Source organism: Nonomuraea sp. NPDC001699 (assembly GCF_053596455.1).
The window spans coordinates 168,094-225,764 of sequence record NZ_JBSFGF010000005.1; the positions used below are offsets into that span (position 1 = coordinate 168,094).

Annotated in this window: 47 protein-coding genes and 1 riboswitch (2 of these 48 only partly in view); of the genes, 13 read left to right on the forward strand and 34 right to left on the reverse strand. The window is 71.0% G+C overall.

The features are described 5' to 3' along the window. Positions 1-798, forward strand: the 3' portion of a protein-coding gene (locus tag ACWCSU_RS17400) for a cytochrome P450 (protein WP_449935991.1). The gene continues 306 nt to the left of window position 1, outside the view; 798 of the gene's 1,104 nt are visible here — the last part of the coding sequence; its start codon lies beyond the left edge, outside the window; its stop codon occupies positions 796-798. Here the strand turns inward: ACWCSU_RS17400 and ACWCSU_RS17405 are convergent. Then, positions 788-1,186: a winged helix-turn-helix transcriptional regulator gene (locus ACWCSU_RS17405; RefSeq protein WP_357702253.1), complete on the reverse strand. Its 399-nt coding sequence runs from the start codon at positions 1,184-1,186 to the stop codon at positions 788-790. The two genes, ACWCSU_RS17400 and ACWCSU_RS17405, sit on opposite strands and share 11 nt — an antisense overlap. Positions 1,187-1,266: 80 nt before the next feature. On the opposite strand from ACWCSU_RS17405, the gene ACWCSU_RS17410 reads away from it, so the two are divergent. Beyond that, positions 1,267-2,196 (forward strand): NADP-dependent oxidoreductase, encoded by a 930-nt coding sequence (locus ACWCSU_RS17410; RefSeq protein WP_449935994.1) that lies wholly within the window; start codon positions 1,267-1,269, stop codon positions 2,194-2,196. A gap of 56 nt (positions 2,197-2,252) precedes the next feature. Here the strand turns inward: ACWCSU_RS17410 and lysX are convergent, their stop codons facing one another. After that, a complete protein-coding gene (gene lysX, locus ACWCSU_RS17415; RefSeq protein WP_357702249.1) occupies positions 2,253-3,734 on the reverse strand; it encodes a bifunctional lysylphosphatidylglycerol synthetase/lysine--tRNA ligase LysX in 1,482 nt (493 codons plus the stop codon). Positions 3,735-3,882: 148 nt separating this feature from the next. On the opposite strand from lysX, the gene ACWCSU_RS17420 reads away from it, so the two are divergent. Further along, positions 3,883-4,368 (forward strand): hypothetical protein, encoded by a 486-nt coding sequence (locus ACWCSU_RS17420; RefSeq protein WP_449935997.1) that lies wholly within the window; start codon positions 3,883-3,885, stop codon positions 4,366-4,368. A 67-nt stretch (positions 4,369-4,435) separates the two neighbouring features. Here the strand turns inward: ACWCSU_RS17420 and ACWCSU_RS17425 are convergent, their stop codons facing one another. From ACWCSU_RS17425 to ACWCSU_RS17445, 5 genes are all read right to left on the reverse strand, one after another. Continuing rightward, positions 4,436-5,218: a type III pantothenate kinase gene (locus ACWCSU_RS17425; RefSeq protein WP_352318636.1), complete on the reverse strand. Its 783-nt coding sequence runs from the start codon at positions 5,216-5,218 to the stop codon at positions 4,436-4,438. Between the two features lie 3 nt (positions 5,219-5,221). After that, positions 5,222-7,747 (reverse strand): L-aspartate oxidase, encoded by a 2,526-nt coding sequence (locus ACWCSU_RS17430; RefSeq protein WP_449935998.1) that lies wholly within the window; start codon positions 7,745-7,747, stop codon positions 5,222-5,224. Between the two features lie 82 nt (positions 7,748-7,829). Continuing rightward, positions 7,830-8,663: a pantoate--beta-alanine ligase gene (gene panC, locus ACWCSU_RS17435; RefSeq protein ID WP_449936001.1), complete on the reverse strand. Its 834-nt coding sequence runs from the start codon at positions 8,661-8,663 to the stop codon at positions 7,830-7,832. Between the two features lie 22 nt (positions 8,664-8,685). Then, the gene (locus ACWCSU_RS17440) at positions 8,686-9,576 is read right to left on the reverse strand and encodes a Rossmann-like and DUF2520 domain-containing protein (RefSeq protein WP_357702241.1); all 891 of its coding nucleotides are present in this window, start codon (positions 9,574-9,576) and stop codon (positions 8,686-8,688) included. 356 nt (positions 9,577-9,932) lie between these two features. Beyond that, positions 9,933-10,157, reverse strand: coding sequence for a chaplin family protein (locus ACWCSU_RS17445; RefSeq protein WP_352358570.1), 225 nt, complete (start codon positions 10,155-10,157; stop codon positions 9,933-9,935). Between the two features lie 194 nt (positions 10,158-10,351). Here ACWCSU_RS17445 and ACWCSU_RS17450 point away from each other — a divergent pair, with 194 nt between their 5' ends. Then, complete coding sequence (locus ACWCSU_RS17450; RefSeq protein ID WP_449936004.1) at positions 10,352-11,314, forward strand: SAM-dependent methyltransferase; 963 nt, start codon at positions 10,352-10,354, stop codon at positions 11,312-11,314. Here ACWCSU_RS17450 and ACWCSU_RS17455 read toward each other — a convergent pair. Then, positions 11,298-12,497: a cytochrome P450 gene (locus ACWCSU_RS17455; RefSeq protein WP_364084075.1), complete on the reverse strand. Its 1,200-nt coding sequence runs from the start codon at positions 12,495-12,497 to the stop codon at positions 11,298-11,300. The genes ACWCSU_RS17450 and ACWCSU_RS17455 overlap by 17 nt on opposite strands. A gap of 75 nt (positions 12,498-12,572) precedes the next feature. Further along, positions 12,573-12,688: riboswitch (SAM riboswitch) on the forward strand. 47 nt (positions 12,689-12,735) lie between these two features. Between ACWCSU_RS17455 and ACWCSU_RS17460 the strand changes: the two genes are divergently transcribed. Beyond that, positions 12,736-14,031, forward strand: a complete 1,296-nt coding sequence (locus ACWCSU_RS17460; RefSeq protein WP_449936006.1) for an aminotransferase class V-fold PLP-dependent enzyme — start codon at positions 12,736-12,738, stop codon at positions 14,029-14,031. 2 nt (positions 14,032-14,033) lie between these two features. On the opposite strand, the gene ACWCSU_RS17465 is transcribed toward ACWCSU_RS17460, so the two are convergent. Further along, on the reverse strand, positions 14,034-14,738 hold the full coding sequence (locus tag ACWCSU_RS17465) for a DoxX family protein (protein ID WP_357702233.1): 705 nt from the start codon (positions 14,736-14,738) through the stop codon (positions 14,034-14,036). A gap of 123 nt (positions 14,739-14,861) precedes the next feature. Between ACWCSU_RS17465 and ACWCSU_RS17470 the strand changes: the two genes are divergently transcribed. Continuing rightward, entirely contained in the window at positions 14,862-16,007 is a 1,146-nt protein-coding gene (locus ACWCSU_RS17470) for an NADH-quinone oxidoreductase subunit D (RefSeq protein ID WP_357702231.1), read from the forward strand. Next, positions 16,004-17,089 carry an acyltransferase family protein gene (locus tag ACWCSU_RS17475; protein ID WP_357702229.1) on the forward strand — a complete coding sequence of 362 codons (1,086 nt, stop codon included), beginning with the start codon at positions 16,004-16,006 and terminating at the stop codon, positions 17,087-17,089. Before ACWCSU_RS17470 ends, ACWCSU_RS17475 begins: the two co-directional genes overlap by 4 nt. Here the strand turns inward: ACWCSU_RS17475 and ACWCSU_RS17480 are convergent. The 11 genes from ACWCSU_RS17480 to dacB form a co-directional block, all read right to left on the reverse strand. Then, on the reverse strand, positions 17,086-17,541 hold the full coding sequence (locus ACWCSU_RS17480; RefSeq protein ID WP_357702227.1) for a DUF3180 domain-containing protein: 456 nt from the start codon (positions 17,539-17,541) through the stop codon (positions 17,086-17,088). The genes ACWCSU_RS17475 and ACWCSU_RS17480 overlap by 4 nt on opposite strands. Further along, the gene (gene folK, locus ACWCSU_RS17485) at positions 17,538-18,041 is read right to left on the reverse strand and encodes a 2-amino-4-hydroxy-6-hydroxymethyldihydropteridine diphosphokinase (RefSeq protein WP_357702225.1); all 504 of its coding nucleotides are present in this window, start codon (positions 18,039-18,041) and stop codon (positions 17,538-17,540) included. Before folK ends, ACWCSU_RS17480 begins: the two co-directional genes overlap by 4 nt. After that, complete coding sequence (gene folB / locus ACWCSU_RS17490; RefSeq protein WP_357702223.1) at positions 18,038-18,403, reverse strand: dihydroneopterin aldolase; 366 nt, start codon at positions 18,401-18,403, stop codon at positions 18,038-18,040. The genes folK and folB overlap by 4 nt, the downstream gene beginning before the upstream one ends. Next, a complete protein-coding gene (locus tag ACWCSU_RS17495) occupies positions 18,393-18,839 on the reverse strand; it encodes a nuclear transport factor 2 family protein (RefSeq protein WP_352318611.1) in 447 nt (148 codons plus the stop codon). Before ACWCSU_RS17495 ends, folB begins: the two co-directional genes overlap by 11 nt. Further along, positions 18,836-19,693 carry a dihydropteroate synthase gene (gene folP, locus ACWCSU_RS17500; protein ID WP_449936010.1) on the reverse strand — a complete coding sequence of 286 codons (858 nt, stop codon included), beginning with the start codon at positions 19,691-19,693 and terminating at the stop codon, positions 18,836-18,838. The genes ACWCSU_RS17495 and folP overlap by 4 nt, the downstream gene beginning before the upstream one ends. Positions 19,694-19,759: 66 nt before the next feature. After that, on the reverse strand, positions 19,760-20,338 hold the full coding sequence (folE, locus tag ACWCSU_RS17505; RefSeq protein ID WP_357702221.1) for a GTP cyclohydrolase I FolE: 579 nt from the start codon (positions 20,336-20,338) through the stop codon (positions 19,760-19,762). After that, entirely contained in the window at positions 20,335-22,329 is a 1,995-nt protein-coding gene (gene ftsH, locus ACWCSU_RS17510; protein WP_357702219.1) for an ATP-dependent zinc metalloprotease FtsH, read from the reverse strand. Before ftsH ends, folE begins: the two co-directional genes overlap by 4 nt. A gap of 238 nt (positions 22,330-22,567) precedes the next feature. Continuing rightward, positions 22,568-23,119 carry a hypoxanthine phosphoribosyltransferase gene (gene hpt, locus ACWCSU_RS17515; RefSeq protein WP_357702217.1) on the reverse strand — a complete coding sequence of 184 codons (552 nt, stop codon included), beginning with the start codon at positions 23,117-23,119 and terminating at the stop codon, positions 22,568-22,570. A gap of 10 nt (positions 23,120-23,129) precedes the next feature. After that, positions 23,130-24,134 carry a tRNA lysidine(34) synthetase TilS gene (tilS, locus tag ACWCSU_RS17520; protein ID WP_449936015.1) on the reverse strand — a complete coding sequence of 335 codons (1,005 nt, stop codon included), beginning with the start codon at positions 24,132-24,134 and terminating at the stop codon, positions 23,130-23,132. A 66-nt stretch (positions 24,135-24,200) separates the two neighbouring features. Continuing rightward, entirely contained in the window at positions 24,201-25,277 is a 1,077-nt protein-coding gene (locus tag ACWCSU_RS17525; RefSeq protein WP_357702213.1) for a zinc-dependent metalloprotease, read from the reverse strand. 47 nt (positions 25,278-25,324) lie between these two features. After that, positions 25,325-26,740 carry a D-alanyl-D-alanine carboxypeptidase/D-alanyl-D-alanine endopeptidase gene (dacB, locus tag ACWCSU_RS17530; protein WP_357702211.1) on the reverse strand — a complete coding sequence of 472 codons (1,416 nt, stop codon included), beginning with the start codon at positions 26,738-26,740 and terminating at the stop codon, positions 25,325-25,327. 86 nt (positions 26,741-26,826) lie between these two features. Here dacB and ACWCSU_RS17535 point away from each other — a divergent pair, with 86 nt between their 5' ends. Beyond that, positions 26,827-27,321 carry an inorganic diphosphatase gene (locus ACWCSU_RS17535; protein ID WP_357702209.1) on the forward strand — a complete coding sequence of 165 codons (495 nt, stop codon included), beginning with the start codon at positions 26,827-26,829 and terminating at the stop codon, positions 27,319-27,321. Between the two features lie 3 nt (positions 27,322-27,324). Here the strand turns inward: ACWCSU_RS17535 and ACWCSU_RS17540 are convergent, their stop codons facing one another. From ACWCSU_RS17540 to ACWCSU_RS17560, 5 genes are all read right to left on the reverse strand, one after another. Beyond that, a complete protein-coding gene (locus ACWCSU_RS17540; protein ID WP_449936019.1) occupies positions 27,325-28,335 on the reverse strand; it encodes an NlpC/P60 family protein in 1,011 nt (336 codons plus the stop codon). 176 nt (positions 28,336-28,511) lie between these two features. After that, on the reverse strand, positions 28,512-29,168 hold the full coding sequence (locus ACWCSU_RS17545; RefSeq protein ID WP_357702205.1) for a hypothetical protein: 657 nt from the start codon (positions 29,166-29,168) through the stop codon (positions 28,512-28,514). A 7-nt stretch (positions 29,169-29,175) separates the two neighbouring features. Next, entirely contained in the window at positions 29,176-30,645 is a 1,470-nt protein-coding gene (locus ACWCSU_RS17550; protein ID WP_449936021.1) for an RNA polymerase sigma factor, read from the reverse strand. Between the two features lie 103 nt (positions 30,646-30,748). Then, positions 30,749-31,549, reverse strand: a complete 801-nt coding sequence (locus ACWCSU_RS17555) for a hypothetical protein (protein WP_449936024.1) — start codon at positions 31,547-31,549, stop codon at positions 30,749-30,751. A 64-nt stretch (positions 31,550-31,613) separates the two neighbouring features. Then, the gene (locus ACWCSU_RS17560) at positions 31,614-33,224 is read right to left on the reverse strand and encodes an ABC-F family ATP-binding cassette domain-containing protein (protein ID WP_357702199.1); all 1,611 of its coding nucleotides are present in this window, start codon (positions 33,222-33,224) and stop codon (positions 31,614-31,616) included. Between the two features lie 127 nt (positions 33,225-33,351). On the opposite strand from ACWCSU_RS17560, the gene ACWCSU_RS17565 reads away from it, so the two are divergent. The 5 genes from ACWCSU_RS17565 (at position 33,352) to ACWCSU_RS17585 (ending at position 37,802) form a co-directional block, all read left to right on the forward strand. Continuing rightward, a complete protein-coding gene (locus tag ACWCSU_RS17565) occupies positions 33,352-34,524 on the forward strand; it encodes a DUF4185 domain-containing protein (protein WP_449936026.1) in 1,173 nt (390 codons plus the stop codon). Then, positions 34,521-35,531 (forward strand): DUF4432 family protein, encoded by a 1,011-nt coding sequence (locus ACWCSU_RS17570; RefSeq protein WP_449936028.1) that lies wholly within the window; start codon positions 34,521-34,523, stop codon positions 35,529-35,531. Before ACWCSU_RS17565 ends, ACWCSU_RS17570 begins: the two co-directional genes overlap by 4 nt. Beyond that, positions 35,528-36,298 (forward strand): SDR family NAD(P)-dependent oxidoreductase, encoded by a 771-nt coding sequence (locus ACWCSU_RS17575; RefSeq protein WP_357702193.1) that lies wholly within the window; start codon positions 35,528-35,530, stop codon positions 36,296-36,298. The genes ACWCSU_RS17570 and ACWCSU_RS17575 overlap by 4 nt, the downstream gene beginning before the upstream one ends. A 176-nt stretch (positions 36,299-36,474) precedes the next feature. Continuing rightward, positions 36,475-36,897: a peptidase inhibitor family I36 protein gene (locus ACWCSU_RS17580; RefSeq protein ID WP_357702191.1), complete on the forward strand. Its 423-nt coding sequence runs from the start codon at positions 36,475-36,477 to the stop codon at positions 36,895-36,897. Further along, complete coding sequence (locus ACWCSU_RS17585; RefSeq protein ID WP_357702189.1) at positions 36,888-37,802, forward strand: hypothetical protein; 915 nt, start codon at positions 36,888-36,890, stop codon at positions 37,800-37,802. Before ACWCSU_RS17580 ends, ACWCSU_RS17585 begins: the two co-directional genes overlap by 10 nt. Here the strand turns inward: ACWCSU_RS17585 and ACWCSU_RS17590 are convergent. From ACWCSU_RS17590 to ACWCSU_RS17630, 9 genes are all read right to left on the reverse strand, one after another. After that, positions 37,761-39,197, reverse strand: coding sequence for a S10 family peptidase (locus tag ACWCSU_RS17590; RefSeq protein ID WP_357702187.1), 1,437 nt, complete (start codon positions 39,195-39,197; stop codon positions 37,761-37,763). The two genes, ACWCSU_RS17585 and ACWCSU_RS17590, sit on opposite strands and share 42 nt — an antisense overlap. Before the next feature lie 9 nt (positions 39,198-39,206). Next, positions 39,207-40,439 (reverse strand): enolase C-terminal domain-like protein, encoded by a 1,233-nt coding sequence (locus ACWCSU_RS17595; RefSeq protein ID WP_449936031.1) that lies wholly within the window; start codon positions 40,437-40,439, stop codon positions 39,207-39,209. Beyond that, positions 40,436-43,411: a glycoside hydrolase family 38 N-terminal domain-containing protein gene (locus tag ACWCSU_RS17600; protein ID WP_449936032.1), complete on the reverse strand. Its 2,976-nt coding sequence runs from the start codon at positions 43,409-43,411 to the stop codon at positions 40,436-40,438. Before ACWCSU_RS17600 ends, ACWCSU_RS17595 begins: the two co-directional genes overlap by 4 nt. Continuing rightward, entirely contained in the window at positions 43,412-44,221 is an 810-nt protein-coding gene (locus ACWCSU_RS17605) for a carbohydrate ABC transporter permease (protein WP_364084029.1), read from the reverse strand. It lies immediately after the preceding gene. Then, the gene (locus tag ACWCSU_RS17610) at positions 44,218-45,063 is read right to left on the reverse strand and encodes a carbohydrate ABC transporter permease (protein ID WP_449936033.1); all 846 of its coding nucleotides are present in this window, start codon (positions 45,061-45,063) and stop codon (positions 44,218-44,220) included. Before ACWCSU_RS17610 ends, ACWCSU_RS17605 begins: the two co-directional genes overlap by 4 nt. Positions 45,064-45,094: 31 nt before the next feature. Continuing rightward, positions 45,095-46,345: an ABC transporter substrate-binding protein gene (locus ACWCSU_RS17615; RefSeq protein ID WP_449936035.1), complete on the reverse strand. Its 1,251-nt coding sequence runs from the start codon at positions 46,343-46,345 to the stop codon at positions 45,095-45,097. A 34-nt stretch (positions 46,346-46,379) separates the two neighbouring features. Then, positions 46,380-47,075 (reverse strand): FadR/GntR family transcriptional regulator, encoded by a 696-nt coding sequence (locus ACWCSU_RS17620; protein WP_357702175.1) that lies wholly within the window; start codon positions 47,073-47,075, stop codon positions 46,380-46,382. Positions 47,076-47,135: 60 nt separating this feature from the next. Next, a complete protein-coding gene (locus ACWCSU_RS17625) occupies positions 47,136-47,687 on the reverse strand; it encodes a DUF305 domain-containing protein (RefSeq protein ID WP_364084018.1) in 552 nt (183 codons plus the stop codon). 138 nt (positions 47,688-47,825) lie between these two features. Next, on the reverse strand, positions 47,826-57,671 hold the 3' portion of the coding sequence (locus ACWCSU_RS17630) for a hemopexin repeat-containing protein (RefSeq protein ID WP_449936037.1). 3,294 nt of this gene lie beyond the right edge of the window; 9,846 of the gene's 13,140 nt are visible here — the last part of the coding sequence; the start codon falls outside the window, past its right edge; its stop codon occupies positions 47,826-47,828.

Consider the following 57,671-nt stretch of genomic DNA (forward strand, 5'->3'; position numbering starts at 1 on the left):
CTGCCGGAGGAGGCGGAGCTGATTTCCGGCTTCGCCCACCCGCTGCCGGTGATGGTGATCAGCGAGATGCTCGGGGTGCCGCCGGAGGACCACGAGCGCTTCCGCGGATGGAGCGAGGCTCTTGCCCGCGGACTTGACCCGATGCTGACAGACGCTCTCATGTCGGAAACGGAGCGTTCCAGGAACGAGTTCCGCGACTACTTCCGCCGCCTGATCGCCCTGCGCCGCGAGCGTCCCGGCGAGGACCTCCTGAGCGCCCTCGCGCACGTCGAGGAGTTGACCGAGGCCGAGTTGCTGTCGACCTGCGTGCTGCTGCTCGTGGCCGGTCACGAGACCACCGTCAACCTCATCGCGAACGGCGTGCTGAACCTGCTGCGGCACGGCCTGCTGCACCGCGCCGCCGAGCGGCCGAGGGAGGTGGTCGAGGAGGTGCTGCGCTTCGATCCGCCGGTCCAGCTCACCTCCAGGATCGCGCTGGAGGACAGGGAACTGGGCGGCACGCCGGTGCCCGCCGGCTCGGCCGTCCTCGTGCCGATCGGCGCGGCCAATCGCGATCCGGCCGCGTTCGCCGATCCCGACCGGTTCGACCCGGGCCGCGAGCCCGGCCGGCATCTCGCCTTCGGGCTCGGCCTGCACTTCTGCCTGGGGGCGACGCTGGCCAGGATGGAGGGCGAGATCGCGCTGTCCGCGCTGGCCGTGGCCGCGCCGAAGATGGAGGCCGCCGATCCGGAGCCGCCGTACAAGGAGAACGTGGTGCTGCGCGGGCTGGCCCGGCTGCCGGTGCGGCTCAGGCGGTAGCGTCGTAGCGTTCCCTGGCGGCCTCGACGTCCTCGATGTGCTCCTCGGCCCAGGTCTTGATGGCGATCACCAGCGGCATCAGGCTCTCGCCGAGCGGGGTGAGCGCGTAGTCGACCCGTACCGGCACCTGCGGCGTCACCCGGCGCGCCACCAGGCCGTCGCGCTCCAGGCCGCGCAGGGTCTGGGTGAGCATCTTCTGGCTGACCCCCGCGATGTGCCGGGACAGGTCGCTGTAGCGGCGCTCACCGCGGGCCAGCGCGCTGAGCACCAGCGTGACCCATTTGTCGCTGAGCCGGTCGAGCAGCTTGCGGGAAGGGCATTCGGCGAAGTAGGCGTCGAAGGCCAGCCTGGCCTGGTCACGCCGCTGCGCCGCCGTCGTGGTCGCCACCGTCTCACTCCTTGCCGTATGTTACGCACTTCCAGGTGCCTACTTACCGAAAGAGAGTAGCTCTTCTTAGGGTCGTGGGCATGACGAACATGCGTGCACTCATCGGCGGCTCCGGCGTTCCCCTGCTGGTGTCCGCACCGTTGCCGGAGGCGGGGCCCGGCCAGGTACGGGTCAAGGTGGCGGCGGCCGGGGTCAACCCCTTCGACCTGGCCGTGGCGGCCGGGGCGCTGGCCTCGTACGGGCTGGCCAGGAAGCTGGACTCGTACGGGATCGGCTTCGACGCGGCGGGGACCGTGGACCAGGTGGGCCCGGGCACCTCGTTCACCGTGGGCGAGGACGTCGTGGGGCTCTCCGCGCGGCTGGAGCTGCCGCACAAGGCGCAGGCCGAGTACGTCGTGCTGGACGCCTCGGCCGTGGCCCGCGCCCCGCGGAACGTGAGCCCTGCACACGCCTCCACGCTGCCGCTCAACGGCCTCACCGCCTGGCAGGCGCTCGACCGGACCGGCGTCGGCCCAGGGGGCACCCTGCTGGTCACGGGGGCGGCGGGGGCCGTCGGCGGCTACCTGGTCGAGCTGGCCGCCGTCCGCGGCGTCAGGGTGGTGGCCGCCGCCGGCGCCGCGGACGAGGAACTGGTACGCGGCTTCGGGGCGGAATGGTTCGTCCCCCGTGAGGAGGACCTGGCCGAGGGCGTACGGGCGCGGGTCCCCGGCGGGGTGGACGCCGTCGTGGACGCCGCCGTGCTGGGCCTGCCCGCGCTCGACGCCGTACGGGACGGCGGGACCTTCGTGGGGCTCACGTCGGGGGCCGCGCCGGTGCCGCTGCGCGGGACGGACGTGGCCACCGTGCTCTTCCGCTCGGACGCCGGGCAGCTCGCGGAGCTGGTGCGCCTGGTCGAGGCCGGACGGCTGACGTTGCGGGTGGCCGACACGTACCCGCTGGAGAAGGCCGCCGACGCCCACGCCCGCCTGGCCGAGGGCGGGCTGCGCGGACGCCTCGTGCTGGTGCCCTGACCGCCCTGACCGCCCGTTCCGGCGCCCCGCGCATCGGCGGGGCGCCGGACGACGGCTCAGTGAGTGGGCTTGACCAGCGGGAACAGAATGGTCTCGCGGATGTTCTTGCCGGTGAAGGCCATGATCATCCGGTCGATGCCGGCGCCCATGCCACCCGTGGGCGGCATCGCGTACTCAAGGGCCTGGAGGAAGTCCTCGTCGAGCTGCATGGCCTCCAGGTCGCCGCCCGCGGCCAGCAGCGACTGCTCCACCAGGCGGTGGCGCTGGTCGATCGGGTCGTTGAGCTCGGAGTAGCCGGTGCCGAGCTCGGTGCCGAACCCGATCAGGTCCCACTTCTCGGTCAGCAGCGGGTTGTCGCGGTGGAGGCGGGCCAGCGGCGAGGTCTCCAGCGGATAGTCCATGACGAACGTCGGCTGCACGAGCGTGTGCTCGACCAGCGCCTCGAAGAGCTCCTGGACGAGCTTGCCCGAGCCCCACTTCGCGTCCCAGTGGACCTCGCGGCGGTCGGCGATCTTCCGCAGCTCGTCGAGGGTGGTCTCGGTGGTGATCTCCTCGCCGACCGCGTCGGACACCAGGTCGTAGAGCCTGACCCGGGGCCACTTCTCCGCGCCGAGGTCGATCTCGACGCCGTCGTGCACGACCACAGTGGTGTCCAGGGCGGCCACGACGGCCTTCTGGTACATGCGCTGCGTCAGGTCGGCGATGTCGTTGTAGTCGAGGTAGGTGCCGTAGGCCTCGAGCATGGTGAACTCGGGGTTGTGCGTGGAGTCGGCGCCCTCGTTGCGGAAGTTGCGGTTGATCTCGAAGACCTTCTCGACGCCGCCGACCACCAGCCGCTTGAGGTAGAGCTCGATCGCGATGCGAAGGTAGAGCTCCATGTCGTAGGCGTTGATGTGGGTCTTGAACGGCCGGGCCGTCGCGCCGCCGTGGATGGGCTGCAACATCGGGGTCTCGACCTCGAGGTAGCCCTCCTCGTGCCAGAAGTCGCGCACCGCGCGCACGGTCGCGCTGCGCACCCGGGCCATCTTCCTGGCCTCGTCGTTGACGATGAGGTCGACGTAGCGCTGGCGCACCCGCGCCTCGGGGTCGGTGAGGCCGACGTGCTTCTCCGGCAGCGGGCGCAGGCACTTGGCGGTGATCTGCCAGCTGTCGGCGAGGATCGACAGCTCGCCGCGGCGCGAGGTGATGACCTCGCCGATCACGCCGACGTGGTCGCCCAGGTCGACGTCGCGCTTCCAGGCCGCCAGGGACTCCTCGCCCACCTTGTCGAGCGAGATCATGACCTGTAGGTCGTCGCCGCCGTCGCGGAGCGTGGCGAAGCAGAGCTTGCCGCCCACGCGGTTGAGCATGACGCGGCCCGCGACCGCGACCGTCTCGCCGGTGGCGGTGTCGGGCTCCAGGCCCTGGTGTTTCTCCCTGACCTCGGCGTTGGTCGCCGTGCGTGGGAAGTTCACCGGGTAAGGGTCGACGCCCTCGCTGCGGAGGCGGTCGAGCTTTTCCCTCCGGATGCGCATCTGCTCTGGAAGTTCCTCGCTCACAACAACAAAGCGTAGGGGATACGGCGAACTGCAAGCGCTCGTGACGGTTCTCTGCAGGGGCCCTGCAAGGCCCCTTTTGTACCAATGAGTCACGAGCTCCGGGGGGAGCCGGCAAGGAGCCGGCCCGAGAGGAGCTCCGGGAGAGATCATGATGAAGAAGATCGCGACGGGCATCCTCGCCATCGCCGCCACCAGCGCCGTGGCCCTGTCGCTTCCTTCGGCCGCCAGCGCCACCACCGCCACCGCCGCCGACTTCGACGACTACTCCGACTACTGGGGCCCGGTGTACGCCAAGCAGCACCTGGCCAAGGCCCAGGGTCACGTCGACGTCGCGTGGGACGAGGAGGACTCCAACGAGGTCCAGGTCACCGGCCGGCTCTACGACCTGGACGACCGCGACTACGACGAGGGCGGCAAGTGCGCGTACGTGAAGTTCCAGGCCGAGGACTCCGACGGCGACTGGTCCACGGTCTACACCAGGAAGTACTGCGGCTCCCCGGGCTACAAGAAGTTCCACTTCGAGGAGAACGACGTCTTCACCCTGCGGGTCAAGGTCTGCCAGGTTCCCGAGCAGGGCACCTTCGCCACCAAGTGCGGCTCCTGGCGCGAGCTCTACAGCGCCGAGGACGCGTGACGCTCATAGGTGACACCACGACCGACAGGCGGCCCCCCCTTCCCAAGCGGGGGCCGCTTGTCACGTTCTAAGCGGTGTTCCGGTGATAAATCAGGCGCAGGCCGATGAGGGTCAGCCAGGGCTCGTGCACGTCGATCGAGCGCGACTCGCCGACCACCAGCGCCGCATGGCCGCCGGTCGCCACGACGGTCACCTCGTCGGGGTCGTCGGCCAGCTCGGCGGCCATCCGCTCGACGATGCCGTCGACCTGGCCGGCGAAGCCGTAGATGATGCCCGCCTGCAACGCCTCGACCGTGTTCTTGGCGATCACCGAACGCGGCCTGACCAGCTCGACCTTGTGCAACTGGGCGCCGGCGGCGGCCAGGGCGTCGACCGAGATCTCGATGCCGGGGGCGGTGACCGCCCCGACGTACTCGCCCTTGGCCGACACCGCGTCGAAGGAGGTGGCGGTGCCGAAGTCGACGATGATGCACGGGCCGCCGTACTGGTCGATGGCGGCCAGGGCGTTCACGATGCGGTCGCTGCCGACCTCTTTGGGGTTGTCCATGCGGACCGGCACGCCCGTGCGCACACCGGGCTCCACGATCACGGCGGTGACGTCGCCGTAGTAGCGGCGGCACATCTCCCGCATCTCGTTGAGCACGCTCGGCACGGTCGAGCAAATGGCGATGCCGCTGATGTCGGCGCCCTTGAGCAGTGGTGACTGGGCCAGCAGCCCCTGGAGCACGACGGCGATCTCGTCGGCGGTGCGGCGGGCGTCGGTGGCCAGCCTCCAGTGCTCGATGACGTCCTCGCCCTCGAACAGCCCCAGCACCGTGTGCGTGTTGCCGACGTCGATCGTGAGCAGCATCAATTACCCCCGCAAATCCAGTGCGATGTCCAGGGCCGGCGCCGAGTGGGTGAGCGCTCCCACCGCAAGGTAGTCAACGCCAGTTTCAGCCACATCACGAGCCGATTCCAAGGTCAATCCCCCACTCGCTTCAAGCGCAACCCTGTTTTTCGCCCGACCTTTCACGATTTGTACGGCATGTACGGTGTCCTCGACCGTGAAGTTGTCCAGCAGGATCTCCTCGGCGCCCTCGTCCAGCAGGGGCTCCAGCTGGTCGAGCCGGTCGATCTCGACCTCGATCGGCAGCTCGGGATAGCGCTCCCGCACCGCCCGGTACGCCTCGGCCACGCCGCCGGCCGCCACGACGTGGTTGTCCTTGATCAGGGCCGCGTCTGACAGCGACCTGCGGTGGTTGACGCCGCCGCCGCAGCGCACGGCGTACTTCTCCAGGGACCGCAGACCCGGCAGGGTCTTGCGGCTGTCGCGCACCCGCGCCCGCGTGCCCTCGATCGCGGCGACCCACCGGGCGGTCATCGTGGCCACCCCGGACAGGTGTGTGAGCAGGTTGAGCGCGGTGCGCTCGGCGGTCAGCACCGCCCGCGTCGGGCCCTCGACCGTCATCAGCACGTCGCCGGCCGCGACCCGCTCGCCGTCCTTGGCCCGCCGCTCGACCCGGCCGGCGCCCAGCCGGAGGAACACCGCCTCGGCCACGCCCAGCCCGGCCACCACGCCGTCCTTGCGGGCCACCACGTCGCCGGTCGAACGCTGCCCGGCCGGGATCGTGGCCAGGCTGGTCACGTCGCCGGCCTCCTGCAGGTCCTCTTCGAGCGCGCGGTCGATCAGCGCGTCGACCTCGGCCGGGTCGAGCCCGGCGGCGGTCAGCTCCTGTGCCAGGCGCGGCGGCATCGTCTCACCGTGCGGGGTGTACGTCATGCGAAGGCCCTCCTCGGTCAGGGTCACGTCCAGGTGGCCCAGCCACTCATTGTCGTCCCGGCTCTCGTGGTCCTCGCGCCAGTGGGAGCCGCGCGTCTCCAGCCGCGCCGCCGCCACGCCGGTCAGGACGGCGGCGACGGTGAGCAGGTTGGTCGCCTCCCACGACTCGGTGCAGGCGGGCACCTCGACGGGCGTCCAGAGCGCGTCGCGCAGCGCCTTCGACGTGGCCTGCAGCGACGCGCGGCTGCGCAGCACCCCGGCGCCGGCGCTCATGTGCGCCTGGAGCCTGGTCCTGACCCTGGGGTCCACCAGGCCCGTCGCGGCCCGTGCCGGAACCGGCTCGCCCGGCTGCGGACGCCTCCGGTGGATGTCCTCGGCGATGCGCTCGGCGAAGACCAGCCCCTCAAGGAGCGAGTTCGAGGCCAGCCGGTTGGCCCCGTGGACGCCGGTGCAGGCGACCTCGCCACAGGCGTACAGGCCCTCGATAGAGGTACGGCCGGACAGGTCGGTGTGGACGCCGCCGCTCGCGTAGTGGGCGGCCGGCGAGACGGGGATCGGTTCGGTGACCGGGTCGATGCCGTGCTCGCGGCAGACGGCGTAGATGGTGGGGAAGCGGCTCTCCCACTTCACCCTGCCGAAGTGGCGGCCGTCGAGGAAGACGTGGTCGCGGCCGGTCTCGCTCATGGTCGTGGTGATCGCCTTGGCCACGACGTCGCGCGGCGCCAGGTCGGCCAGCTCGTGCACGCCCTGCATGAATCTGTTGTTCTCGTGGTCGACGAGGAAGGCGCCCTCGCCCCTGACCGCCTCGGAGATCAGCGGCTGCTGGCCGGTCGAGCCCTCGCCCAGCCACAACACGGTCGGGTGGAACTGCACGAATTCGAGGTCGCGCACGACCGCCCCGGCCCGCAGCGCGAGCGCCACGCCGTCGCCGGTGGACACGACCGGGTTGGTGGTGGCGGCGTAGACCTGGCCCATGCCGCCGGTGGCGAGCACCACGGCCCGCGCCCGCACCGCCCCGACGCCGTCGCGCGCGCCCTCGCCCATGACGTGCAGGGTCACCCCCCTGGCCCGGCCGTGGGCGTCCTTGAGCAGGTCGAGCACCAGCGCGTGCTCGATCACCTCGATCGAGCCGGCGCGCACCGCCTCGACCAGCGCCCGCTGCACCTCTGCGCCCGTGGCGTCGCCGCCGGCGTGCACGATCCTGCGGCGACGGTGCCCGCCCTCCCTGGTGAGCTGGAGCTCCCCGTTGGGATTGCGGTCGAACCGGGCGCCGCGTTCCATGAGCCGCCGCAGCGCGCCGGGCCCCTCCGTCACCAGCGTCCGCACGGCCTTGGTGTCGCACAGCCCGACCCCGGCCAGCAGCGTGTCGCTCAGGTGCTCTTCGGCGGTGTCGCGCGGGTCGAGCACAGCGGCGATGCCCCCCTGGGCCCACTTGGTGGACCCGGCCGACAGCACGTCCTTGGTGACGACCAGGACCTTGGCCGCGGGATCCAGCTCAGCGTGGCGCAGCGCCACGGTCAGGCCCGCGACGCCGGACCCGACGACGACCACGTCGGCGTCGACGGTCCAGCCGGGTTCGGGGGCCGTCAGGTGCAGGGGAATCGCCGGTGCACTCATGGGGGTCTCCTCGCTGAGGCGATTTCGTCACTATGACGATAACGCCTGCCGCAGCGTGGACATGCCCCGGGGGCCGTACGGATCAGGGGCGCACGCTCACCACGACGTTGTCGATCAGCCGGGTGCCGCCCACCCTGGCCGCCACGGCGAGCACGGCCGAGCCTTCGTAGGAGTCGTCGACCTCCTTGAACGTGGCCGGATCGACCAGCGCCAAGTAGTCGAGGTCGAGCTCGGGCCCGGCCTCGGCGAGCACCGCGCGGGCGGTGGCCCGCATCGCGCCGGCGGTCAGCTCGACCGCACCCGCCCGCAGGGCACGGGACAGGGCCAGCGCGACCGTGCGGTCGCCGGCCGACAGGTAACGGTTGCGGCTGGACAGGGCCAGGCCGTCGGGCTCGCGTACGGTGGGCGCCCCGACGATCTCGATGGACAGGTCGAGGTCGGCCACCATGCGGCGGATGACGGCGAGCTGCTGGGCGTCCTTCTGGCCGAAGATCGCCAGGTCGGGTCGCACCAGGTTGAACAGCTTGAGCACCACCGTCAGCACGCCGTCGAAGTGGCCCGGCCTGGACGCGCCCTCGACGATCGAGCCCATCTCGCCCGCGCAGACGCTGACCTGACGATCGGGGCGGTACATGTCCTGCGGCGAGGGCGCGAACACGACGCCGACGCCCTCCTCCCGGCACACGTCGAGATCGGCCTCGAATGTACGGGGATAGCGTGAAAAATCCTCGTTAGGCCCGAATTGCAGAGGGTTGACGAAGATGCTGACCACGACCTGGTCGGCGCGTACGCGAGCGGCCCTCATCAGCGACCGGTGGCCCTCGTGCAGCGCGCCCATGGTCGGGACCAGCGCCACCCGCCCCTCGCCCCGAGCCTTCGCCAGGTCGTCCCGGTCGCCGGCCACGATCAGATCCATTGCTGCCCTCCACACCCGACGGTCAGGTCCATATATTGCCCCCAAGCGCGTCGAGCAGCCGCTCGGCCTCCTCCGGTTTGAGCAGCCCCGCGGCCAGTGCCCGGTCGGCGGTGAGCCGGGCCAGCGCGATGTAGGCGTCGGCGGCCTCCGGAGCGGCCAGGATCAGCGCGTCGACGTGTTTGCGCACCGTGCCCGCGTCGCCGCGGACGACCGGCCCGGTGAGCCCGGCGATGCCCAGCCGCAGCACGTTGTCGAGCGCCGCGCCGAGCAGCGGGCCCAGCATGCGCCCCGGGTGCTCGACGCCGATGCGCTGCAGCAGCTCCTCGGACTCGGCGATGAGCGTGACCATGTGGTTGGCGGCGTTGGCCAGGGCCGCGTGGTAGAGCGCGCGGTCGCTCTCGGCGATCCAGACCGGCTCGCCGCCCATCTCGATCACCAGGGCCTCGGCGACCGGTCGCAGCAGGTCGGGCGCGGTCACGCCGAACGAGATGCCAGTGATCTTGTTGAGGTCGTCGTCGCGGCCGGTGAAGGTCATGACCGGGTGGAGCGCGAGCGGCAACGCACCCGCCTGCGCGGCCGGGTCGAGCACCGACAGGCCGTACGCGCCGCTGGCGTGGACGAGCAGCTTGCCCTTGAGGTCGGCGCCCGTGCGGGCCAGCCCGGCCACGAGGTCGGGCAGCGCGTCGTCGGGAACGGTCAGCAGGATGAGCTGGGAGGCGGCCACCACCTCGTCGGGCCGGGTCAACTCGACCCCGAGCCGGTCGGCGGCCCATCTGCGCGAGGTGTCGGAGACCCCGCTCGCGGCCACGATCCGGTGGCCCGCCTGAGCCAGCGCGGCGCCGAGCACGGAGCCGACCTTGCCCGCACCGAGCACGCCGACGGTCAGCCGTGCCGGGCGATCACCTGCGTCCATGACGTCTCACCCCTGTCGACCGCAACGGCACCGTGGTGGCACCGTGAAGGCACTGCGGACCAGCGTAACCGGCGGGCGGGGGCCGACAGGTCGGGGGCCGTCGAACACGTTCCGGCATGTCCGGCGCTTTGCCGCCCGTTGAGTTAACGACAAATGCGACAGGGGCATACGAATCATGCACCCCCTGTCGAAAGAGATGAGGAGAGGGGTCCACGCACGACGACGGGCGCCGAGTCCTGACAACCCGACGCCCGCCTGGATGCGACCTCTTGGAGGTGCACTGACCGGTCATCCGCCGACTGACCGGCCGGGATCAGAGCCCGGACCGCGCGCGAGCGGTCCGGGCTCTCCCTGCCTCAGCGGCTGTAGACCGCGGTGTTGGGGCTCCCCTGGCAGCCGTTGATCGGCACCGCCTGGATGCCGATGTTGTTGCCGCAGACGGGCACGACGGCGGTGATGGGGAGGTGGATCGGGCTGCCGCTCAGGATGCCGTTGTTGCCGTGGGTGACATCGTCGGCGTACGCGGGGGCCGCCAGGGCCAGGAGGGCGATGGCACCTGCCATGACCAGAGTCTTCTTCACGGGGGGCTCCTCTCAGTCTGCGGCCTCAGGGCCGCAATGCTTTCGGTGGAGCGATCCGGCTCGCCGCTTACCGCGGATGGGCGAAACGCAGTCGCTCTGTGACAGTGCGTAAACGTTAGCGCAATGTAGCGACCAAGAGTAGTCAATGGACAACTCTGCGTGTCGAACCCTTCGGTCATGAGATAGTCACCCTCATGTGGCTCACCTGGCGCGCCGCCACGGAACGCGCGCTCTACGGCGAGGAGGGCTTTTACCTCCGCGAACGCCCCTCGGGCCACTTCCGCACCTCGGTCGGAGCCTCGGCCGTGTTCGCGGAGGCGGTCCTGGCCCTGCTGGCGGAGGTGGACTCCGAGCTCGGCTCCCCCGAGCGGCTCGACCTGGTCGACGTCGGCGCGGGCGAGGGGGTGCTGGTCAGCCGCATCCTCGCGGCGGCCGAGCCCGCTCTGCGCGACCGGCTCCGGGTCACGTGCGTCGACCTTTCGTCCAGGCCCGCCGGGCTGCCCGAGCAGGTGGAGTGGAGCCGCTGCCTGCCCTCCAGCATCACCGGGCTGGCCGTCGCCAACGAGTGGCTCGACAACATCCCGCTCGACGTGGCCGAGCAGACCTCCGGCGGCCCCCGTCTGGTCATGGTCAACACCAGGACCGGCGAGGAGCGCCTCGGCGGCCCGCTGCGGCCCGCCGACCGCGAATGGCTCGAACGCTGGTGGCCGCTGCCGCACGTGGGCACCCGCGCCGAGATCGGCCGCCCCCGCGACGACGCCTGGGCCTCCGTTCTGGTACGTCTCACCCACGGCCGGGCGATAGCCGTGGATTATGCACACCCTGTGGATAACCGACCGCTCTGTGGCACGCTGACCGGTTACCGCGGCGGCGCGGTCGTGGCCCCCGTCCCCGACGGGACCTGCGACATCACCGCCCACGTCGCCCTCGACGCGTGCGCCGAGGCCGGGCGGCGGGCCGGCGCGATATCCACAACCTTGTCCACACAGCGCGACATGCTGCGGGCGCTGGGCCTCACCGGCGCCCGGCCGCCGGTCGACCTCGCCGCCGCCGATCCGCGCGCCTACGTACGGGCGCTGTCGAGGGCGTCGGAGGAGGCCGAGCTGATCGATCCGGCCGGGCTGGGCGGGTTCGGCTGGCTCAGCCAGAGCCGGTGACGTCGAGGTCGAGCGAGCGCAGGCCGCGGATGACGAACCCGGGCTTGTAGACCGGCTCCGCGCGCAGCTCGATCGTCCCGACCCGGTCCAGCAGCGCGGTGAACGACTCCGTCAGCTCGATCCTGGCCAGCGGCGCGCCCAGGCAGAAGTGGATGCCCGCGCCGAAGGAGATGTGCGGGTTGTCCGGGCGGCCCAGGTCGAGCCGGTCCGGGTCCTCGAACACCTCGGGGTCCCTGTTGGCCGAGCCGAACAGGCAGGCCACCTCCGAGCCGCGCGGGATCCGCACGCCGTGGACCTCGATGTCCTCCAGCACCCAGCGCTCGAAGAGCTGGAGCGGGGTGTCGTAGCGCAGCAGCTCCTCGATGGCGGTCGGCAGCAGCGAACGGTCGGCGCGCAGCCGGGCCAGCTCGCCGGGGTTCTTCAGCAGGGCCCGCCAGCCGTTGCCGGAGACGTTGACCGTGGCCTCGTGGCCCGCGTTCAGCAGCAGGACGCAGGTGCCGGCCAGCTCGTCGAGGGTCAGCTCGGGGATCGCGGCCAGGGCGCTGACCAGGTCCTCGCCGGGGTTGGCGATGCGTTCGCGGGCCAGGTCCTTGAGGTAGGACTCGAACTCCTCGGCCGCGCGCACCGCCTGGTGCTGGGTCTCCAGGCTGGGGTTGAGCTCGTACATGCCGCACATGTCGGCCGACCACGGGCGCAGCAGGTGACGGTCCTGCTCGGGCACGCCGAGCATCTCGGCGATGACGGTGACCGGCAGCGGCTCGGCGACCTCGGCGATCAGGTCGCCGCCGCCCTTCTCGACGTACGCGTCGATCAGGCTCTCGGCGATGGCCCGGACGCGCGGGCGCAGCGACTCGACCATGCGGGGCGTGAACGCCTTGGACACCAGCCGGCGCAGCCTCGTGTGGTCCGGCGGCTCGACCTCCAGCATGCCGTTCCTGCTGACGCGCCAGAAGGCTTCCTGGAACTCCGGCTCGGGCTGCCGGCCGAACTCCTCGTGCGTGGCGACGTGGGTGTAGTCGCGGCCCAGCCGGCGGTCTCTGAGCAGCGCGTTCACGTCCGCGTGCCGGGAGATCAGCCACTGGTTGGACGGCTCGAAGTAGCGTACGGGCGCCTCGCGCCTCAGCTCGTCGTACGCCGGATAGGGGTCGACGACGAAATCCGGATTCCAGGGATCAAAGCGCACTATTTCATCTTATGAGACGGGTTGACCTGCTGGGCTTGCGAATCGTGCCCCGGTGTCGGTTATAGTGCCGTCGTAGGTCATGAGTGCCAGCGACAAGCCCCGGCTAGCTGGCCGGCAACCCTCGCGTCCGCGGCGGGGTGCCCCGGGTGAAGACCTGGTCCGTCACGAGGTGTGGCGGGCAAGCGCGGGCTCCGTGGCTGTTCCCAGGGGTCCGACCGACCCCGTGAGGAGCCGTGCCATGTCCACTTTGACGATCTTCAACTCCGTGCCCGCCCAGGCCGCCGAGACCCCCGCCGCCCCCGTCGCCGCCTCCGGACGGCCGATCCCCGCCGTGCTCGGCGCCGACCTGGAGGTGCCGGTCAAGGGCGGCCGCCTGGTCAGCTACGCCAACCTCGACTACGCCGCCAGCGCCCCCTGTCTTGAGCCGGTCAGCGCCGCCGTCGCCGCCGCGCTCCCGGCCTACTCCAGCGTCCACCGCGGCGCGGGCTACGCCTCCCAGCTCACCACCGCCCGGTACGAGCAGGCCCGCCACACGGTCAGGGCCTTCGTCGGCGCCCGTGCCGACGACGCCGTCATCTTCACCCGCAACACCACCGACGCCACCAATCTGCTGGCCCGCTGCCTGCCCGAGGACGCGACCGCCGTCGTCTTCGACTCCGAGCACCACGCCTCGCTGCTGCCCTGGGCGCGGTCCGTGCGCCTGGCGCCGCCCGCCTTCCCCGGCGAGGCCGTCCGCGCCGCCGACGAGGCGCTGGCCGGGATCGAGGGCCCCAAGCTGCTCGTGGTCACCGCCGCCTCCAACGTCACCGGCGAACTGTGGCCCATCGCCGCCCTGGCCCACATCGCCCACCGGCACGGCGCCCGCATCCTGGTGGACGCCGCCCAGCTCGTCCCGCACCGCAGGCTCAACCTGACCGCGCTCGACCTGGACTACGTGGCCTTCTCCGGCCACAAGCTGTACGCGCCCTTCGGCGCCGGCGTGCTGATCGGACGCCGTGACTGGCTGGCCGAGGGCGAGCCGTACCTGAAGGGCGGCGGCGCGGTGCGCTCGGTCGGCGAGACCACCGAGTGGCACGACGACCCCGAGCCCCGCCACGAGGCCGGCACCCCCAACGTGCTCGGCGCCATCGCCCTGGCCGCCGCCTGCGACGCGCTCACCGCCACCGGGTGGACGGAGCTGGTGCGCGAGGAGGAGCGCCTGATCGCCCGGCTGCGTACCGGGCTGTCGTCGATCGAGGGGGTGCGCGAGCTGTCGCTGTGGGGCGAGGACCACCCCCGGGTGGGGATCGTGTCGTTCGTCGTGGACGGCTACTCGGCCCGGGAGGTGGCCGAGGCGCTGTCCGGCGAGTACGGCATCGGCGTGCGTGACGGGAAGTTCTGCGCGCACCCGTTCGTCCGGCACCTGCTGGGCACCTCGGACGGCGGCTGCGAGGACGGGACCGCCTCCGCGGTACGCGCCTCCATCGGCATCGGCAGCACGCAGGAGCACGTCGACCGCCTGGTCGAGGCCCTGCGGGACCTGGTCGGCCGCTGAGCTCAGCGGTTGGGCGGCTTCGGGTGGGGCGGCTCGTCGGACACCAGGGCGTCGATGTCCCTCATGTCCTCGTCGTTGAGGTGCCCGGGGCGCGGCGCGTTGGGCTGCCTCGGCACGTTGGGCTGCTCGACCTCGCCCTCGGGCCGGACCGGCGTCGTCGGGCCGCCCTCGGGTCGCGTCGGGCCGCTCTCCGGGCCGGGCTGTGTCACGGGCCCCTCGGTGACGACCGTCGTCGGCTCGGCACGCCGGGCCGGCCGGTGCGCGGCGAGGTCGTCCTCGGCGATCCGGCGTTCCTTGCGGCGGCGGAACATCGAGTGGACGATGCCGTCGAGGCCAATGCGGCCGCCACCCAGCGCGGCGAGCATCAGCGAGAGCGCGCCGAGCGCGCCCGGCAGCTCCCATCCCCCGTTCTGCGACAACACCCCGTGTCCTGCGTGCACGAAGACGATCGCGCCGATCATGTCGATGAGCAGCAACAACGCCACCGGCCGGACCAGCAGGCCGAGGATCAACAGGACGCCGCCGATCAGCTCCACAATGGCGGCGAATCCGGCGGACAACCCAGGCATGGGTATGCCCATCTCCCGGAACTGTCCCGCCGCGGCACCCAGCCCGCCCTGCCACTTCTGCCAGCCGTGGACCACGAAGATCACGCCGAGTACCACCCGGGAGATCAGGGCCGCCACATCAAACAGAACTCTTCTCACAGTGCTTTCTCCCCCCGTTCCCGGTATTGATCCCCATGTCTGGCTTCGGGATGCGTTGCCATACGATTCCTTGACCATCCCCCACGCTGGCTCACCTTGCGGGACGGTGGCAGCATGGGCCCTATGACGGAACGCGTGGTCGGGATCGGCGCCGGCGCGAAGGAGCTGGCGACCGAGGACATGATCCTCAACATCGGTCCCCAGCACCCCTCCACGCACGGCGTGCTCAGGCTCCGGCTCACCCTCGACGGCGAGCGCATCACGGCGGCCGAGCCGATCATCGGCTACATGCACCGGGGCGCGGAGAAGCTGTTCGAGGTCCGCGACTACCGCCAGATCATCATGCTCGCCAACCGGCACGACTGGCTGTCGGGGTTCGCCAACGAGCTGGGCGTCGTGCTGGCCGCCGAGCGGCTGCTCGGCATGGAGGTGCCGGTCAGGGCCGTGTGGGCGCGTACGCTGCTGGCCGAGCTCAACCGGGTGCTCAACCACCTGATGTTCCTCGGCTCCTACCCCCTCGAACTGGGCGCGATCACCCCCGTCTTCTACGCCTTCAACGAGCGCGAACGCATCCAGGCCGTCATGGAGGAGATCTCCGGCGGGCGCATGCACTACATGTTCAACCGGGTCGGCGGCCTGAAGGAGGACCTGCCGCTCGGCTGGCTCGACCGGGTCGCCGAGGCCGTGGCCGAGACCCGCCGCCGGGTGCCCGACATCGAGAACCTCATCCTGAACAACGAGATCTTCCTCGCCCGCACCAAGGGCGTCGGTGTGCTGACCCGCGAGCAGATCCTCCAGTACGGCGTCAGCGGGCCCATCGCCCGCGCCTCCGGCGTCGATCTCGACCTGCGGCGCGACGACCCGTACCTGGCGTACGGGGAGCTGCCGGTCAAGGTCGTCACCCGGCGCGACGGCGACTGCCATGCCCGGTTCGAGGTGCTGTTCGAGCAGCTCAAGGTCTCCCTCGACCTGGCCGACGCGTGCGTCGCCCGGCTGCGCGAGCTGCCTCCCGGGCCGGTCAACCAGCGCCTGCCGAAGGTGCTCAAGGTGCCGGAGGGCCACACGTACGCGTGGACGGAGAACCCGCTCGGCATCAACGGCTACTACCTGGTCTCCAAGGGCGACAAGACGCCGTGGCGGCTCAAGCTGCGCTCGGCGTCGTTCGGCAACGTCCAGGCGCTGCGCGAACTGCTGCCCGGGACCCTGGTGGCCGACATGATCGCCATTCTCGGCTCGATGTTCTTCGTCGTGGGTGACATCGACAAGTGAGCACCCCCGAACGCGACAAGTACGTCGACTGGCTGCGCGCCCTCAGCCTCATCGTCGTGGTGGTCTGGCACTGGGCGTTCACGATCCTGGAGTGGAAGCCCACCGGGCCCGAGCCCACCAGCCCGCTCGGCTTCACCTCCGGGTTGTGGATCCTGACCTGGCTGCTCCAGGTGCTGCCGCTGTTCTTCTACGTCGGCGGCCACGTGCACCTGCTGTCCTGGAACCGGGCCCAGGCGCGCGGCGTCGGCATCGGGGCGTTCGTGTGGCGGCGCATCCGCGCGCTGTCCCTGCCCGCGTTGTTCCTGTGCGGCGTGTGGATCTCCGTCGGCGCGGTCGTCACCTGGGCCTTCCACGTGGAGTGGATGTGGCGGGTGGTGCTGCTCGTGCTCAGCCCGCTGTGGTTCCTCGGCGTCTACCTGGTGCTGATCGCGCTGCTGCCGGTGGCCCTGTACCTGCACAGACGCTACGACGTGCTGGCCCTCATCTGGCTCGGCGGCTCGGCCCTGGTCGTGGACGTCGTACGCTTCCGTTACGGCTACGAGTGGGCCGGCTGGCTCAACATGATCATCGTCTGGGGTCTGGCCCACCAGGCGGGCTTCTTCTACGACCGGATCGTCGTCCTGCCGAGGCGGTACGACGTCGGCATCCTGTGGACCGGCCTGTTCGCCCTGATCGGCCTGGTCTACTCGGGCATCTACCCGGGCTCGATGGTCGGCGTGCCCGGCGACAAGTGGTCGAACATGGCGCCGCCCACGTTCGTCATCGTCGCCCTGCTGATCTTCCAGATCGGCCTGGTCGAGGTGCTGCGCCCGGCCATGGAACGGGTGCTCGAACGCCCCCGCTGGGCCCGCGCGAACTCCTTCATCAACCGCTACGCCCTGCCGCTGTTCCTCTTCCACACGACCGGCATGGCGATCGCCTTAGGGCTGTCGTGGTGGCTGTTCGGCAACCTCGGCACGAAGATCCCGCCGGACCTGAAGTGGTGGCTGGAGCGGCCGATCGCCATCGTCGGGCCGCTGATCTGCACGCTTCCGGTCATCTACCTCTTCGGCCGCCGCCGCCCCTCCGCCAAGACGCGCTAGTCGGACTTGCGCTCGTCGGAGTCCTTGGGGATGCGGCAGCAGTGTTCGAGGTAGAGGGCCGCGCAGACGAGCACCACGCAGGCCACGAACGACCCGGCCGCCACGAAGAACTCCGAACGCGGCGTCTCCCGGTCGAAGATCTGCAGCGTGTACGCGGCGAACCCGGCGAACATGCCCGCGAACACCGCCCCCGCGTACGCCGACGCCTTGGCCAGCGCCGCCAGCCGGGCCACCGCCAGCGGCTCGACCGGCTTGGTGTCCGGCTTCCTGGCGATCCTGGCCTTGGTCACCCACCCGCTGTAGCCCTCGCCGAGGGCCAGCAGCAGCACGGTCGGGATGGCCGTCCAGGGCATGATGGGCAGGTCGGAGTAGAAGTGCCGGACCGCCGCCCAGACGACCAGGGCGACGACGAGGAGGAGAGCGGCCAGCCGGCCGGGATGCGTCGGCCTCAATCGGGCCTCTGCAGCTTCAGGTCGTCGCGCAGGTGCACGCCGTGCCGGTCGAGCCCGGCCAGCAGGTCGGCCACCCGGCCCCTGCCCGGCACCGTGGCCTCGGGGTCGACCACCGACCAGGGCACCAGCACGAACGCGCGCTCGTGCACCCGGGGATGCGGCAGCGTCAGCTCGGGGTCGTCGGACACGGTCTCGCCGACGACGATCAGGTCGACGTCGAGCGTGCGCGGCCCCCACCGCTCCTCACGCACCCGCCCGTAGGCGTTCTCCACGCCCAGCGCCCGTTCGAGCAGCGTACGCGGCGGCAGCTCGGTCTCGGCGACCACGACCGCGTTGAGATACGGCTCCTGCCCGGCGGGCCCTCCGACCGGATCGGTCTCGTAGACCGGGGACACCTTGACGAACTCCAGGCCCGGGGCGTCGAACATCGTGTCGATGGCCCCCTGCAACGTCTGGAACCGCTCGCCCAGGTTGCTGCCGAGCGCGAGGACGGCCTTCATGTGCGGCTCCTCTCGATCGTCACGATCACATCGTCGAACGGCAGCGGGATCGGCGCCGCCGGTTTGTGCACACTCACCTCGACCTTGTCGACCAGCTCACTGGCCAGGCAGACGTCGGCCAGCCGCTGCGCCAGCGTCTCGATCAGCTCGACCGGCTCACCCTCGACCACCTCGACCAGCGCCTGAGCCAGCTCGCCGTAGTGGACGGTCTTGGTGAGATCGTCGCCGGCCGCCGCCGGGGCGGTGTCGAGGAACAACGTCGCGTCGACCACGAACTCCTGGCCGAGCTCCCGCTCGGCGGGCAGGACGCCGTGCCTGCCCCTGGCCCGCAGGCCCTTGAGAGCGATGCGGTCAGACCTCAAGCTCGCCCTCCTCGTCCTCGTCGTCGTCTCCCTGGAGCACCGGGGAGCCGTGGTGCATCCACAACCGCCAGCCCTGTGAGGTGCGGATGTAGACGTTACTGGCCACCACCTTGCCCGCGGCGAAGCTGGACTCCCCCTCCTCGCCCGCCGTCAGGATGTTCTCCACGCAGGTGAGCACGGCCACGTCGCCCAGCACGGTCGTGTTGACGTCGGTCAGCACGAACTGGATGTAGGTGGTGTTGGCCATGATCAGCGCCCACGACCGCAGCACCTCCGACCGGCCGGTCAGCAACGTCCAGCCCGGGTGGACGCAGCTCACCTGGTCGTCGGCGGTGTCCTCGGCCCAGATCTCGGTCATCTTGTCGAGATCGGCGCTCTCGATCGCGGTGTAGAACTCCTGGTTGACCGTCTCGATGGCGGCAGTGTCGACGCTCATGTGCCTGCTCCGGCTCTCTTCCATGCGGCCGCCACGCGCACGGCATCGGCATTGGGACCTACCTCGTGCACGCGCACGCACCAGGCCCCCGCCTGCGCCGCCAGCGCGGTCACCGCCAGCGTTGCGTCGTCGCTCCTGCTGAACGGGCGGGGTGCGCCGTCGGGGCCGGCCAGCAGCCGCCCGAGGAAGCGCTTGCGGGAGGCCCCGATCAGCAGCGGGTAGCCCAGCTCGGCGAGCTGCGGGATGCCGGCCAGCAACGCCCAGTTGTGCTCGGCGTTCTTGGCGAAGCCGAGGCCCGGGTCGAGCACGATCTGCTCCGGCGACACCCCCTCGGCCAGCACCAGGTCGACCCGCTTGCTCAGCTCCTCGCGCACCTCTGTCACGACGTCGGCGTAGACGGCGCGGCTGTCCATGTCATGGCTGTGGCCACGCCAGTGCATCACCACGTAGCGCGCCCCCGTGGCGGCGACCACGCGCGGCATCGCGGGATCGGCCAGGCCGCCGCTCACGTCGTTGACGAGCCTGGCGCCCGCCTCGACCGCGGCCCTGGCCACCTCGGCGCGCATCGTGTCGACGCTCACCGCGACGCCCTCGGCGTCGAGCGCCCGGATCACCGGGACGACCCTGGCCAGCTCCTCCTCCAGCGACACCCGGGCGGCGCCGGGACGGGTGGACTCACCGCCCACGTCGACGATGTCGGCCCCCTCCCGCACCAGGTCGAGACCGTGCTGGACGGCGGCCTCCTCGTCGAACCACAGGCCGCCGTCGGAGAAGGAGTCGGGGGTCACGTTGACCACGCCCATGACGAGGCACCGCTCCGTACCGCCCGGCACGTTGATGGGCACGCTAGTCATGGGGCAAGCCTAGGCGTTCCCCCACACCTGCCGACATCTCGGGTCCCCAGTTGTGGATAACGATCGTCACCTGCCGAGGATCAGCGCCATCGCCTCGGAGCGGGTCTTGTCGCTGGTACGGAAGTCGCCGCGGACCGCCGACGTGACCGTCTTGGCCCCCGGCTTGCGCACGCCGCGCATCGTCATGCACAAGTGCTCGGCCTCGACCACGACGATGACCCCGCGCGGCTCCAGCACCCGCATGAGGGCGTCGGCGATCTGCGAGGTCATGCGCTCCTGCACCTGCGGACGGCGGGCGAAGACGTCGACCAGCCGGGCCAGCTTGGACAGCCCGGTCACCTGGCCGCGCTCGTTGGGGATGTAGCCCACGTGGGCCACGCCGTGGAACGGGACCAGATGGTGCTCGCAGGTCGAGTAGACCTCGATGTCCCTGACCAGCACCATCTCGTCGTGGTCGACGTCGAAGACCTTGTTGAGCACGTCCTCGGGCGTCTGGCCGAGCCCGGAGAACTGCTCGGCCATCGCGCGGGCGACCCTGGCGGGCGTATCGAGCAGGCCGTCGCGGTCGGGATCCTCACCGATGCCGTAGAGGATCTCGCGGACGGCCTTCTCGATCCGCCCCAGGTCGACCTCGTGCTGGGTCACGCACTGTCCCCGGACTGGAAGGCGTCCTGGTGGCCGGAGGTGAGCGAGCCGTTGGCCGACTGCTCCTTCGGGGTCAGGATCGGCGGGCGGTCGGACGGGAGCCGCTTGCCGTAGCCCGCGTACGAGGGCCTGTGCTCCTTGACGACCACCGGGGCGAAGATCTGCAGGACCTGCTCGCGGGAGAGGGTCTCCTTCTCCATGAGCTCCAGCACCAGGTTGTCGAGCACGTCGCGGTATTCGACCAGGATGTCCCAGGCCTGGTCGTGCGCCGTCTCGATCATCCGGCGGACCTCCTCGTCGATGGAGGAGGCGATCTTCTCGGAGTAGTCGCGCTCGTGGCCCATCTCGCGGCCGAGGAAGACCTCGGCCTGGCCGGTGCCGAACTTACGGGCGCCGAGCTGCTCGCTCATGCCGTACTCGGTCACCATGCGGCGGGCGACCGCCGTGGCCTTCTCGATGTCGTTGGAGGCGCCGGTGGTGGGCTCGTGGAAGACGAGCTCCTCCGCCGCGCGGCCGCCGAGCAGCATCGCGAGCTGGTCCATCATCTCGGACCTGGTGGCCAGGAACTTGTCCTCCATCGGCAGCGTCATCGTGTAACCGAGGGCGCGACCGCGGGACAGGATGGTGATCTTGTGGACCGGGTCGGAGTTGGGCAGCGCGTGCGCCACCAACGCGTGACCGCCTTCGTGATAGGCGATCATCTTCTTCTCCTTGTCGGACATGACCCGCGACTTGCGCTCGGGCCCTGCCATGACACGGTCGATCGACTCCTCCAGGACCTCCATCGTGATCAGCTTCTGGTCGGCCCGCGCGGTGAGCAGGGCCGCCTCGTTGATCACGTTGGCCAGGTCGGCGCCGGTGAACCCGGGGGTGCGGCGCGCGATGACGTCGAGGTCGACGTCGGGCGCGAACGGCTTGCCGCGACCGTGGACCTTGAGGATGCCCTTACGGCCCTCCAGGTCGGGGCGGTCGACGGTGACCTGCCGGTCGAACCGGCCGGGACGCAGCAGCGCCGGGTCGAGGATGTCGGGCCGGTTGGTCGCGGCGATGAGGATCACGCCGCCCTTGACGTCGAAGCCGTCCATCTCGACGAGCAGCTGGTTGAGGGTCTGCTCGCGCTCGTCGTGACCGCCGCCCAGGCCCGCGCCGCGGTGGCGGCCGACGGCGTCGATCTCGTCGATGAAGATGATCGCGGGGGCGTTGGCCTTGGCCTGCTCGAACAGGTCACGCACTCGGGAGGCGCCGACGCCGACGAACATCTCGACGAAGTCGGAACCGGAGATCGAGTAGAAGGGCACGCCCGCCTCGCCCGCGACCGCGCGGGCCAGCAGGGTCTTGCCGGTGCCGGGCGGGCCGTAGAGCAGCACGCCCTTGGGGATCTTCGCGCCGATCGCCTGGAACTTGGCCGGGGCCTGCAGGAACTCCTTGATCTCCTGGAGCTCCTCGATGGCCTCGTCGGCGCCGGCGACGTCGGCGAACGTCGTCTTGGGGGTGTCTTTGGTGATGAGCTTGGCCTTCGACTTGCCGAAGTTCATCACCCGGGAGCCGCCGCCCTGCATCTGGTTCATGATGAACAGGAAGATCAGCACGATGATGACGATCGGCAGGAAGCTCACCAGGATGCTGAGCAGGAAGTTCTCCTGGGGCACCTCGGTGGTGAAGCTCTTCGTCTTGTCGGCGTCGACCTGAGCCTGCAGCTCGTCGGTCAGCTTCGCGCCGTAACCGCTGACCCAGTTGGACTGGATCAGCTTCGCCGGGGCGTCACCCGGCCGGACGACGATCGGCTTGGCGAGGGTGAGCTCGACCCGATTGTCCTTGTCGACGACCTTGGCGCTGGTGAAATTGCCGGCGCGAATCTGTTGGAGAACCGTGGACGTGTCGGCCTGCTTGAAATTGCCCCCGCCGCTCCAGAGCTGGGTGACGAGCAGGAGCAGCACGACGATGCCCAGGATCCACAGCAGTGGCCCACGTGTAAATCGCTTGAGATCCATCCGATGCGGAACCCCTTGCGGGCCCGTCCCTTCCTGACCATGGCCTGGAACCCCGGGCTGGCCCGGGGCCGCGGCATCCGACACCGCGACTTCTGACTACCCGAAGGGGACTTGCGGTCACCCTTCCGGAGTCTGAAGGTACACCGGCACGGCGCGCGGAGGGACCCGCCCGCTACACCGGTCTTGCCCTATCAACGTACGTCACGTTGCGCGATGTTCCCGGCCATGGCCGGGATTACTACTTATAAACGTGCGGCGCGAGCGTTCCGATGAACGGCAAATTGCGGTAGCGCTCCGCGTAGTCGAGCCCGTAGCCGATGACGAACTCGTTGGGAATGTCGAAGCCGACGTATTTCACGTCCATCGGCACCTTCACCGCGTCGGGCTTGCGCAGCGCCGCGCAGATCTCCAACGAGGCCGGGTTGCGCGACTTCAGGTTTTCCAGCAGCCAGTGAAGGGTGAGGCCGGAGTCGATGATGTCCTCGACGATCAGGACGTGGCGGTTCAAGATGTCGGTGTCGAGGTCTTTCAGCACCCGTACGACGCCGGAGGACTTGGTGCCCGCGCCGTAGGACGACACCGCCATCCAGTCCATCTGCACGGGCACGTGCAGCGCCCTGGCCAGGTCGGCCATCACCATGACCGCGCCCTTCAGCACGCCCACGAGCAGGACGTCCTTGCCCGCGTAGTCCTCGTCGATGCGCCCGGCAAGCTCTTTGATCTTGGCCTGGAGGTCGTCCTCGGGGATGAGGACCTTCTCCAGGTCTTTGCCCATGTCGGCAGCGTCCACCTGTGGTTCCTTAAACGATGGGACTGATGGCGACTATCAGGGTGCCATACCGCCGAACTGCGGACAGACCTCCGGGTAGATCGACCGCCTTCTGGCCGCGCCATTGTGTGACCAGCCGATCGACCGCCAGCACGTGGGTGGCGGAAAGCGCTCCGGACGGCGTGCCCGCCGCGATGGCCGCGCGCCTCAGCACCCTCCGTCGTACGGCGTCGGGCAGTTTTTCCAACTCCGGTACGGACAGTGTGACGGACGGCCCGATATCGCTTAGAGCGCAATTCGGGAACGCCGTTTCGGCCCACTGATCGAGGGCGTCGGCGTCCTCCCGAGCCATTCTGGCGGTCCGCGCGAGCGCTTCGGCCACCCCCGGGCCGAGCTCTTCGTCGAGCATCGGCAGGATGCGCCTCCTGACGCGGACGCGGGTGTAACGGGGGTCGTCGTTGTGGGGGTCGTCCCAAGGGTCGAGGGACATCGCACGGCAGGCGGCGACCGTCGTGGCCCTGGACAGGTCGAGGAAGGGCCGGCGGTAGCGGCCCGCCCGGGCGGCCATGCCGGAGATCGAGCGCAGGCCGCTCCCCCTGGCCAGGCCCAGCAGCACGGTCTCGGCCTGGTCGTCGCGGGTGTGGCCGAGCAGGACGGCGGCGGCCTGGAGGCGGTCGGCCGCCTCGGCCAGCGCGGTGTACCTGGCGTCGCGGGCGGCGGCCTCAGGGCCGCCCTCGGTGCCGACGGTGACGGTGAGCACCTCCGCCGGGGCCAGGCCGAGCCCGGCGGCGATCCCGGTGACCTGCCGGGCCCGGTCGGCCGAGCCCGGCTGGAGCTGGTGGTCGACCGTGACCAGGCCCGCGCGCAGACCGGCGCGGGGGGCGACGAAGGCCAGCGCCGCCGCCAGGGCGAGGGAGTCGGCGCCGCCGCTGCACGCGGCCAGCACCAGCGCGCCGGTGCCGCCGAGGTCGGCCAGCGCCTCGCGCACGGCCCTGCGCACGTCGGCTACGGCTGGATGGGGACCCACGAGAGCCATTGTCCCGGCTGCCGGAACCCGCCGCACGCCGCGGCGGGTTTGGTGAGACCTTGGTGGGGGTTGAGGTCAGGCGGGCAGGGCGGGGGTGCCGATGACGCGGTGGATCCAGGCGTCGGGGTCGGCGATCTCGGCGATCGTGGGCAGGGTCTCAGGGGACGTCCAGACCTTGTTGAAGCCGTCCATGCCGACCTGGTCGACCACCTTGCGGACGAACGCCGAGCCTTCGGCGTACTGCTTCATCTTGACCTCGATGCCCAGCAGGCGCCGCACCGTGCGGTCGACCCGGGAGCCGCCCTCGCGGCGCTGGGCGAACTTGGCGCGGATCTCCGAGACGGACGGGACCACCGACGGGCCCACGGCGTCCATGACGAAGTCGCCATGGCCCTCGACCAGGGTCATCACGGCCGTCAGCCGGTCGAGGATCTCCTTCTGGGCGGGCGACTGGATGGCGTCGATCAGGTTGCCCTCGCCGCCCCTGACGACGTCGGCCACCGTGTCGGCGGCGTTGCGCAGACGGTCGAGCAGCGTGGGCAGGTCGAGGTCGGAGGCGAGCAGGAACTCGGTCATCTGCGACCGGACGTACTCGCGCAGCCAGGTCACGCCGGTGAACTGCACCCGGTGGGTCTCCTCATGGAGGCACACCCACAGGCGGAAGTCGCGCGGCACGACGTTCATCTCGCGCTCGGCGTGGACGATGTTGGGCGCCACGAGCGTCAGGCGGCCGGTCGCCTCCTGGCCGGTCGGGTCGGGCGGCAGGAACAGCTCGTACTGGCCGAGCACCCGGGAGGCGAGGAAGGCGAGGACGGCCCCGACCTCCACGCCGGTGATGCGGGAGCCCACGGCGGTGACGATGGCGGGCGGCGGGTTGGAGCCACCGCTCATGCGCTGGGTCAGCGGTTCGAGGACCACGCGGAAGCCCTCGACGTTGGCCTTGATCCAGCCCGGACGGTCGACGATGGTCGCGGGCTGCGGCGCGGTCTCGGTGTGGATCTTCGTGAACTCGCGCACGTGGCCCTCGGCCTCACGTGACAGCGTGCGGAGCTCGGCGACGGCCTGCCTGGCCTCCTCCTTGCTCACCTGAGGACCGGGGCGCACCAGGCGCGTGCCGGTCGTGACGGCCAGATCCCAGTCGATCACCTGCATAGCGTCCACCGTACGTTGTTCTCGTCACGCCTGCGAAGAAGCGGCGTTCAGGATCGCGCGACGATCGCGGCGAGCTTGTCGAGCACGGGTTCGGCGTTCACCGGCACGTCGTCGGCGAGGAAGGCGAAGGTGACCAGCCGGCCGTCCTTGGTGGTGGCCAGGCCCGCCAGGGTGTTGACGTTGTTGAGCGTGCCGGTCTTGGCGCGTACGAGGCCGACCTGGCCCTTGCTGTCGGCGCGGGTGAAGCGCCGGCCGTTGCCCAGCGTGCCGGAGAAGCCGGCGATCGGCATGCCCGAGTCGACGGCCCGCAGCTCGGGGTGCTGGGCGGAGCCGGCGATGGCGATGACCCTGGCCATGGCGTCGGCGCTGACCCGGTTGCGGATGGACAGGCCGCTGCCGTCGGCGACGCTGACGCCCTTCGTGACGCCGAGCCGCCGCATCACGCCGACCACCGCCTGCGCGGCCCCCGCGAACGACGCCTCCTTGCCCTCCTTGATGGCGACGTGCCTGGCCAGGGCCTCGGCCATGTCGTTGTCGCTGTGGGTCAGGGTGTGCTCGACCAGGGCGTAGAGGGGGGCGGAGTCGACCTTGCCCAGCTCGGCGGCGCCCGCCGCGGCCTTCTCCTGGCGGACGTCCTTGGAGACGGTAACGCCGTACTTGGGGAGGAGCCGGGCGAAGGCGGCGGCGGCGGTCGCGGCCGGGTCGGCCACGCGCGGCCGGGCGCCGGGGCGCTGGCGTCCCTCGTCGATGGCCAGGGCGTGGACGGGAGCCGCCTCGCCGTCGGGCACGTAGTTCGGCTTCCAGCCGGGCGCGAGGGTCGGCCCGGTGAACAGGCTGTCGTCGTAGGCGAGCGTGACCTTCCTGACGCCCTTCGCCTTCAGCGTGGCGGCGGTGCGGGCGGCCAGGGTGGCGAGGGACGCCTGCTTGGGGTAGCCGGGCTTGGCCGTCGGCCCGGCGAGCAGCGGGTCGCCCCCGCCCACCAGGACGATCGCGCCGGGCGCGCGGCCCTGGACGACACGGGTGGAGAAGCGGGTGTCGGGGCCCAGCGAGGCGAGCGCCGCGGCGGTCGTGACGACCTTGTTCGTGGAGGCCGGGGTGATGCCCAGGTCGGGGTTGGAGGCGAAGATCTGGGCCCCCGTCCTGGCGTCGAGCACGACCGCGCCGACCCGGCCGCCGAGCGCTTCGTCACCCAGCGCGTCGGTGAGCTGGCGGGTCAAAGTACTCTTAGTCGGGAGAGGTCCGTCTCCTGACGTCGCCGAAAGCTGGGCCAGCACAGGCCCCGAGGTGACCACGGGGGCGGGGGGGATTCCCCGGGGAGACGCCGTCGGCCCGATCGGTGACGGCTGCCTCGTCAGCGCGCTCAGGTTGAAGTCGCTGGTCATGGCGTAAACGCCGATGACGATCGTGACGATCTGGAGCACGGCGAGAGTGGCCAGCATCACCGTACGCTCGTGCCGCGCCACGTCGCCTGACCTCTCTCCTGGTGTTCGCCTACGAGACATTAACGCCCAGCCGGGACTTCCCGGGGGCCTTGAGCGGAGGAACCGCGGTGGAGTTCGACGTTGTCGTTGAGATTCCCAAGGGGCAACGGAACAAGTACGAAGTGGACCACGAGACCGGGAAGATCAGGCTTGACCGGCTCCTGTTCACCTCCACGCAGTACCCCGCAGACTACGGCTTCATCGAGCACACCCTCGGCGAGGACGGCGACCCGCTCGACGCCCTGGTGCTGCTCCAGGAGCCGACGTTCCCGGGCTGCTACATCACCTGCCGCGCGGTCGGCATGTTCCGGATGACCGACGAGAAGGGCGGCGACGACAAGGTCCTGTGCGTCCCCTCGACCGACCCCCGGATGCACCACATCCAGGACATCCACCACGTGTCGGAGTTCGACCGGCTGGAGATCCAGCACTTCTTCGAGGTCTACAAGGACCTTGAGCCCGGCAAGTCCGTCGAGGGCGCCAACTGGGTGGGGCGCATCGAGGCCGAGGCCGAGATCGAGCGCTCGTTCAACCGGGCGAAGGACGCGGGTCACCACCACTGATCCTCACTGGGGCCTGGTGGCGCCCACCAGGTCCCCTCGCCAGATCGGGGCCACGCGCACCACGTCGCCGGTCTGCGGCGCGTGCACCATCTGACCCTGGCCGACGTAGATGCCCACGTGGTGGATCGTCCCGGGGTCGTCGGTGATGCGGCCGAAGAACAGCAGGTCGCCGCGGCGGAGCTGGTCCAGCGGCACGTGCGGGCCGGACGTCCACTGGGTTCCGGTCCAGTGGTCCAGATGCACGCCCACCTGTTCCCAGGCGCGCATCACCAGGCCCGAGCAGTCATAGGTGTCGGGGCCGGCGGCGGCCCACACGTACGGCTTGCCGAGCTGGGTCAGTGCCCAGTTGGCGGCCAGGTTGCCGCCCGCCGACCCCGCCGCCCCGGCCGCCGACAGGGCCAGGGCCCGACGCCTGGCCAGCAGCTCGGCGTGGCTGCGGGCGGCGTTCACCCGGCGTTGGAGCTGTCGCCTCTCCACCCGGAGGGTGTGCGTCTCGCGGCGCTGCCGGGCGACGGCCGCCTCCGCGGCGAGCTTCGCCTGCCGGGCGCGCTCCGAGGCCGCCTGCTGGGCGTCGTAGGCGTTCTGCGCCTGCTCCCCGAGGATGGCCGCGACCTCTTGGGCGTCGCTCATCCTGCGCAGGATGCGGGCCCGCTCGTCGCCGAGCTGGCTGAGCACGCTCGCCCGGTGCAGGAAGCCGTCCACGCCGCCCTCGTCGATGAGCATGCCGATGACGGGGTCCATGGGCGTCATGCCGCTGTAGCTCTCCGCCGCGAGCAGCGCGACGGCCTGCCGGGCGCGCTCGGCCTCGCCGTCGGCCGCCGCCTGACGTTCCCGGGCCTGCCCGTACGCCTGCTCGGCCTGCCGGAGCCGGACCAGCTCGCCGTTGTACGCCTCCACCTGCCGTTCCACGCCAGACGCCAGCTCGTCGAGCCTGGACTGGGCCGCCGCCAGCCCGGCGCTGGCCACCCCCAGCTCCTTCGAGCGGTGGCGGGCGGTCTCTCGCGCCTTCTTCACGTCCTTGGCCGACGGCATGGGGTCGGCCGCCACCGGCGGGCACGGAGTGAGCGGACACAGAGCGACTAGCAGGGCGCACGCCAGGAGCCCGGCCCGAATTGAGCGCATAGGTCCCCCTGAAAACAGATGGTTACTCTATGCACACAGTTCCCAGCGCTCTCATGCACGTAACGTCATCACCGCAGGCGGAAGAGGCGCTCTATCCACGGACGGATGCCGGCGACCACCGGCTGGGCGGCTCTCGGATAGGTGAAAACGGGGGTTTGGCCGCCGTACGCGGCGTGCAGTTCGGCGGCCTTGCACCAGTCTGCGGTCACCCGGGCCGTGGCCCACGCCGCCGCGATGGCCGGCCTGGCCTCCGGATGGCGGTCGTAGGTCTGGTAGAGGGTCATGGTGGCGTCGGCGGCGGCGTGACCGTCGCCCGGGTAGGCGGTGCCCGCCAGGTAGGGGGCGGTGACCCGGCCGCCGTGGCAGGTGTCGAGCACCCAGGTCCAGTTGGCCGTCACCAGCCCGAGCACCGGATCGGGGACGTCGGCGGCGGCGCCGTACATGCGTTCCTGGCGCGGGCCGGTCAGACGGCGGGCGTCCCACAGCCAGTCCAGCTCGTCCGGCTGCGGGCCGCCGGCCAGCCAGGACAGCACGGCCAGGCCGCGCGCGGTGCGCAGACGGGACAGGTCGAGCACGTGGCGCAGCATGCGGGGGCCGCGGTCGAGCCAGGTCGGCCAGTCGACGCGATGACCTCTGGGCACCAGCTCGGCCACCCGCCGCGGGACGGGCAGCGGGCAGACCCGGCGGCCCAGGTGCGGGTCCTGGCGCAGCTCGAACGCCTCCACGGCCCGTTCAGCCGCTCTCGACGGGCGTGACGGGCTCCTCGGTGGGCGTGTGCGTGGGAGGGGGCGTGTGGGTGGGCGTGGCCGTCTCCGTGGGTGTGGTGGTCGGCGCGGGGGTCTCGGTGGGCGTCGGGGCGGGGGTGGGGGTCGGCACCGGCGGCGTGCGGGTCGGCGGACGCGTGCCCGGCTCGCCGTGCGGCGGACGGCCGGGCGGGCGGCTCGGCCATCCGGGACGGCCGGGCTGGCCGGGCTGGCCGTACGTCGGGTCGCCGGGGTTCTGGTCCGGCGGCTCGGCCTGCGGCGGATCGTCGGGCGTCGGCTGCGGGTCGCCGGGCTCGGGTTCGGTGGTCGGCGCGGTCGCGTGCGTGGGCACGAGCACGGCCGGCGGCACCGGCGTCGTCGAGCCGAGCATGCCGAACGGCTCGGGCGCCGCGCTGTCGAGGATGGGCTCTACGGTCAACTGGACGTCCTGCGGGTCGGGTTGCCAGGGCAGTCTGATGCCGGGCGGCTCGCCGGTGGCGGGGAACGCGGCCGTCGCCACCCCGGCGAGACCGCCGTTTTCCTTGCCGAACTGGTTGAAGATCACTGCTATCGCCACCACGGTCGCGACCGCCGCCAGCGCGCCCGCCACCGCCTGAGGCCACCTTCGAGCCGCCGTCTGGGTGGGAACGGGAAACCCGGCGGCGTCCAGGGAGGCCGTGCGCCGGGCGACGTAGCGGCGGTAGGGCAGCAGCTCGGGGTCGGCGAAGCAGCTCATGACCCTGATGCGCAGCGCGTCGGGGAGCGCGGCGGCGGGCAGCAGGGCGAAGACCTTGGCGGCCGAGGCCTGCCGGGTGCGGTGGGGGGCGCAGACCTCGCAGCGGGCGACGTGCCCGACCAGGTGCTCGCGCATCTCCCTGGTGAGCTCGCCGGAGAAGCCGTCGAGGATCCGGGCCCGGCGCGGGCAGTCGTAGGGGCCCTTGCGCGCCAGGATCTCGGCGGTGACGGCGTCGGTGAGGTGCTCGCGCGCCTGCTCCCTGGCCTGCTCGACCTGGCGCGGCGACATCGCGAGCACCTGGGACAGGTCGGCGGTGTCCAGCTCGTGCCTGGTCGCGAGCTCCAGCACCTCGCGGTCGGCGACGGGCAGGCCGACGACGGCGTTCCAGGCCATGAGCCGCAGGTCGGCGTCGGCCGGGTCGTCGAGAGGCGGCGCCTCGGCCAGCGCCTCGTCGGCGCCGGGCGGCGCGGCCATCCGGCGCCGCAGGCATTCGAGCCGGGCCAGGGCGAGCAGCCAGACCCGGAACCTGTCGGGCTGGGACAGCGCGCCCGCGTGCGCCTCGGCGGCGATCAGCGTGTCGCGCAGCGCCACCTGGGCGCTGTCGGTGTCGAGGAGGAGGGACCAGCAGTAGCGGTAGACGCTCTCCGCGTAGGTGTCGTAGAGCGCGGCGAGGGCTCCCGGGTCACGGGTGCGGAGTGCCTCCACCAGGACGCGGTCATTCATGTGACCGAAGGTAATGGATCGGTAACTAGTAGTTCTACCGGTTCCGCCGCTTGTCTACCGCGACCCCGTCATTCCTCGACCTATTTGTTCGGACTAATACCGATTACTGCTTGACCTGTCCCATCACCTGGCTCCCCCGGTCGACCGCGAACGGCTCGGAGGTGGGCTTGACCGTGTGCTCCGGGATCGCGCCGCCCATGGCCAGATCCTCGTAGGGACGGCCGGTGGAGCCCCAGGTCCTGGCGGTGACGTCGGTCTTGGCGACCTTGCTGTCCTTGGGCAGTCCGGCCACGGTGAGGATGAACCTGGGCGGGCTGCCGGCCTTCACGTCGTCCACGAACGTGCTGCCGCCGCCGAGCAGTTTGCCGGCCCCGTCGCGCAACAACGCGTTCACCACCAGGCTGCTCGCCGGCAATTGATACGGATTCCCGACATAGCCGGTAATTAGGTAAGAGCCGTCTTTTTGGCGCATTGTCTGGACGCGGCTGATCGGGAACGACTGGAACGACGACGGAATGCGCGCGGCGGTCCGCCACTGCGCCGGGCGGTACTGGATGGTCACCTTGACCGGCTTCTCGGCGGTGGACGCCTGGCCGGTGAAGGCCAGGGAGCCGCCCGGCGGCACGGCGTCGAGCGGCTGGTCCATGCGCACCACCTCGGTGCCGGCGGCGTCGCGGCCCACGATGGTGGCCACCACGTGCTCGCCGAAGTGCCACGGGTTGGCGTTGCTGAGCACGCCCGCCCAGTTGACGGCGTAGCCGTCGGAGGACTTGGCGATGTTCGAGACCTGCTCCTTGAGAACGAGCGGCTTGAGCGATTGGGCTGGCTGGTCCTCACTTGAACAACCGGCGAGGCAGATCGCCCCGAGTGCGAGGAGGCTGACGGTTCGGCTACGCGGGATCACTTTGCCGTGATAACCCGTGCATGGGCACGACTGTCAGATGACACGCGCCGGGCGTACCAACTCTTTAACGCCGCCGGACGACCCTGGACTCGTCCCATACCGGCTCGGACGACTCGTAGACCATGCCGTCGGAGCCGAAGACCAGGAAACGGTCGAAGTCGGCGGCGAACCAGCGGTCGTGGGTGACCGCCATGACCGTGCCGTCGAACGCGTCGAGGCCCACCTGGAGCGCTTCGGCGCTGGCCAGGTCGAGGTTGTCGGTCGGCTCGTCGAGCAGGAGCAGCGTGGCGCCCGACAGCTCCAGCAGCAGGATCTGCAGCCGCGCCTGCTGGCCCCCGGACAGCGTGTCGAACCGCTGCTCGGCGATCAGCCCGGCCAGCTCGTAGCGGGCCAGCGTCTTCATGGCCTCGTTCTTGAGCCTGGCGTGCTCGTTCATCACGATCTCGACCGGCGTGCGGCCGAGCAGGTCGGGCCTGGAGTGGGTCTGGGCGAAGTGCCCTGCGACGACCCGGGCGCCGAGCCTGGCCACGCCGTCGTGCGTGACGGGCTCGCCGGCCAGCAGGCGCAGGAAGTGGGACTTGCCCGAGCCGTTGGAGCCGAGGACGGCGACGCGCTCGCCGTACCAGATCTCCAGGTCGAACGGGCGCATGAGGCCGGTCAGCTCAAGGCCCTCGCAGATGACCGCGCGCTTGCCGGTGCGGCCGCCGCGCAGCCGCATCTTGATGTTCTGGTCGCCGGGGGCCTGCTCGGGCGGGCCCGCCTCGACGAACCTGCGCAGCCGCGTCTGGGCCGCGTGGTAGGGGGCGGCCATGCCGTCGTTGTACCTGGCCTTGTTCTTCAACATGTTGACCAGGGCCTTGAGCTTGGCGTGCTCTTCGTCCCAGCGCCTGCGCAGCTCGTCGAGCCGCTCGTTGCGGGCCTTGCGGGCCTCGCCGTAGCCGGCGAAGCCGCCGCCGTGGATCCAGATGTTGCCGCCCTCGACCGTGATGATGCGGTCGGCGGCGTTGGCCAGGAGCTGGCGGTCGTGGCTGACCAGCAGGACGGTCTTGGACGTCTCGCGGAGCTGCTGCTCCAGCCACTCCTTGCCGGGCACGTCGAGGTAGTTGTCGGGCTCGTCGAGCAGCAGGGTCTGGTCGGGGCCGCGCAGCAGCGCCTCCAGGACGAGCCGCTTCTGCTCGCCGCCGGACAGGGTGGCCACGTCGCGGTACTTGACCCGGTCGTACGGGACGCCGAGGGCGGCGACCGTGCAGGTGTCCCAGAGCACCTCGATCTCGTAGCCGCCCGCGTCGGTGTAGTCGCTGATGGCCTGCGCGTAGCGCATCTGCGCCTTCTCGTCGTCGCGCTCCATCATGACCAGCTCGGCCGCGTCGAGCCGCTCGGCCGCCTGCCGCACGGCCGGCGGGGCCACGCCCAGCAGCAGGTCGCGGACGTTGCTGCCGTCGCGCACGCTGCCGATGAACTGGCGCATCACGCCCAGCCCGCCGGAGCTGGTCACGTTGCCCTCGACGGGCTCCAGATCGCCGGCGACCAGGCGCATGAGCGTGGTCTTGCCCGCGCCGTTGGGCCCGACGAGCGCCGCCTTGACACCGTCGCCGATCCGGAAGGAGACGTCGTTGAGCAAGGGCCGGCCGTCGGGCAGCACGTACGTCAGATGTCCTACTTCAACGTGGCCCATCCGGGCAGGCTACCGGCCGTTCTGCACCACCGGCACCCGATTTTCGTGCGGCGATACCGGAGGACTCTGGACAGCAAGTGATCTAATGACTAGAACTGTACGGGACCCCCAGCCCTAGGAACCGGTGATGACGCGATTCCGCTCCTCCCTCGCCCCCCTCGCCGTCGCGGTGCTCGGTCTGATCGTCGTGCCGCAGCAGGCGTGGGCCGCGCCGCCCAAGCCCGTGCCGCCGTCGGTCGGCGCGACCCAGCAACAGCAGTCCGGCCCGGTCTCGGCCTGCGCGCCCACCGTGCGCGGCGCGTCCGTGGACGCCCGGCTGACCAGCCTGTTCACCTCGTACGGCAACGACAACAACCGCCTGGACGACTGGACGGGAGCCGACGGCACCTACTCGGTCAAACTGCCGAACGGCCGTGAGCTGTGGGTGTTCTCCGACACCTTCCTCGGCCGGGTCAACCCCGACGGCTCCCGGCCGCCGGTCGTCGAGGAGGGCGGCAGCACCGTCTTCCTGAACAACTCCTTCGCCGTCGAGCGGGACGGGCGGCTGTCCACGGTCCACGACGGCACGGCCGCCGAGCCCGAGGCCGTGATGCCGCCACGCGACGACAAGCACTGGTACTGGGCCGGGGACGCCACGCTGGCGGGCGGCCTGGTGGAGGTCACGTACCAGGAGTACGAGCGGTTCGGCTCCGGCGCGTGGGACTGGCGCTGGCACCGGAACGTGGTGGCCAGGTTCGCGCCCGGCCGGCTCGACCAGCCGATCAGCGTGCACGACCTGCCCTCGGGCCACGGCGTCTCCTGGGCCTCCGGCCTGCTGAAGGACGGCGGCTACACCTACGTGTACGGCGTCGAGGACCTCGGCTCGGCCAAGTACATGCACCTGGCCCGGGTCAGGGGCCAGAGCCTGCTGGGCACGTGGGAGTTCCGCACGGCCGACGGCTCGTGGTCGCCGGACGAGACCGACTCGGCCCGGATCATGGGCGGGGTGGCGAACGAGTACAGCGTCACCCGGGTCGGATCCGGATATGTCCTGATCACGCATGACACGACCGAGGTGCTCAGCCCCAACATCGTGGCCTACTCCTCGTGCTCCCCCACCGGCCCCTTCACCGGCAAGCAGCACGTCTACACCACCCCCGAGACCAGCGGGAACGTCTTCACCTACAACGCCCACGCCCACCCCGACGTCGCCGGGAACGGCCTGGTGGTCTCCTACAACGTCAACAGCTTCGTCAACACCGACCACTACCGGGACGTGTCCATCTACCGGCCCAGGTTCCTGGACGTGACGTTCGAGTGAGGCGCAACTGGGCGGCGCGCCTGCGGCGGCTCACCCTCGACGGGCTGCGGGCGGTCACGCTGGAGAACGAGCGGCTGCGCGTGACCGTCGTGCCGGACAAGGGCGGCGACGTGGTGGAGTTCCTGCACAAGCCCACCGACACCGACTTCGTCTGGCTCTCCCCGCAGGGCCTGCGCGATCCGCGCGACCACCGTCACGGCGCGGCCGACGACGTCGCCCAGTTCGTCGACCACTACGAGGGCGGCTGGCAGGAGGTCTTCCCCAACGGCGGCGCGCCCAGCGAGTACCGGGGCGCGCGCCTGGCCCAGCACGGCGAGGTCGCCGGGTTGCCGTGGTCGTGCGAGGTGGTGGCCGACTCCGAGGAGGAGGTCGCGGTGCGGCTCGGCGTGCGCACGCGGCGGCTGCCGTACCGGGTGGAGAAGGTGTTCCGGCTCCGGGCGGGGACGGCCGCGCTGGAGGTCGAGGGCCGGGTGACCAACGAGTCGGACCTCGCGCTGCACGCGATGTGGGGGCAGCACATCGTCTTCGGCAGGCCGTTCCTGCGGGCGGGCGCGCGGATCCGGCTGCCCGAGGGAGTGCGGGTGATCCCGCACGCCGGCCCGATCGACCCGGCCGGGCGCCGGGTGCGTCCCGGCGGGCCGTGGCGGTGGCCGGTGGTGCCCGCCGACGGGGGCGGGGAGACGGATCTGAGCGTGGTGCCCGAGCGGGGCAGGCCGAGCGACATCGTCTACCTCACAGGCTTCCCTCAGGGTTGGTACGAAATTTCGGGGGATATCGGTATGCGGGTGGAGTGGGATGCGGCGCTCCTCCCCTACCTGTGGATGTGGCAGGAGCTCGGCGCGTCCACCGGCTATCCCTGGTGGGGACGGGCCTACACACTGGGGCTCGAACCGTTCGCCGGCATGCCGACCGACGGCCTGGCCGCCGCCGTGGCCAACGGGAGCGCCCTGCCGCTCGGACCGCAGGAGACCAAGGTGTTGAGGTGGCGCGCGGAGGTGCTGGCGTGAGTGAGTTTTCCGGCAAGGTGGCGCTGGTCACCGGCGGCTCGATGGGCATCGGACGGGCGGTGGTCGACCGGCTGGCCGACGGCGGCGCGAACGTGGTGTTCTGCGGCGTGGACAAGGACGCGGTGCTCGACAGCGAGCACGTCACCGGTGTCGTCGCCGACGTGCGCCGGGCCGGCGACATGCGCGACCTGGTGGACCTGGCCGTGACCAGGTACGGCGGCCTCGACGTCGTCGTCACCTGCGCCGGCGTCCAGCGCTACGGCACGGTCGAGGACACCCCCGAGGAGGTGTGGGACGAGGTCATGGACGTCAACCTCAAAGGCGTCTACCTCACCTGCAAAGCCGCCGTGCCGAGGCTCAGGGAGCGCGGCGGCGGCTCGATCGTGGTCATGTCGTCGGTGCAGGCGTTCTCCTCGCAGGCGCAGGTGGCCGCCTACACCGCGAGCAAGGCCGCCCTGAACGGCCTGACCAGGGCCATGGCGCTCGACCACGCGCCCGATGGGATCAGGGTCAACGTGGTCTGCCCCGGCTCGGTGGACACCCCCATGCTGCGCTGGGCGGCCGACCTGTGGCGGGGCGGGCTGTCGCAGGAGGAGCAGGTCCAGCAGTGGGGCAAAGCCCATCCGCTGGGCCGCGTCGGCCGCCCCGAGGAGGTGGCCGAGCTGGTGGCGTTCCTGGCGGGGCCGCGCTCGTCGTTCATCACCGGCGCCGAGCACCGCGTGGACGGCGGTCTGCTGGCCCGAAACCCGGCGGCGCTCCCCGACTAGGTCGAGTAAGTCCCCAGTCGCCTCCCAATCCTGGCAATCGTTGCGTCAACGCGACGAAGTGCCAGGTGGTGAGCCTGGTAACCAGAGTCTCTGCGTGTAATCCGAGGGTGGGTCCCGAGCCCCCTCACGCACGTAGGTACGGGTTCCGAAACGACTCACCGATCTAGGAGAGACCTGTGAGGCTCACCAAGAAGGCCGCCGGCTTCGTCGCCGCCGCGGCCGCGCTGTTCACCGTGGTCGTCCCGGCCGCCGCGGCAGAGGCCAGCCCACGTTCCACGTGCTACGGCGGCCGCGTCTGCCTGTACGCCGGTTTCGACTACAACCGCGGCCAGAGCGACCACTGGCGCGACTTCACGGCCGACGATTCCGATCTGGCCGACAACAACTGGCTGAACTGGGACTTCAGCAACACCTGGCACAGCATGGACAACGAGACCAGCTCCGTCAGGAACCGCATCGGCTGCAGCGCCACCCTGTGGCAGCACGCCGACTACACCGGTGCCCACAGCACCTTCACCCACAACTCCAACGACGGTTACCTGTCGAACAACGCGATCGGCAACAACCGCACCAGCTCGATCGACATCTGGTGCCGCTGAGAAATAACGGGAGTGCCGGTTTCCGGGCTTGGCCGCCGGAAACCGGCTGTCGCGGCCTCCTCGCGGGCGCGCTGCTGCTGTCCGTCGCGGCCTGCGCCACCGCCGAGCCCGTACGCGAGCGGCCTCCGGCGGGCGTGACCTCGGTGTCGCAGCTCGTGTTGCCGTTCGACGCCTACAAGCCGACTCCCGAGCAACGGGCCGTCCTGGGCAATGCCCACAACCACCTGGTCGCGCAGTGCATGAGCCGCCGCGGCCTCACCGTCACCCCACCCGCCGAGGACGCCGCCGAGCTGGCGGTGGTCGATCCCGGCAACTCCCGCCGCTACGGCGTCGTGGACACCGCGGCCGCCCAGCGGTACGGCTACCACCTGGCCAGGCCACCGTCCCCGGACACCACGGCCTCCTGGGTCAACAAGCTGCCCAAGCGCACCCGCCACCGCCTGTACGGCACCGCGGCCGACCGCGGCTGCCTCGACCGGGCCTCCGCGGCGCTGGAGAGCGGCACCCGCAAGGCGGACTGGCCGTGGCTGGGCCTGCAGGACTCGCTCGCCCTGGAACAGGCCGCCAAGTACGGCGGCGTGACCGCGGCGAACAGGCGCTGGCAGTCGTGCATGACCCAGGCCGGACATCCCTACCCGGCGCCCGAGGCGGCCATCGCCGACTCCCGCTGGAACCTGGACAAGCCCGACGTGAGCGAGGAGGAGAAGCAGACGGCCGTGGCCGACACGACCTGCAAGTGGTCGTCGGGCCTGGTCGCCGCCTGGTTCAACGCCGACGCCGAGGTGCAGCGCGCGGTCATCCGGGACAACAAGGAACGCTTCGACGCGCTGGCCGCGAACCTGCGACAGCGGCTGGAGCGGGCCTCACGCCTGCTGTCCGAGGACGAAGGCCGCCAGGTCGGCTGACTGGGCGAGCCTGCTGGGCTCGTGCGCGTACATCATGTGGCCGGCCTCGTAGTACTTGAACTCCACGTTGGCGGCCAGCTCGGCGGGCACGGGCAGGTGGGCGAAGGCGTGCTCGGCCGCGTAGTAGGGCGTGGCGCCGTCGTGGTACCCGCAGGCCACGTGCACGCGCAGGTGCGGGTTGGTCCGCATGGCGGCGCCGAGCCGGTCGATCACGTTGACGTGCACGCCCTCGAACTCCTTGTACGACCACGGGTGCACCCGCGAGCTGAGGATCTCGTAGGGCAGGTCGTTGGCGTACTCCAGCTCGGTCCGCAGGTAGTGGTTGAGCGCGGCGCTGTAGGGGCCGGTGATGGCGTTCATGCTCGGGTCGGAGACGAAGTGCTCGCGCCCGCCGTCGGGGTCCCAGCCGGTGAAGCGTCCGTCGAGCCTGCCGACGGTCAGCCGGCGCTCGCGCAGCAGCTCGGTGAAGAAGCGGATGTGCTCGATGCGCAGGTCCACGCGGTCGACGTAGTCCTCGGAGAGGCCGGATAGCGCGGCGACCCTGGAGACGGCGGCGGCGCGCTCGTCGGCGGTGAGGCGGCTGCCGCGGGCCAGGGCCCACGGGTAGTCGCGGGCGGCGTACTCCTCGGCCTCGCGCAGCACGTCGGCCAGCGGGCGGTCGCCGTGCAGGCCGTGATAGTGCGCAATTGCGGCATAAGTCGGTAGATAGAGGGCGTAGGCCGTGTCGTTGCCCTCGTTGAACTCCACGGTCGCGTAGTCGAGCACCGAGGAGATCAGCATCACGCCGTTGAGGTACATGCCGTACCGCGACTGGAGGTGGTCGGCCAGGCCGGCCGCCCTGACCGTGCCGTACGACTCGCCGGCCAGGAACTTCGGCGACATCCACCGCGCGTTCCTGGTCGTCCAGAGCCGGATCACCTCGCCGACCGACTCCAGGTCGCCGCTGAACCCGTGGTACGGGCCGGCCTTCTCGCCCTCGGCCGCCCGCGAGTAGCCGGTGGACATCGGGTCGATGACGACCAGGTCGCTCACCTTGAGCAGGGTCTCGTCGTTGTCGGCCAGCGCGTACGGGGGAGGCAGGAGCGCGCCCGCGTCCCCCATCACGACCCGGCGCGGGCCGAGGATGCCGAGGTGCAGCCACACGCTCGACGACCCGGGCCCGCCGTTGAAGGCGAACGTGACCGGTCTGGTCAGCGGGTCGGCGTCGTCGAGCGTGTAGGAGGTGAGGAACACCTCGGCCTTCGGGCGGTGGCCGTCGAACGTCCCGTCCGTGAACACCTCCTCGCGCACCACCATGGTTCCGGTGGTGGCGGTGTACCCCTGGCCGGTCGGCAGGGTGTGCCGGGTGGTGACGAGGTTGTCAGCGGGCGTCTTTGTCTGTACTTCGTCGGACATAGCGGCCAATTATGGGGCAACGTCCACGGAGATCGCGGGGTCGGCGAAACGTTCGTTCGGGACGGTGGCGTACCAGCCCGGCCGGCCCGGGTCGCGGTCGTAGGGGTAGCCGCCGGTCTCCCGGTAGAACTCGGCGTAGCGGGCCATACGATCGGGGTCGAGGCGCACTCCGAGCCCCGGGCCGGAGGGCACGGCGATGGCGCCGTCCGCGTACGGCAGCTTGCCGCCCTCGATCACGTCGTCGCGCAGCTGGTGGTAGTGGGCGTCGGCGGCGTAGGTGAGGTTCGGCAGCACCGCGCCGAGGTGCAGCATGGTCGCGAGCTGGATGCCCAGCTCACCCGAGGAGTGCACGGCCACCCCGACCTGGAACGTGTCGCACACCCCCGCCGCCTTCACGCACGGCCGCACCCCGCCCCAGAACGTCGTGTCCAGCAGCACCACGTCGGCGGCCCTGCGCAGCACGTTGGAGGCGAGCTGCTCGAAGTTGACGACCACCGTGTTGGTGGCGAGGGGCACCCTGACCTGCTCCCGAACGGCCCTGAGCCCTTCCAGCCCCCAGACGGGGTCCTCCAGGTAGTCGTTGTTCAGCCCCTCGATGGCCCGGCCGAAGCGCAGCCCCTCAGCCACCGACAGCACGGCGTTGGGGTCGTACCTGAGCCGGTCGGCGGGGAACGCCTCGGCCAGCGCCCGGTAGCACTCCAGCTCGTGGTCCGGCGGGAACACGCCGCCCTTGAGCTTGTGCACGGTGAACCCGTGCGCCTCCTTGAGGTGGGCGGCGTGCTCGACGAGCTGGCCGGGGGTGCGGATCTCCGGGTGGCCTTCGGCGGCGTACCGGAAGAACAGGTAGGAGGCGAACGGGACGGCGTCCCGCAGCCGCCCGCCCAGCAGGTCGTGGGCGGGCACGCCGAGGTGCTGCCCGACGAGGTCGAGGCAAGCGAACTCGACGGCGGCCAGGAGCTGGGTGCGGTTGTTGTAGAGCGAGGCGGTCGGGTTGGCGATCTTGAAGCGGAGCGCCTCCAGCTCGAAGGGGTTGTGCCCCTTCAGATACGGGACGAGCGCGCGGAAGGCCGACTCGGCGCTCTCGCCCCCGCCGCCCATCTCCCCCAGGCCGACCAGCCCGTTGTCGGCCTCGACCTCGACGATCGTGCGGACGAACCGCCCCCAGTGGGCGCCGTTGCTGTGCCGCAGCGGCGCCTCCAGCGGGACGGCGACCGTCGTGGCCCGGATGTCAACGATCTTCACGCGCGCTTCCCTCCGACGACGGCGACCCCGCAGGCGGGCAGCCGGACCTCGACCGCGTCCCGTCCCGGCATCGTGACCGTCGCCGTCACCGGCTCGGCGGCCAGCGACTGCAGCCGGACCACTTGCTCCCCGTCCAGCCGGCCGATCGAGGTGATCAGCACGTCGGGGTGGTCCACCGAGGCGTAGGTCTCGGTGGCGCCGGGTTCGCCGGTGATCAGCGCGCCGACGAACGGCTCGGTCAGCCCCGAGGCCGCCGCCGCGCCCAGCCTGCTGCCCTTGACGCCGGCCGCCGACGTGACGGCGTACCGGAAGGTGGTCTCGCCCTGCTGCTGGGCCGGGAAATTGGTGTCCCAGATGTTGTTGAGCGCCCAGGAGTAGACCGTGCCGTCCTCCTGGTCGAGCGTGGGCGGGAACGGCGCGTACGGCATGTGGATGGTGCCGAGCTGCACCAGCGGCGCTTCCAGGGTGGCCCAGGCGACGGTCAGCTCGGGGTCCTCGAAGGCGATCCAGTGCCTGATCGGCAGCATGTACTCGGCCGACCCCGGGACGCGCGGCACATCGGGGCCGCCGACGCCGCCGGTCAGCTCCCAGGCGGTGGCCGGGCCCGTGGCGAACGGGAAGGCCAGGAAGACCGCCTCCTTGGCCGGGGTGCCCTGCTTGGCGAGCTGGTAGGTCAGGTCGAGCCTCGGGACGCCCCGGTGCAGCTCGATCGTGGTGCGCAGCCAGTCGACGCCCTTGCCCTGGAGCTCGACGACCAGCCTCTCGCCGACCGCCGTGCGCTGGGCCTTGACGATCGTGGCGTGGCGGGCGACGGCCCGGTCGCCGAGGAGCGTCCTGTCGTGCGCCCCGACGTGTCCCGACAGGTGGTTGAAGTGCGGGGCGGTGGCGTAGCGGTCGTAGACGTACTGGCCGAAACCGGCGGCGGCGTCACCGTTGACCAGCTCGCGGCCGGCGGACTTGTCGAAGATCGAGCTGATGTGGCCCTCACGGACGTCGTAGGCGACCCGGTAGAACTCGTTTTCGATGACGCCGTCCAGGTCCGGCTCGACCGGCTCGGAGGCCTGGCTCCGGCCCCGCACGACGTCGAGCCGCGCGTAGCCGAAGCCGGGTACGTCGGCCACGACCGCGTGGACGTGCCGGCCGATCGGGCGGGTCGGCCAGTCGTCGGGATCGACGTACTCCTCGTGGTGCGGCACGGTCTGCCCGGTCCGGGAGTCGACCAGCGCGATCGGCACGTCCACGGCCACCACGTCACGCGGCAGGAACGCGCGGACCACGTCGGTCCGCGCTCGGGTGCCGGGGTTGAAGACGGCGAAGGCGGCCAGGGCCACGCCTTCCGCGTCCGCGTCAGGCAGGGCGGCGCCTTCCGCGTCCGGGGTCGAGAGGGCGGCGGCGAAGCGGCGGGTGGCGGCGTGCAGCAGGTCGGAGGCATCGTCCTGGGCCTGGTAGGCGCCCGACGACTTGCGGGTCCACTGCAGGCCGCCGGAGTCGCCGGCCTCCTCGGCGTCCTCCCACGGGTTGGCCGCACCCCAGGTGTGCTCGTTGAACAGGGCGACCTTGTCGTACGCCTCGTCGATCTGGTCCGTGGCGTCCGCGCCGGCGATCGTGTGCAGGGTCTCGGCGACGCGCAGGGCCGACTGCGCGCGGCGGACGTAGCCGAGCGGGCGGGCGCCCGAGCCGAGCCCGTCGGCCCACCAGTCGGTCCAGTCGCCCTCGTGCACGGCCAGGCGGTCGTGGTAGCGCTCCTCGACGTGCTCGAAGAAGTCGCTGTTGACCGCCGAGCGCAGGCGCGGCCAGGCCCACGTCTCGTTCCACTTGCGGGCGATCGAGGCGGGCACGATCGACGGCCCGGCGTTGTCGGCGTGCGCGCCCTGGACCCGCAGGTGCAGCACGTCCAGCTCGTACGGCTCGCGCGGCGCGTCCGGCCCCTGCCAGCCGAACGTGCCGGGCCCGTACGGGTAGCCCCGCGTGGCCAGCGCCGACAGGTAGCGCGGCAGCAGGTCGTCGGCCAGCTCGTAGGAGTCGGTCAGCCCGACCGTGTTGCCCTCCATGTACGCCATCCCGTGCGGCGTGTCGGTGAACCACACGAGCAGCTCGTTCCCGCTGGGCGCCCGCCACCGGAACGGCCTGGTCAGCTTGTCGCCCCCGTGCAGGTACGGCACCGACCGCCCGGCCCAGTTGTGCGCGGCGGCCAGGTAGCGCACGCCGGAGGCGTTGAGCGCGTCCACCAGGCCGACGACCGCGCCCGGCACGTCGGTGTGCATGGCCGACCTGGTGGCGAAGCCGTACCGGTCCTGGAGCTGTGCGGTGAAGCGGAGCTGGCGGTAGAGCTCCTCGGTCGAGCACGCCTCGGTGTGGAGCTGGAACGGCAGCGCGGTCACCTCGATCACGCCCGCCCTGGCCAGCGCGGCGAACGACTCGACCTGCCCGGCGGGCCGGGCGTCGAGCCATTTGAGCGCGGGCATCGACGACTCGACCGTCCAGCGGAACTTGGCGTCGTCCGGCCAGGAGGCGGTCTCCTCGGCCAGCCGCACGGCCGCGTCGAGGTAGTCGAGGTGGTGGCGGAGCACCGTGCCCTGCGGGTCGGTGTAGCCGATGTCCAGGTGCGAGTGGTGCACGACGAACACGCTCCACTTGCGCTGCGGGGTGACCGTGACCTGCGCGCTGCCGACCACGCCGGCGTCGTCGCGGCACTCCAGGGTGAGCGTGCGCGGCGCGTCCACCTCGGGCACCAGCAGCGTCACGTCCGTGCCCGAGGCGCTGTCGACGCCCACCAGCACGTGGGTCAGGGGTTGCGTGCTCGACACCCTGACCGCCTGGCGGCCGTCGTGCGTGAACAGCGGCAGCACCGCGACCCGCACCTCCAGCCCGCGCACACTGATCACCGGGGTCGAGGTGTCGTTGCGCAGCGCCTGCCTGATCCCGTCGTAGTCGGGGCTACCCAGGCTCCGCTGCAGCAACCGGCTCGTCATCTAAACACTCCCTAGGGACAGGCCCCGTGCGAAGAGGCGCTGGGTTGCCAGGAACAACACGACCGTCGGCAGCGAGACCACCAGGCCCGCCGCCAGGCCGACGGGGACCGGCGTGCCGGCGTAGACGTCGGTCATCAGTCCGGCCAGCGCGGTCATGACCGGCCGGACGCTCTCGGTCTGCGTCAGCGTCAGGCCGAAGATCAGGTCGTTCCAGATGAAGGTGAACTCCAGGATGAACACCGCCGTCAGCGCGCTGAGCGAGATCGGCAGGTAGATGCGCCAGAAGACGCGCCACGTGGACGCGCCGTCCATGCGGGCCGCCTCGAAGATCGAGAACGCGACGCCCGTGTAGAAGTTGCGCAGCACGAACGCGGCCAGCGGCACGTTGACGGCGGTGTAGATGAGGATCATGCCGAGCCTGCTGTCGTACAGGCCGGCGTCGCTGTAGCCGACGAACAGCGGCACGAGCAGCATCTGCGACGGGAAGATCGTGCCGCCGAAGATCAGCAGGAACCACCAGAACCCGTGGCGCAGCCGCAGCACCACGATCGTGTAGCCGGCCAGCGCCCCGATCACCACGCCGAGCAGCGGCGAGACGACCGCGTAGAGGGCGGTGCTGCCCAGGCTGGCGGTCAGGTCGGCGCTGTCCAGGGCGCGGCCGAAGTTGTCCAGCAGCGCGAAGTCGCCGGACGGCACCCACGCGCTGCCCGGGTCGTACGAGGCCGCCGGCCTGGACGCGTTGACGAGGAGCAGGTAGGTCGGCCCGAGCCAGATCAGCCCGAGCACGATGAGCACAGTCCGCCGGATCATCGCACCTGCCTCCTCAGGTAGAGGTAGGAGGCCAGCCCGGTGACCACGGTGAGCATCACCGCGACGGCCGAGCCGTAGCCGTAGTCACTGGCCACGAACGTGTCGCGGTACATGGTCACCGCCAGCGTCTCGGAGTTGCGTCCCGGGCCGCCCTGCGTCAGCACCCACACGATGTCGAACGTCTTCAGGCTCGCCACCAGCGCCAGCCCGACCACGACCGCCGTCAGCGGGCGCATCAGCGGCCAGATCACGTGCCGGAACAGCCGCCAGCCGGAGGCGCCGTCCAGGCGGGCGGCCTCGATCGGCTCCTTGGGGATGGACTGGAGGCCGACGACGAACAGCAGCGTGTTCACGCCGAGCTGCTGCCAGGTCCACACCAGCAGCATGGCCAGCGTGTTGTGCGGCGCGACCTGGAGGAACGCGGTGTCCACGCCGAGCAGCCGGTTGGCGATGCCGTCATGGGACAGCACCGGGCTCCACACCATGGCCAGGCCCGCGCCGCTCAGCGCGTACGGCAGCATGAACGGCACCCGGTACCAGGCGCCGCCCTTGAGGTCGTAGGACAGCACCGCGACCAGCAGGCCGAGCCCGACCGGGAGCACCATCGTGCCGGCCACCCAGATGAGGGTGTTGCGGGTCGAGGTGAGCAGCGCGGGGTCGTCCAGCAGCTTGACGAAGTTGCTCAGGCCGATCCACGCCGGGGACTCCAGGCCGTCGTACCGGGTGAGGCTCAGGTAGGCCGTCCACAGGAAGGGCGCGTAGAGCAGCCCCGCGACCAGCACGGCCGCGGGCGCCACGTAGCCGTGCCTGAACCGGCCGAGCATCGGCGCCCGCGCGCTCATGGCCTCGCTCCGCGCGACGGCGTTCCCCCGCTCACTGGTGGGTGCTCCAGTACTCGTCGGCGGCCTTCTGGATGGTCTCCAGCACTTCCTTGTACGTCCCGGGCTCGGTGACGAACTTGCCGAAGCCGTCGAGCGCGGCGGTCAGCACCGGGGGCGGCGTGGCCTCGAAGTAGCGGTTGACCAGGCGGTACTTGCCGCCGCCCGCGTCCTTGGTGACCGTGCCGAGCGCCTCGTCGGCGATCTCGACCTTCGGGTTGGCGCTCACGTCGCCCCTGGTGGAGGCCCACTTCTTCTGGGCGTCGGCGGTGGTCCACCACTTGAGGTACTTCAGGTTGGAGTCGGGGTCGTCCCCCTTGGCGAGCGAGCACAGCGGCCCGCTCTCGAAGATCATCGAGGTCTTCGGCAGCGCGGGGTTGACGTTGGGGATGACGAAGAATCCGTAGTCGGTGCCGGACTTCAGGTCGCGCTGCGCCATGCTGGTGTTGAACCAGGTGCCGAAGGAGACCATCGCCGCCTTGCCGTTCTTCAGGACATCCCCGGGGTCGGTCTTGTCACCCGGGTTCATGAAATATCCGGCGTCGATGAGCGACTTCCACTTCTCCATCACCTGGACCACACCCGGGTCGGTGTACTTGGCCTGGCCCGTGGACAGGCGGTCGTACAGGTCGGGGTCGGAGCCGGCCATGAGCTGCTCGAACCAGACGAAGGAGAACAGCACGCTGGTGTGGTAGAAGGCCTTGACGCCGTTCTTCTTCAGGGTCTCGGCGCCCTGCACCAGCTCGTCCCAGGTCTGCGGGGGCTTCAGGCCGTACTTGTCGAAGATCTTCTTGTTGTAGAACATGCCCCAGTAGGCGACGTTCATCGGCACGCAGTACTGCTTGCCGCCGATCGTGTAATAGGGCGCGAGGTCCTGCGACAGGTCCCCTGCCTTGATCGCCTCCTGCCAGACGGCCGTGGTGTCGGCCACCTGCTTCTGCTTGACGATCTCCTCCAGCATCCCCCCGGTCTGCCAGGTGAACAGGTCGGGCTTCACGTTCGTGCGGAAGGACGCCTTGATGAAGGCCTGGTACTGGGCGGAGTCGGTGTACCCCGTCGGCTTCATGCCCAGGCCGATCTGCTGCTTGGACAGGGCGCCCATCTCGTCGAAGTATTTCGTCCAGGCGCCCTTGTCGTTGTAGAGCGACAGTTCGGTCTTCTTCTTCGGCGCCTCGGCGCTGTTTCCGCCGCAGGCGGTCAGGACCAGCGCCGCCACGCCCAGCGTGGCCACACGTGACCGGAACATGGCCGGCCTCCTTGCTCTTTCGGGGGGACTTGCTCTATCTAGAGGGCAACCTCTGCTCGACGACGGTCCGCACGTCGACCAGATGGGCCCGCATGCGCGCCTGCGCCTCGGCGGCGTCGCGCGCTTCGATGGCCTCCAGGATGGCCAGGTGCTCCTCGTAGTCACGGCGCCGGTCGTCGAAGATCTGCAGGATCTCCCGCTGCTCCGCCCCGTGGACGGTGAGCAGCGAGTCGACCACCTCGTGCAGGACGCTGTTGCCCGCCATCCGCGCGGTCGCCCGGTGGAAGGACATGTTGGCCTCGTGCAGCTCGGCGTCCTCGCCGCGCAGGTGCCGGCCCGCCTGGTCGAGCACCTGCTTGAGCGCGGCCAGCTCCGCGCCCTCGGCCTGCTCGGCGGCCATGGCGGCCAGCGGCGGCTCGATCACGATCCGCGCGCCGAGCAGTTCGAGGAGCTGGGCGAGGTGCATGTCGCGCATGTTGGGGTTGGGCAGCACGAGCCGCTCGATGTCGGCGCCGACGTAGATGCCCGAGCCGTGCCGCAGCTCGATGGCCCCGGTGGCCTCCAGCCTGCGCAGCGCTTCGCGCAACGTCGGGGTGGTGACGGCGAAACGCTGGGAGAGCTCCCTGGTGGAGGGCAGCCTGTCGCCCGGCCGGTGCCCCCCACTACGGATGAGCTCCAGCATGCGCTCGGTCAGAGCGTCGGAAAGCGTCGGCCGCGCAACCTCGGACATATCAAGTGATCTAATCACTTAATCCGACGCGCGTCTATGCTGACCGGCGATTTCCCCGGCTCAGCGGTTGAGCAGGTCCTTCATCAGGTCGATCTGCGCCTTGCGGGACGCCTGGACCTGCGCCGCCCACTCCTTGACCGCCGGATCAGCCCCGGAGGCCACCTCGGTGTCCGCCATCTTGATCGCGGCGCCCTGGTGCGCGATCAGCAGGGTCATCAGGTCGTGCTCGAAGGACTTCGACTTCTTCAGCGCCCTGATCTGCCTGCGGTCGGTCTCCGGCATGCCGCCGTGGTGGTCGTGGGCGCCGGTGGCGGCCGTGAGCGGCTGCTCCCAGGCGTACAGCCAGCGCAGCATCATCTCGACCTCGTCCTGTTGCGTGCTGGCCACGGCGGCCACCAGGATGCGGAGCTGGTCGGTGGTGGCCCGTTCGCTGCCCAGCTTGGCAATCTCGATGCCCTGGCGGTGGTGCTGGACCATCATCTGCACGAACATCACGTCCTGGGCGTTCACCGGAGGAGCCTGGGCCCCGGCAGCCCCGCAGGCGGTGGCCAGCAGGAGGCCCAGGGCCGCCAGGACGAGCTTCAGGGCGCCGGATCGGGGGGTAGCGGCCACTCTGCGCGCCTTCCATTAAAAAGGAAACCTTCCTAAGAGTTAGACGATTTCCCCGGAGCGCGCAAGGGCCCCTGTCAAGGACGCGGGACGCCCGGCGCGGACGTCCCGCCTCCCCTCCTCAACGCTCACCCCGGACGGTCACCGGACGCCGGCGCGGTAGGTCAGGACCAGGCCGACGCCGCCGAGGGTCGTCCGGTCGCCCTCCGCGGCGAGCGGCCACCCCGGCCCGCCCACCAGCAGGCCGGGGGTGGGCAGCAGCTTGCCGTCGTCGAGCGCCAGCCGCCGGTCGCCGTTGATCAGCAGCCGCGCGGACGTCCCCGGCGGGTACGCCGCGTAGACGCCGGTGATCTGCCGCCCGATCATGCCCGGGAACATGCCGGCCGTGAACGGCAGCGTCAGGACGTCCTCGGAGCCCTCCGTGAACGCCGCCCACCGCTCGGGGAACTCGGTGGCGACGTCCACGAACCGGGCCGCCGGGTACGGCTTGAGCATGCCCTTCACCGCGTTGGCGAACAGCTCGCCCCCTTGCTCGGCGGCGTACTTGACGGTGATCGTCACGTCCCGCAGGGCGGGCGCGCCGCCGGCCGGGAGCTCCAGCCGCCACCGGGACACCGCGCCCGTGCCCTCGAAGGGCAGGTAGCGGTCGTCGTCGAAGCGCAGCTCGAACAGGCCGTTGTTGTCCTTGTACTCCTCCAGGTCCGACAGCGCGATCTGCTGCCCGGCCCGCCAGTTGGCCCGCAGCGTGCCGGGCATCTGGCCCTTCGGGTCGATCAGGTACTTGACGGCCTTGGGGTCGGGGCTGAGCACGATCTTGCTGTCGAGCTGCGTGAGCGTGGCGTTGAGCCCGATCGGCGCCTGTGCCCCCTCGAAGGTGACCGACAACGTCCTGATGCGCCGCCGGTAGTGCCCCGGGAAGTCGCGGTCGAACAGCGGCTCGGTGAGCGCGAACTCGCACCGCCCGGTCGTGCGCAGGTTCAGCGCGGCCAGCGGGTCGAGGGCCAGCAGCGACACCTTCTTGGTGATCTCCAGGCCGCGTGCGTCGCTCTCCAGGTACGCCTGGCCGAGCCGTTCCAGGTCGACCGACAGGCTCTCGCCCGCCAGCAGCCCGTTGCGCCGGCTCTCCCAGTACGCCGGCCGGATGTGGTCGGCCTCGCCCTCCGGCACGCCGCGTTCGTACTGGAAGGCCCGCTGCGCGGCACGTGCCATCTCGTAGGCCAGGTTGTACGTCTGGAAGTACATCCCGGACAACCGCCCCGACATCCACTGGTAGAGCTGCGCGTTGGCGAACTTGTTCGTCATGAACGCGCCGACCGCCTCGGTGTCGGCGATCTCCTGCCTGAGCACCTCCAGCTCCCGCTGGGCCACCTTGACCTGGAGCTCGGCGCCGGCCACCTGGTGGTCGAGCTGCGCCACGTCCGCCCGCGCGACCGCGAGCTGGAAGGCCCAGTCCTGGGCCATGCGCTCCTGCTCGGCCCGGACGCCGAACAGCTCGCCGAGCACGCTGAGCCCCTCCGCCGTGGTCGTCGCGACGTCGGCGCCGGTGTTCAGCGCGTCGGCGACCTGGATGCCGCCCTCCTCGGTACCGATGATGAACGGGCCGATCAGGACCTGCGGCAGGGCGGCGGCGACCGCCGCGCCGACCTTGAGCCCCGCCCCCACGAAGTGCGCGACCGCGGCCCTGGTCATGACGTCGATCTGGGCCTCCTGGAGCGGGGACATGCCGCCGGCGATCAGGCCCTCGTAGTAGCGCGCCCGCTCCTCGGCGCTCTTCCGGCCCACCTGGAGTTCGAGAAGGCCCTCGGTGGCGATCTGGACCTGCGCCTCCTTGATCGCGCGGGTGAGCCCGAGGATCGTGCCCTCCTGCCTGTTCTGCAGCAGCGCCAGCTCCTCGGCGTCGCGCCGCTCCAGCACGTTGAGCAGGTCGCCGGCGAACTGCCGCAGCTTGTCCACCAGCTCCTGCGCCCTGCGGAAGGTGAAGGAGAACCGGTAGTGCGGCACCGGCACGGCGGCGGCCAGGGCGAGCTGGTCGGGCGAAGCCCCGCCGGCCACGCCCCTGACCAGCGCCATCACGTCGGCGGGCGGCTCGAACAACGGCACGGGACGGCTGATCCCCATGATGTCGAGCGAGGCCCTGATCTTGCGCAGCCGGTCCTCGACCCGGGTCCAGTAGTCCAGGAACACGCTGTTGCCCGGGACGTGGAAGTAGGGGTTGCCGATGCCGCCGTGCACCTCGCCCGGCCCCTTCAGCAGCGCCCCGCCCGCCGTCAGCTCGGCGAGGACGCCGTTCCCGGCAGGCAGGGACGGCTCGGCGGCGGTCAGCTCCTCGTAGCTGCGCGCCGGCGTGACCGCCCGCGGCCCGAGGTCCTCCGGCCGCGGACCGAGCAGGTCGTGGGCGAAGATGTAGAGCATCCTGGCCTCGTCCAGGCTCTCACCGGTGTACTGGCGGAAGAGCATGTCGCCCCAGTCGAGCAGGTTGTCGACGTAGGCCATCACGACCGCCCGCCGGTGGGCCGCCGGACGCAGGTCCGCGATGGCGTGCGGGTCGAACGGGTCGTCCATGTACGTCCGGATCATCGTGTCCCAGTCGCCCGCCAGGTCGTACTGGCGGCGCAGCCGGCCGATCATGGCGACCTTCTCGCCGAGGCCGTCCAGCGCGCGGCGGGCCCGTGCCGGGACACCGGTGGCGGCCAGCGCGCGCTCGACCTCCCGCAGCCCGTCCGAGGCGAGTCCGGTCAGGTAGCCCTCCTCGTCCGCGGACAGGTCGTGCGCCTGGTACGCCGGGGCCAGCGCCTCCAGCGCGCGCAGGATCGGGTTCAGCGCCCCGGCCACCTTGTCGGCCTCCGCGCCGATCTCCCGCAGGTCCTCGCGGCAGCCGGTGACCAGCGCCTTGACGTCCGCCGACAGGAACGGCAGGAACCGCCAGTACCGCGGCTGGGTGGGGTCGAAGACGTACTCGTACCAGGTGCGGGCCTCGTCGAAGCGCTGGGCGCCGTTGAGCGCCTGGGCGATGAGCACGGTGGCGTGGAAGAAGACCTCCCAGTAGTAGATGCCGTTGCCGCTCTGGAAGTCCAGGTGCGAGCTGGTCGGGTAGCCCTGCGCGACCACCTGCGGGCCGACCTTGATCGTGGTCGGCCCGGAGACGGTCTCGCTGAAGGCGGGCAGCTCGTCGATCTCCTGGGTGCGCGGCGCGAGCAGCTCGGCCACCCCGCCGGTCAGCAGCGCCTTGTTCAGCCGGTACGCCGTGCTCGACGTGAGCCGGACGATCTCGTGCGGCAGCGAGGCGACCTCGTAGGGGCGCTCGGGGGCGTACCTGACGTACTCGGCGCCGAGGAACAGGAAGAGGTCCCGGCTGTCCAGGACGCCGGTCAGCCGGGCCTGCCAGCCGTCGGGCAGCCCGCCCCAGTTGCCGGCGACCGGGGAGAAGACCAGGTCGTCGCCCAGCTCCCGCCCCGGCTCGAGGACGGCGTAGTCGGTGCCGGACAGGACGTACCGGCGGCCGGCGCGGGTGAAGACGGCCCGGACCGCCTGGTCCATGGGCTTGGGGTAGCCGCGGTCGGCCACGTCGGGGATCGTGCCGCCGTTCAGCGTGTAGCGGACGTACTCCAGGCCCCTGGCCAGGTACAGCCGGCCGCCCGCCACGTAGGCCGCGTCCACGCCCTTCCGGGTGACCAGCGTCCCGACCTTGCCCAGGTCCCTGGTCGGGTACGGGCCGCTCTGCGTGTACTCCTTGCGGTCCTTGGAGGTGATGGAGACGTACGTCCTGGCCGCGTTGTCGAAGAACCAGGCGCCCTCGCCGAGCACGAAGGCGGCCCCGACCCGGCCGGACTGCGGCAGGCCGTCGGTGTTCTTGGCCAGCGGGCGCGGATACCCCTTGTCCAGGTCGCCGTCCGGGGAGAAGCGGAAGTACTGGTCGCCGGAGAAGACGAACGCCTTCTCGCGCAGCAGGATCGTGTCCACCCTGGCCCCGCCGGGCGGCGTCCAGGGCAGCTTGCGCGGCGTGTCCAGCGAGGACGAGTCGACGTAGCCGAGGTCGCGGGAGAAGAAGTACTCCTTGCCGTCGGGCAGCGTCCCGGCCGCGTCCACCTTCGGCCAGCCGGGCAGGCGCTCGTCGTTGGTGGCGATTTGCTTCGGGTAGCCCTCGTCCGGCAGGCCGAACGGCGGGCCCGAGTAGCGGTAGTAGACGGGCCCGGCGAACAGGTACGTCTGCCCGCCGCGCACCAGGGCCGCGTCCACGACGCCCGACTCGTACAGCTGGGTGGACACGTGGCCCCAGCGGCCGGCGACCGGCAGCCTGCTCAGCCGGGTGGCGTCCGGGCGGTCGGGGCCGACCTCGACGTAGAAGCGGTTGGCGTTGTTGAAGAAGTAGCGGGTGCCGTCGGGCAGCTCGAACGCGGCGTCGATCGGGTTCCAGCCGGTGGGCAGCCTGTCGGTGTTCGCACTGAGCGGCTGAGGTCTGACGTCGCCGCCGGGCGGGCTGACCGGACGGCACAGGAAGCTGCCGCCCTTGTGGTCCACGCTCAGCCAGGCGCCGCTTTCGAGCTCTTCGTGCGCCGGCATCGTGAGCCGCACGACCTTGGACTCCTCGACCGGCTCGTCGAAGATCCGGTCCAGCCGGGAGGCCCGCAGCGGCTCGGGCACGCCCTCCACGCGGACGGCGTACAGCTCGGGGGTGAGCGCGAAGGAGGAGTGGGTCTCCTTGCCGTCCACCTTGGAGAAGCAGGTGATCACGATCGAGTCGTGCGCGTCGGCGCTCTCGCCGGGCACTGTGGTGGGCACTGTGGCGGACGCCTGGACGTAGAGGCGCACGTCCGTGATCGGCGCGTCCCGCCGCTCCTCGACCGGGAGCACCTGGGCGGCCACCCACTCGTGGTTGAGGTTGCGGAAGGAGTAGGAGATCCGTACCCGATGCGCCGGCGGCGGCGCGGTGACCTCCTGCGTCTCGCCCGTCCGCTTGGCGGTGATCTTGGTCCCGGACGGGTCCTCCGGCGTGACCGTCTCGACGACCGGCCAGAACACGAACACCCGGCCGAACGCGTGCACCGGGTACACCCGCTCGGACTCGATCTGCACGTCCGCCTTGAGCCACGGCTCCCAGGTGGCCGACAGCTTCGCGCCGTCCCTGAACTCGGCCTCTCGGCAGTAGTAGCGCCGCGGCTCGGTCCTGGTCCTGCCGAACAGGACCAGCCGCCGGACGCCCGCGTCCGCGCCGTCCTCGGCGTAGACGTAGCCGCCCGCGACGGCCAGCCTGGAGACCTCGGTGTACTCGTCGAGGTAGCGCTTGTAGGCGCGCTCGACCTTGTCCCGGGTGATCTCGCCCTGGAGCAGGTCGTCCTCCAGGGCCTCGAAGGCGGGGGTCTTCGCGGTGCGCAGCTCGGGGCGCAGGTAGTTCTCGGGGTAGAGGAAGACCTTCCTGTTGGCCTCCCAGACGCGGTAGTTCCGCATCCAGGCCCACCAGGTCTTCAGCCGTTGCCGGAGCCCGTCCGGGTCGTCGCCGTCGCGCGGGGTGACCTGTTCCAGGCCGAGCAGGTAGCGGTGCAGGTAGAGCTGGGCCGCCGCGATGGCCTCGCGCACGCGGGAGGTGCGGCCCTGGCCGCCCGTCTCCACGTCGATCAGGAAACGGTCGTAGAGGTCCTGCGGGGTTCCGGCCCCGGCCGCGACCGTGACCAGGGCGTCGCGTTTGAGCACGTTGAGCTCGTCGTGGATCGCCGCCGACAGCGCCGTCCACTCCTCCGGGCCGTGCAGGTGCTCGACGAGGCCGTACAGGGCCGTGGCGGCCGCGTCCAGGTCGCCGCCGAACGCGTTGCGCCAGACGTCGGCGTACAGCGTGGACGGCGCGCCGCCCAGCCGGTCGGTGACCGCGAACAGGTCGACCAGCCTGAGCAGGAACTCGACCTCGAAGCGCTCCTCCTCGGGGGTGACGGGCGTGAGCAGCGCCGCGTTGCGCCTGGCCCACCTGATCTCGTCGGGGTCCCAGCCGAACAGCTCGGCCAGGCGGCGGTACGGGTCCTCCACCGAGGCCGGGCCGTCCAGCAGGAACGCGGCCAGGCCGTCGGGCCGCGACCGGACGAGGTCCACGAACCTGGTGATCGTGTGCACGTCGCTCAGCCGGTACTCGGCCGTGTCCGACCAGCGGTGGGCGAAGCGCTGCGGGAAGGTGCGGTCCACGGCGTCGTACCCGGCGGAGTAGCGCGCGTACTCGGGGCCCTGGCACAGGTAGGTGCGGCCCTCGAAGACGAAGGCGCCGTCGGGGCCGGTCTCGAAGCGGGCCGGCAGGTCGCCCCAGTCGTCCTTGACCGTACGGGGGTAGCCCTCCTCGACGTGTTCCAGCTCGCCGGGGCGGTAGCGGACGTACTGGCCGGACCTGAAGGCGTACAGCTCGCCGGTGGGGGCGGCGAAGGCGGCGTCCACGACCTTGCCCTCGGCGAAGGCGTTGCGCACCTTGCCCCACTGCTCGGTGATCGGCCGGGGGGCGGCCGTGCCGTCGGCGCGCAGGTACTCCGCGCCCTTGAACAGGTACGTCGTGCCGTCCGGCGTGCGGAAGGCCGCGTCGAGGCCGTCGGCGAACGCGTCGGGCAGGGGCCTGCGGATGCCCAGCTCGTCGGCCAGCGTGCCGTCGATCGTGCGGGGGTAGCCGTCGTCGGCGAACTCGTACTCGGTGCCGGTGTAACGCAGGTACTGGTCGCCGCAGAACAGGTACGTGTACGGGCCATTGACCAGGGTCGCGTCCACCTTCTCCCGCTCGGCGACGGTGTTCCTGACCAGGCCGAGCGCCGCCAGCTCCACGACCCCGGCCGCCGCCCGGGAGACGACGTGGCAGATGCCGCCGGCCAGGACGTGCACCGTCCGGTCGTTGCCCACGACGGCGTCGATCATCCGCGTCCCCACCCGGTCCTGCATGGCGTCGTCGAACGACTCCGGCAGGTTGGCGAACGCCTCCTCGTGCCGCAGGTTGCCGATGATCTTCTTGGGGTAGCCGGGATCGACGTAGCGGTACTCCGGGCCGCTGTAACGCACGTAGTGGTCGCCCGAGAACAGGAACGTCGTCTCGCCCCGGTGCACGTAGGCGGCGTCCACCCGGGCGGTGGCGTCGTCGGCGACGAACGGGTTGGGCAACCTGCCCCACCGCTCGCGGACGGCTTCCAGCGGCCCGAAGGCCCGGTCGGCGTACCTGGCGTACCGCTCGGCGAAGAAGAAGTACGTGGAGCCGTCCGGCGCGGTGAAGGCCGTGCGCAGGGCGTCGCCCGGCTCCAGGCCGTGGCCGAACCCGCGCCAGACGCGCTCGGCGGGCCGCGGGTAGGACCATTCGCGGGTCCTCTCGTCGAACTGCACGAACCGCTCGCCGAACAGCAGGAGCATGGTGTCGCCCTCGAACAGCACCGCGTCCGGCACGGGACGGCCGGGCACGCGGTAGGGCTCGGGGACGTCCCAGAAGCTCTCGTCGGCGGTCGCCGGGTAGCCGTCGTCGGGCCGGGTGTAGTCGGCGCCCGAGTAGACGACGTACCGCAGGGCGCCGTCGGCGTCCGGGCGTTCGAACAGGTAGGTCCTGCCCGCCCGCACGTAGGCGAGCGTGACGTTCTCCAGGCCGCCCCAGTGGGCGGCGATCGGGCGCGGCTCGCCGTCGATGGCGGAGTTCACGTCGGTGTAGGCGACGAACTGGTCGCCGCTGAACAGGTACGTCTTCCCGTCCCGGCCAACGAAGGCCGCATCCACCGTGTTGTCCTGATAAATCGTGTTACGTGGTCGTCCCCACTCCTCCGCGAGCGGGTACTCCCTGTTCAGCCGGGTGTTGTAGCAGGACGCCCCCTTGAACAGGTACGCGTGCCCGTCCGCGCCGCTCAGCACCGCGTCGAGCCCCGTCCTGAACTCCTCCGGCACCGTCCGCAGCAGCCGCGGCCTGGCCCGCACCGGGGCGGCCCGCGGCCCCTCCAGCGCCGGACGCCTGCTCCAGCCGTTCGCGTCCTGCGTGAGCACCGTGCCGTCCTCGACGAAGGCGCAGGTGACGCCGCCGATCGCCAGGTCGTCGTAGCGGCGGTACAGGGTGTCGGAGACGACATGGCAGCTCGTGCCGCGGAACAGGTACACGTTGCGGCGGTCGGCGAAGGCCGCGTCCACGCCGTCCAGCGTGACGTCGAGGCCGGCCAGCCGCGGCTCCCGCGACAGGGCCGACAGGGCCCGCGGGTAACCGTCCTGGACGTGGGTGAGGTCGTCGCCCGCGTAGCGGACGTACTGGTCGCCGGAGAACAGATAGGTGTAGCGGCTGGTCACCTCGGCGCCGTCCACGCGCTCGGTCGCGTCCATGACCAGGGCGGCGTCCACACGTCCCGTCCTGGCGATCCGGCTGACCACGTTGCCCCAGAACGTCTGGACGTTCGCCGGGTAACGGTCGTCGATCTCGGTGTAGTCGCCGGTCGAATAGCGGACGTACCGGCCGCCGGAGAACACGTACGTCCTGCCGTCCTTGCCGACGAAGGCCGCGTCCACCCTGCCGAACGGAAGGCTGTCCCAGTGCTCGGCCAGCGTGCGCGGCTCCGACCACCAGCGGTGCCTGCTGTCGAACACGACGAACCGGTCACCGGAGAACAGGTACGTCCGCCCGTCCGGCCCGGTGAACACCGCGTCGATCACCGCGAAGCGCGGGTCGGCCGCCAGCGTGGCGGGCAGGTTCCACCAGTTGTCGGACACCGGCCTGGGGTAGCCGGCGTCGGGCACGGTGTAGTCCCTGGTGGAGTAGCGGACGTAGAAGTCGCCGCCGTCCGCGTGCGCCTCGATGTGCAGCGGGTCGCTCCTGAGGGTCACCTCGACGCCCTGCTCGGTGCGCACGTGCCACTCCGGGGCGGCGCCGCGCGCCCGCGCGTCCTCGGCGAAGGACAGGCCGTGCTCCAGGAACCGGCGGCGCAGCGCGGGCGACAGCCGCCCGGCGTCCAGCTCGGGCACCTGGGCCAGGGGCAGGTCGAACAGCCGCCCGCCGACGCCGAACAGGTACGTCCCGCCGTCCATGACGAAGGAGGCGTTCACCCGGCGCAGGCCGCCCCAGTCGCCGGCGATGCGGCGCGGGTAGCCGAGGTCCACGACCGAGTAGTCCGCGCCGGAGTACCTGATGTACCGCTCGCCGCTGAACAGGTAGGTCCGGCCGTCGAGCCCGGTCAGCCCCGAGTCCACCACGCCGCCGGGCAGCGCGTCGGCGACCTTGCCCCAGCGCTCGGCCGTCGGTTCCGGCACGCCCACGCCGGAGTCGCCGGCGGCGATCGTCCGGCCGTCCTTGAACAGGTGGACGAGCCCGCCGGAGTCGGTGAAGGCCGCCTCGATCCCCGTCTCGAACTCGCCGGGCAGGCCGCGGAAGCGGGACTCGATCCGTCTCGGGTAGCCGTCGTCCACCCGTACGCCGTCGTTCTCCAGGCTGTCGGAGTAGGCGACCACCTGGTTGCCGCGCAGCAGGTGGACCAGGCCGTCGCCGCCGACGAACGCGCTGTCCACGCGCTCGGCGCCGTCGAAGGCGTTGCGTACGCGTCCCCAGCGGGCGGAGACGGGCTGCTCGCCACGCTCGGTGTCGAGGTGACGGCCGCCGGTGAACAGGTGCGTGCGGCCGTCCCCGTCCTGGAAGGCCGCGTCCAGCGAGGCCCGGAAGTCCGCGGGCAGCGGGGTGTCGTGGCCCTCCGCCGACCACCACTCCGCGAGGCCGCGCGGGTAGCCCTCGTCCACGGCCGAGTAGTCCGAGCCCGAGTAGCGGACGTACTGGTCGCCGCAGAACAAATAGGTCCGGCCGTCCTCGTCCACGAAGGCGCTGTCGATCCGCCCCGGGGCGTCGAAGTTGTTCCTGACCTTGCCCCACACCTGGTCGCGCGGGGCCCAGCGGATGCTGCCGGGCTCCTTGACGTACAGGTGGGAGGCGCCGTCGAGGCCGCGGCCGATGATCCACTCGGCGCCGCCGGGATGCGCGAAGGCGGCGTCCACGCCGGTCAGCTCCGCGAATCTGGGCGCCAGCTC

Coding starts and splice junctions, on each gene's coding strand:
- ACWCSU_RS17410 (WP_449935994.1), top strand. CDS start 1,267: ATGACGAACATGCGTGCACTCATCGGCGGCTCCGGCGTTCCCCTGCTG.
- ACWCSU_RS17420 (WP_449935997.1), top strand. CDS start 3,883: ATGATGAAGAAGATCGCGACGGGCATCCTCGCCATCGCCGCCACCAGC.
- ACWCSU_RS17425 (WP_352318636.1), bottom strand. CDS start 5,218: ATGCTGCTCACGATCGACGTCGGCAACACGCACACGGTGCTGGGGCTG.
- ACWCSU_RS17430 (WP_449935998.1), bottom strand. CDS start 7,747: ATGAGTGCACCGGCGATTCCCCTGCACCTGACGGCCCCCGAACCCGGC.
- panC (WP_449936001.1), bottom strand. CDS start 8,663: ATGGATCTGATCGTGGCCGGCGACCGGGACGACCTGGCGAAGGCTCGG.
- ACWCSU_RS17440 (WP_357702241.1), bottom strand. CDS start 9,576: ATGGACGCAGGTGATCGCCCGGCACGGCTGACCGTCGGCGTGCTCGGT.
- ACWCSU_RS17450 (WP_449936004.1), top strand. CDS start 10,352: ATGTGGCTCACCTGGCGCGCCGCCACGGAACGCGCGCTCTACGGCGAG.
- ACWCSU_RS17460 (WP_449936006.1), top strand. CDS start 12,736: ATGTCCACTTTGACGATCTTCAACTCCGTGCCCGCCCAGGCCGCCGAG.
- ACWCSU_RS17470 (WP_357702231.1), top strand. CDS start 14,862: ATGACGGAACGCGTGGTCGGGATCGGCGCCGGCGCGAAGGAGCTGGCG.
- folK (WP_357702225.1), bottom strand. CDS start 18,041: ATGAAGGCCGTCCTCGCGCTCGGCAGCAACCTGGGCGAGCGGTTCCAG.
- ACWCSU_RS17495 (WP_352318611.1), bottom strand. CDS start 18,839: ATGAGCGTCGACACTGCCGCCATCGAGACGGTCAACCAGGAGTTCTAC.
- folP (WP_449936010.1), bottom strand. CDS start 19,693: ATGACTAGCGTGCCCATCAACGTGCCGGGCGGTACGGAGCGGTGCCTC.
- ftsH (WP_357702219.1), bottom strand. CDS start 22,329: ATGGATCTCAAGCGATTTACACGTGGGCCACTGCTGTGGATCCTGGGC.
- tilS (WP_449936015.1), bottom strand. CDS start 24,134: ATGGCTCTCGTGGGTCCCCATCCAGCCGTAGCCGACGTGCGCAGGGCC.
- ACWCSU_RS17525 (WP_357702213.1), bottom strand. CDS start 25,277: ATGCAGGTGATCGACTGGGATCTGGCCGTCACGACCGGCACGCGCCTG.
- ACWCSU_RS17550 (WP_449936021.1), bottom strand. CDS start 30,645: ATGAATGACCGCGTCCTGGTGGAGGCACTCCGCACCCGTGACCCGGGA.
- ACWCSU_RS17560 (WP_357702199.1), bottom strand. CDS start 33,224: ATGGGCCACGTTGAAGTAGGACATCTGACGTACGTGCTGCCCGACGGC.
- ACWCSU_RS17565 (WP_449936026.1), top strand. CDS start 33,352: ATGACGCGATTCCGCTCCTCCCTCGCCCCCCTCGCCGTCGCGGTGCTC.
- ACWCSU_RS17590 (WP_357702187.1), bottom strand. CDS start 39,197: ATGTCCGACGAAGTACAGACAAAGACGCCCGCTGACAACCTCGTCACC.
- ACWCSU_RS17600 (WP_449936032.1), bottom strand. CDS start 43,411: ATGACGAGCCGGTTGCTGCAGCGGAGCCTGGGTAGCCCCGACTACGAC.
- ACWCSU_RS17605 (WP_364084029.1), bottom strand. CDS start 44,221: ATGATCCGGCGGACTGTGCTCATCGTGCTCGGGCTGATCTGGCTCGGG.
- ACWCSU_RS17610 (WP_449936033.1), bottom strand. CDS start 45,063: ATGAGCGCGCGGGCGCCGATGCTCGGCCGGTTCAGGCACGGCTACGTG.
- ACWCSU_RS17615 (WP_449936035.1), bottom strand. CDS start 46,345: ATGTTCCGGTCACGTGTGGCCACGCTGGGCGTGGCGGCGCTGGTCCTG.
- ACWCSU_RS17620 (WP_357702175.1), bottom strand. CDS start 47,075: ATGTCCGAGGTTGCGCGGCCGACGCTTTCCGACGCTCTGACCGAGCGC.